Raw genomic sequence first — 57,033 nt, 5'->3', positions numbered from 1 at the left:
AAACCTTTTACCGCATATCCTCACGGCAGGCTGCTGAATCGGCCACGCGGATACCTGAGGGGTATATTCTGGAGTCGCCCGGCGAGCGGGAAGATATTGTGCTCTCGCGCGCGGACTTTCATGCGCTGGAGAAGCTGCTGGAGCAGAAGGAAACCTGGGAGCAGGTGGTCGGTGTGACCTGTTTTGGTGGGGCAACATGGCAGCTGAGACCGACTGAACAGAGCTGAACAACTGAGATTTAAGACCTGGGAATCAGTAAGACTGAAGGGAGGTATCTGTTATGACGCTGACAGAAAAAACAGGCCATCTGGCATGGTGTGCACTGGTCGCGCTGGCACTGGCCAGACAGGAGCAGGGAGAACTCTCTCCCGCACAGGAAAATCTCTTTCTCACCCGCTGGCTCGCGGCAGCACTGAAGCAACGGCGATTCTCGCGCGATGTGGCACAGGATATCGGGTGGTTACTGAATCAGGGGCGTTTGCTGGGTGTGAGAGCTAAGCTGGCCGACAAACTGGGCTATGTCTGGCGCTCCTGCAGCGGCGAGTTGACTGAACAGAACGACATGTTCCGCCTGACGTATGCGCTGGAAACAGCGAAAGACATGGGCTGGAATTACCGCGTAATGAGCGACAGAGAATGGGCCGGACGATATGCTTTGGTACTCAATCCTGGAGTAAACGGTGTTTATCTCTTACGGACAAACCTTGATGCCGCTTTTGACGACAATGGCCAACAGACAAATCCGCTGACAGTACGTCTGACAGGGAACGTAACTGGGATAATGAAACTGTTAAATCGCTGTGGCTGGCAGGCTGAGCCTGAGTCTGATGCCTCCCTGCCCCACCAGTTTTCACTGATGGCCCGGCAGGGAGTGCCAGGAAAGGGGGATTAGTGGCGGATTTGTGCCAGGTCATCTTCAGTCAGACCGGTCATTTTCATGACAGTATTGCGGTCAATGCCGTTCTGCAGCATGGTACGGGCAATTTTCAGAGTGGCCTGACGCTCACCTTCTGAACGGCCTATTAGCGTGTGCTCCGGTGGTTTGCACATGCGCAAATTTTTCAGCCCAAAGGAGGCTAATCATCACGGGGATTACGTTCAAATCCCCTGCGCCCTCTTGCTGCCCATTCAGCATTGAGTACTGAATCGCCACGGGTTTAACAGACACCTCAGAGTCATTTAAGATGGCTTAAAGAGAGGTGCCCATGAGCGGTAAGCGTTATCCCGAAGAGTTTAAAACTGAAGCAGTCAAACAGGTTGTTGATCGCGGTTATTCTGTTGCCAGCGTTGCAACACGTCTCGATATCACCACCCACAGCCTTTATGCCTGGATAAAGAAGTACGGTCCGGATTCTTCCACTAATAAAGAACAGTCAGATGCTCAGGCCGAGATCCGCCGTCTCCAGAAAGAGCTGAAACGGGTTACCGACGAACGGGACATATTAAAAAAAGCCGCTCTTGATGTCAGACTCCCTGAACAGTTCTCGATAATCGGGAAACTCAGGGCGCGTTATCCTGTGGCCACTCTCTGCCATGTGTTCGGGGTTCATCGCAGCAGCTACAAATACTGGAAAAACCGTCCTGAAAAGCCAGACGGCAGACGGGCTGTATTACGCAGTCAGGTACTTGAACTGCATGGCATCAGCCACGGCTCTGCCGGAGCAAGAAGCATCGCCACAATGGCAACCCAGAGAGGCTACCAGATGGGGCGCTGGCTTGCTGGCAGACTCATGAAAGAGCTGGGGCTGGTCAGTTGCCAGCAGCCGACTCACCGGTATAAGCGTGGCGGTCATGAGCACGTTGCTATCCCGAATCATCTTGAGCGACAGTTCGCCGTAACGGAACCAAATCAGGTGTGGTGCGGTGATGTGACCTATAGTGTGCCCGGAGTTCAGGGCGGGCATGGATGCTTAAATGAACCGCGAGTCTGTCTGGAATATTGAACCGGTAACTCACGATGAGAAACCCAACAATCCCACCGGGTGTGACGGTGGAGAACCTGAGCGGCAGTGACCTGCGGCATGCCCGCAGGGTGATGTAACCCGCTGACAACGGGGATTGAGGCGAGATCACTAAGCCGAGATGATCCTCAAGGTTAAGTACTGAAAGGCTGAAGAACATGAACCCGTTAATCCGCCTCTGTGGGTTGAAAACGTCACCACGGCCTACGTGATCTGACAGGCCGTGCAGGAGGAACTGGCAGTGATACGTAAGCACTGCCGGTCGAAGGTGTTTTGACATGTATGCGAAACACCGGGGCAGCAGCGTCTATCACGCTTGCGTTGCTGACTTCTGCCAACTTGCGGCAAGCAAGGATAAAGAGTGCGACGGGCAGCCTCCTCAGTATGCCTGAGTCCAGGCAGGTAAACCGGGGAAGGTCAGCGACGGATGTTAAGGGGGCATGGCTCCGATGACGCGCTGGCTGGCGGAGCTTCCGTAGTAGTCCGCGATGGGGAAAGCCCATTACATGGCGAAGGGAAGCAGTTTGAATGTGTTTGCGACGTGAATTAACTGACCTAACGAGGTGAAGACCTTTGATAATCAGCGAAATGCAACGCAAGCTTGCCACATGGGCAGCCACCGATCCGTCCCTACGGATTCAACGGCTGCTGCGTCTGATAACACAACCAGAATGGCTGGCTGAAGCGGCGCGGATCACGCTTTCATCAAAGGGGGCCCATACCCCCGGCGTTGATGGCGTGAACAAAACAATGCTACAGGCCAGACTGGCTGTTGAGCTGCAAATCCTCAGGGATGAATTACTCTCAGGCCACTACCAGCCCTTGCCCGCCAGACGGGTTTACATCCCTAAAAGCAACGGCAAACTGCGACCACTGGGTATCCCCGCGTTGCGGGATCGTATTGTTCAGCGGGCCATGCTGATGGCGATGGAGCCGATATGGGAGAGTGATTTTCATACGCTCTCATATGGCTTCCGGCCTGAGCGCAGTGTCCACCACGCGATCCGCACGGTGAAATTACAGCTCACAGACTGTGGTGAAACCCGGGGACGCTGGGTGATTGAAGGCGACCTGTCCAGTTACTTCGACACCGTACATCATCGACTGCTGATGAAGGCTGTACGCCGCAGGATCAGTGACGCACGTTTCATGACTCTGCTGTGGAAAACCATCAAGGCGGGACATATCGATGTCGGTCTCTTTCGGGCGGCCAGTGAAGGTGTACCACAGGGCGGTGTTATATCGCCGCTATTATCGAACATCATGCTGAATGAGTTCGATCAATACCTGCATGAGCGCTACCTGAGCGGGAAAGCCAGAAAAGATCGGTGGTACTGGAATAACAGTATCCAACGGGGCCGAAGTACGGCGGTCAGAGAAAACTGGCAGTGGAAACCCGCGGTGGCGTACTGCCGCTATGCCGATGATTTTGTCCTCATCGTCAAAGGCACCAAAGCACAGGCGGAAGCCATCAGGGAGGAGTGTCGGGGTGTGCTCGAAGGCAGTCTGAAACTCAGGCTGAACATGGATAAGACTAAAATCACCCATGTTAATGACGGCTTTATCTTTCTGGGGCACAGGATCATTCGCAAACGCAGTCGTTATGGCGAGATGCGAGTGGTCTCAACGATCCCGCAGGAGAAAGCCAGAAACTTCGCCGCATCGCTGACAGCACTGTTATCAGGCAACTACAGTGAAAGCAAAGTCGATATGGCTGAACAACTCAACCGAAAACTGAAAGGCTGGGCCATGTTCTATCAGTTCGTTGATTTTAAGGCCAAAGTCTTCAGTTATATCGACCGTGTCGTGTTCTGGAAGCTGGCTCACTGGCTGGCCCGCAAATACCGTACAGGTATCGCTTCCCTGATGAGGTGGTGGTGTAAATCACCGAAACCGGGTCAGAGCAAAACGTGGGTTTTATTTGGTAAAACCAATCACGGCAAGCTCAGCGGCGAAATACTGTACCGGTTGGTGGGGCAAGGCAAGAAGCTGTTCCGCTGGCGGCTACCCGAAGGTAATCCCTATCTGAGGACGGAGACCAGAAACACGTATACATCGCGCTTTACAGAAGTGGCAATGGCGTTCGCCAGCATTTAAATGGAGAGCCGGATGCGCTGAAAGGTGCACGTCCGGTTCGGGGAGGAGAGGCAGGGAAATAGTCCGACTACGCCCTGCCTCTTACTCTACTCCGCACCTGGCAGGGCTGGCTGTATCTGGCGGTGGTTATCGATCTCTTCGCCCGTAATGTGGTCGGCTGGTCGATGAAACCCACTCTCTCACGCGAACTGGCGCTCGACGCGCTGATGATGGCGGTCTGGCGCCGAAAACCAGACAGCGAGGTTATCGTACATAGCGATAGTAATAATGCCGATGTCAGTCTTTACCACCACTTAGTTTGCCGTTTAACCAGATTGGTGTGATTACTGATGCAGTGAAGACCTTCCCGCATCCTGACTCACACAGCGATCGACCTTTTGTGTCCTGCCCTGGACCCGTCGGTTGCCGGAAGCGCCTTCATGCGAGGCATCTCCTCACCGATGCGCGTGACTCAAGAAGGGCCTGACGGCTTGTCTCGTTACTGTCCTGTCCGGGTTATCTGTCTGGAGATTCAACTCTGTTTCCTCACAGGAGCTCTGTCATGGTTGATAAAGTTACCGAAGCTGCCGTTGTGGGTGGCGTGGATACACATAAAGATTTGCACGTTGCCGCTGTCGTAGATCAGAACAATAAAGTCCTTGGGACTCAGTATTTCTCCACAACACGACAAGGTTACCGGCAGATGCTGGCATGGATGACCTCGTTTGGGACATTAAAGCGAATTGGTGTTGAGTGCACAGGTACCTATGGTTCCGGTTTGCTTCGTTATTTTCAGAACGCCGGGTTAGAAGTTCTTGAGGTGACTGCTCCAGACCGGATGGAGCGACGCAAACGGGGTAAAAGTGACACAATTGATGCTGAATGTGCCGCTCATGCAGCATTCTCAGGCATCAGGACAGTTACTCCCAAAACGCGTGATGGCATGATTGAGTCCCTGCGGGTATTAAAAACTTGCCGAAAAACAGCAATATCAGCCCGCAGAGTCGCTCTCCAGATTATCCATTCAAATATTATCTCTGCCCCGGATGAATTACGTGAACAGCTCAGAAATATGACGCGCATGCAGCTCATCAGGACCCTGGGTTCCTGGAGACCTGATGCCAGTGAATACCGCAATGTAACCAACGTTTATCGCATTTCATTAAAGTCCCTTGCCCGACGCTATCTCGAGTTACATGACGAAATCGCTGATCTGGATGTCATGATTGCGGCAATTGTCGACGAGTTGGCACCTGAGCTGATTAAACGTAATGCTATCGGATACGAAAGCGCTTCACAGTTGCTGATCACTGCCGGAGACAATCCTCAACGGTTAAGATCAGAATCAGGATTTGCGGCACTGTGTGGTGTCAGCCCGGTCCCCGTTTCTTCTGGAAAAACGAACCGTTACCGACTTAATCGTGGTGGAGATCGTGCTGCAAATAGTGCACTTCACATCATCGCCATCGGACGCTTACGAACTGACGCAAAAACAAAGGAATATGTCGCCAGGCGTGTAGCCGAAGGACATACAAAAATGGAAGCGATACGCTGTCTAAAGCGATATATCTCCCGCGAAGTTTACACGTTACTGCGCAATCAAAACAGGCGGATCAACAGTATCCCGATAACAGCTTGACTCTTAGAAGGGCGTCCAGGGCAGCCATTATACGAGCAGGCAGTTCCGGCAGTTACTGTGGCGATACCGGATCAGGCAGAGTATGAGTCGGCGTGGAAACTGCTGGGATAACAGCCCAATGGCGCGCTTCTTCAGGAGTCTGAAGAACGAATGGGTGCCGGCGACGGGCTATGTAAGCTTCAGCGATGCAGCTCACGCAATAACGGACTATATCGTTGGATATTACAGCGCACTAAGACCGCACGAATATAATGGTGGGTTACCGCCAAACGAATCAGAAAACCGATACTGGAAAAACTCTAACGCGGTGGCCAGTTTTTGTTGACCACTTCAGAACGGGCCTTACGGGCCATGCCTGAAAACCTCGCGCATCTTCCCCGGTCGATGCTGTATCTGAAGCCTTTTAATCTGGTTGGTCTGGACGCCCTGAGGGCGCTGTTTACAGAGAGCTCACCTGTTCTGCCGGATCCGGGAGCCACGCTCACGACGGTCGATTTACCGGAGCTTGCCTCCCTGGTGGAGGACCTCAGCCGGGCGGGAAAAGGGCTGGTCATGACAATGGGAAAAGGGGGCGTGGGAAAAACCACGGTGGCGGCTGCGGTCGCGGTCTCGCTGGCCAGACGCGGTCATAAAGTCCACCTGACCACCTCCGATCCGGCAGCCAACCTGTCTTACACCCTGGATGGCTCGCTGCCAGGCCTTCAGGTTAGCCGTATCGATCCAAAGGCAGAGACTGAGCGCTATCGTCGCTTTGTGCTGGAAAATCAGGGAAAAGGGCTGGATGCGGAGGGACTGGCGGTACTGGAGGAAGATCTCCGTTCCCCCTGCACCGAAGAGATTGCCGTGTTTCAGGCATTCTCCCGGATCATCAAAGAGGCCAACGACCATTTTGTCATTATGGACACTGCGCCCACCGGGCATACGCTGCTGTTGCTGGATGCAACCGGGGCCTATCACCGGGAAATGGTGCGCCAGATGGGGCATGCTCACGATCACGTGATAACGCCAATGATGCAGCTGCAGGATCCGGAGAAGACCAGAGTCATTATCGTGACGCTTGCCGAAACCACGCCGGTACTGGAAGCGGCCGGGCTGCAGCAGGACTTACGCCGGGCCGGGATTGACCCCTGGGCGTGGGTCATCAATAACAGCCTCGCGGCCGCGAAGCCGTCCTCCCCGTTCCTGGTCACCCGTGCCCGTCGCGAACTGCCGCTGATCGACGACGTTGCCGGGCATTATGCACAGCGCATTGCCCTGACGCCACTGCTGAAGGACGACCCGGTAGGCGTGGACCTGCTGGCTGAAATGGCGGGCTGACAGGTGGGGCGACGCCCCACCTCCACTTAAAACATTTCCTTATACAGGTCATAAGATGAAGCGCTTAATCTGCCGTCGCGAATTCCGGTAGTGTGTCAGTCAACGTCACAGGAGTCATACAATGCACATTATCAATGCTGAAGAGCAGCACATTCCCGCCATACGCCGTATTTACGCCCATCATGTCCTGCACGGCACAGGCAGCTTCGAGACGGCCCCCCCGAACACGCAGGAAATGCTTGCCCGGGTGAAAAACGTTCAGTCACGTGGATTTCCCTGGTATATCGCCCTGCAGGGGGGCGGAAAAGCCTTACTCGATCATGCCTTAACATGGGCCCGGTCTCAGGGATACCGCCAGATGATAGCGGTTGTGGGGGACTGTGCGAACGTCGCGTCTGTAGCGCTGCATCTTCGCTCCGGATTTACTGAAATCGGCACGCTGAAGGACATCGGTTTCAAGCATGGCCGCTGGCTGGACACGGTGTTGCTGCAGTGTCAGCTGGGAAAAGGGAGCTGTACGCTGCCGGACAGTCCGGTACCCGGACGCTGAGGCAGGAGAAAGGGGGCATCGCCCCCTTTCGGTTATTTCAGCCGTTTCCCTGCCTCATCTACTACTTTCTCGCCGTCTTCCTTAGCAAATGCGCCTTTTTGCGCATCCGGAAGAATATCCAGTACCACTTCGGAAGGGCGGCACAGACGCGTTCCCAACGGTGTCACCACAATCGGACGGTTAATCAGGATCGGATGCTGAAGCATAAAATCGATTAACTGATCGTCAGTAAACTTATCTTCCGCAAGCCCCAGCTCTTCATAAGGCTCGACGTTTTTGCGCAGCAAAGCCCGGACTGAAATGCCCATATCTGCAATGAGTTTGACCAGCTCATCGCGTGACGGTGGATTTTCAAGGTAATGAATAACGGTCGGTTCATTACCACTGTTGCGGATCATCTCCAGCGTATTACGCGACGTGCCGCAGGCCGGATTGTAATAAATGGTGATGTTGCTCATATCAGTATCTCATTACAAAGTGAAAGAGAGACGTAGCGCCAGCGCTGCCAGCGTTACAAACAGCACAGGCAGAGTCATAACGATCCCGGTGCGGAAATAGTATCCCCAGGTGATGGTCATATTCTTCTGTGTAAGGACATGCAGCCAGAGCAGCGTTGCCAGGCTACCAATAGGTGTAATTTTAGGTCCCAGATCGCAGCCAATCACGTTGGCGTAGATCATCGCTTCTTTGATAACGCCTGTTGCGGTGCTTCCATCGATAGAAAGAGCGCCAACCAGCACGGTAGGCATGTTGTTCATGATGGAAGACAGGAAGGCCGTCAGGAAGCCAGTACCCAGCGTCGCAGCCCAGAGTCCTTTATCCGCCAGTACATTCAGCACACCTGAAAGGTATTCGGTTAGCCCGGCGTTGCGCAGACCGTAGACCACCAGGTACATCCCCAATGAGAAGATGACGATCTGCCATGGCGCGCCGCGCAGCACTTTGCCAGTGTTAATGGCATGGCCTCGTTTAGCTACTGCAAACAGGATCACAGCGCCAACAGCCGCAATCGCGCTAACGGGAATACCGAGCGGCTCAAGGACAAAGAACCCAACCAGCAGAAGTATTAAAACTATCCAGCCGGTTCTGAAGGTTGCCAGATCTTTAATCGCTTTTGCCGGTGCTTTCAGAAGAGACAGGTCGTAAGTCGGTGGGATATCCTTGCGGAAGAACAGATGCAGCATAACCAGCGTGGCAACAATGGCTGCAATATCCACCGGCACCATTACCGACGCATACTCGGTGAAGTCCAGTCCAAAGAAGTCTGCAGAAACGATGTTAACCAGGTTGGACACGATAAGCGGCAGGCTGGATGTATCGGCAATAAACCCTGCAGCCATGACGAATGCCAGTGTCGTGCCTTTGCTGAACCCTAATGCCAGCAGCATGGCGATGACTATCGGCGTCAGAATAAGTGCCGCACCATCGTTGGCAAACAGTGCCGCCACCGCTGCACCAAGCAGAACGATATACGTAAAGAGCAAACGGCCACGACCGTTACCCCAGCGCGAAACATGCAATGCCGCCCATTCGAAAAAGCCGGACTCATCAAGCAGCAGGCTGATAATAATTACGGCAATAAAGGTCGCCGTCGCGTTCCAGACGATATTCCACACCACCGGAATATCGCCCACATGCACAACGCCAGATATCAGAGCCAGTCCCGCGCCCAGCATTGCACTCCAGCCGATCCCTAATCCCTTTGGTTGCCAGATAACCAAAACAATGGTCAGGACAAAAATAGCGCCTGCCAGTAACATAAAACCTCCTGACAGGGCGACTTTGTCGCCCTGTATATGTCAAAAAATTAGCTCATCAACTCTCTGAGCTTTTCAATACCGGCGGGCTCTGACGCCAGCACCGGAACAAGCGCTATACGGTCAGCATGCTGATCCTTAACAGCCTCAATCTGAGGCAATTCCTGATGAGCACGCTGACAAAGCAACGGAGAACGCGTATCCGCAATGGAAAGGCTGTTATTGATAATCCAGCCCCACGGATGAATCCCCGCTCTTTCAAGGTCAGCCTGCAGGTTTGCCGCTTCCAGGACCGGTGTGGTTTCAGGAAGCGTAACCAGCAGAACTTTGGTTCTATCCGGGTCCTGAAGCTGCATCATGGGGGTAGTAAAATGACCTTTACTCCCCATTTTTTTGGCAATCTCTCGGTGGTAAGCCCCGGTCGCATCCAGCAACAGCAGCGTGTGTCCGGTAGGGGCGGTATCCATGACAACAAAGCGCTTACCCGCTTCACGAATTACACGGGAGAAGGCCTGAAACACGGCAATTTCTTCTGTACAAGGAGAGCGTAAATCCTCTTCCAGTAACCGTTTCCCTGCTTCGTCCAGATCTCTTCCCTTCGTCTCAAGAACATGCTGGCGATAGCGTTCGGTTTCATCGTGAGGGTTGATGCGGCTGACCTGCAGGTTTTTGAGGCTGCCGTTCAGCGTTGTACTCAGGTGCGCAGCAGGATCAGAGGTCGTGAGATGCACGTCAAATCCCATGTCTGCCAGCCTGACGGCGATGGCAGCAGCCATCGTGGTTTTCCCTACACCACCTTTGCCCATCAGCATAATCAGGCCGTGTTCACTGCGAGCGATATCATCGACCAGGCCAGAGAGAGATAAGTTTTCAGGCGTGTACAGGATATTCGTTACCGGGAGCGGTAATGCCTCAGAACGGGTATCCAGCAGTCCCTTCAATGCTGAAACACCAACCATATTGACTGGCTGGAGTAACAGGGTATCTGTCGGTAGCTCAGATAAACCGGCAGGAAGATTTGCCAGTGCCTCCTGCTCACGTTGCCATATCGCCGCGGCCAGGGCGTCATGTTCAGCTTCGGCTTCAGGCAGCACACCATTAATCACCAGATATTGATTTTTCAGGCCAATCTCAGCCAGTTCCTCATGAGTGCGGGCGACTTCCTGCAGCGTAGAATTTTGCAGTCGTGCAACCAGAACCAGGCGGGTACGTTCAGGATCGGACAAAGCCTCTACCGCATGAGCATACTGCTCACGCTGCTTTTCCAGCCCGGCCATTGGGCCAAGACAGGAAGCACCATCTGGATTACTTTCAATGAAGCTACTCCAGGCACCGGGAAGCTGGAGCAGACGAATCGTGTGGCCCGTCGGCGCTGTATCAAAAATGATGTGATCAAAGCGGGTCAGCAGGGAAGCGTCTGTTAGTAAGCCCGTGAATTCATCGAACGCAGCAATCTCAGTCGTACAGGCTCCTGAAAGCTGCTCGCTGATACTGTTAACAACGTCATCAGGCAAAAGACCTTTGATAGGATCAACGATTCTGGCACGATATTGCCGGGCGGCTTCCTGCGGGTCAATCTCCAGTGCGGAAAGTGCAGGAACTGCTGTCACAGGGCGAATCGTGTTACCGATAGCCTGATCGAATACCTGACCGACATTGGAGGCCGGGTCGGTACTGACCAGCAAAACCCGCTTACCCTGTTCGGCAAGGCGGATAGCCGTCGCGCAGGAAATGGAAGTTTTTCCTACACCTCCCTTGCCAGTAAAAAACAGGTAAGGCGGGATATTCTGTAAGAATTTCATATGTCCTCCTGACATATTCAGCAACAGGAAGTATTACCACCACAGCAACTGGTGGGAGCTAACCCTACCTTCTCCAGCGGAATACCGAACCAGCGAGCCAGCTCAGCGCGTTTTGGGTATCGCCCAGCCATCACCGTTTCGCCGTCCAGCAACAGCAGCGGAAGCCCTTCTGCGCCGGATGCGTCGAGGAAGGATTTCGCTTTCTCATTGTGAACAAAGCTCATGGGCTGCTGCGCCAGGTTGTAACGTTCAACCTGTACACCACGTTCTTTCAGCCACTGCACATCAGCAGAAAAATCAACCAGAACCTGATCGACATCTGAACCACATACACCGGTACTGCAGCACATTGCTGGGTCAAACACCGTTAACGTCTTCATTCTGAATACCTCATACATTCGAAAAAACACATATGTTCAGGCAAATTTTTTTTAGATGCAAACAGCCTTACCGCTACCAGAGCAGTTTGCCGATGCCAGCTTACGGGCGATGGCCTGTACGTCGTCCTGTTGGCTTAACCAGGCCTGCTCAATCACCTGAGCAGCCCAGGAAGGAATATGCGGGGATAAGCGATAATGAACCCATTTCCCCTGCTTGCGATCCAGCAATAGACCGCTTTCCCGGAGCATTGCCAGATGACGGGAAATCTTGGGCTGGGACTCATCCAACGCCGTGCAGAAATCGCAGACGCACAGTTCTCCCATCTCCCTGAGCAGCAGGACAATACCCAGACGGGTTTCATCGGACAGGTTTTTGAAAAGCTTAAGGGCTGTAAGGGTCATTATTCCTCCTGTTCGGTTGCGTAAAGCATACGCCCGGAGACAAAAAAAACAACCATACATTCGGAAAATCGAATGTGTGAAAGTGTCAGATGACGCTGTCACGCTGGTATACGTCCGTTACTTTCCGGGGAAAATACATGTGTGTTACAGAGATCCGACTTAGACAATTTCCGGATCTGCACGGCGGGAAACCTGCCATTGATATGATAATCGTACTAAACACATAAAATAATACTGAATGTGATATTTATCATTAATCATAAAATCACATCTGATATGATGTTTTCTAAATGCGATGTAAATTATACGAAGTATGATTTTTGATTAAACCGGACATGTTCAGACGGAGTGTGCAGGATGTATGAAGATATGTTGTTTTCGCTCAGCTATGAGCAGATGACGCAGATGGCAGAAGAGGAAATAAAGCAATGCGATTTTCGCAGGGATGGCACCCATTATGTCTGGGAAGTGAACAAGGCTCATGACATCCTCCGCTTCTGGTATCTCCTGGCGCTGCGCGGACACACTGGCCTGGCCACAACACGGGTCGAAGCAGACTATAAACGGCTTAAAACGCTCATATCCGAGAGGGATGAGGGGCAATGATGCGGGAAAAATCCCGACGTCCGTCGCCGCTGCAGCGGCGGGTGCTGATTGTGCTGGCCGCCCTCGATGCGAAACGTCCTGGACCGGTGGCCACGCGGGATATTGAGCGGGTGCTGGAGCAGGGCGGGGACGCCCCGGTATACGGGCCGAACCTGCGTGCCTCCTGCCGGCGCATGGAAGCCGCGGGCTGGCTGCGCACCCTGCGCGCGCCGAACCTGCAGCTGGCCGTCGAGCTGACGGATGCCGGCCGTGCGCTGGCCGCCCCGTTTCTCGCTGACGAACAGGCGCGCGTCCTGGCGGAGCAGCGCGCGACGGCGATCCGGGTTCTGCCTCTGGTCCCGCCTGTCCAGGCAGATGAGGCTGACGACCGGCCGGTGGAGCTGGATGGTCGATGGCACCTGGCGTTGCGGGGTGACTACGTGATCCGTCTTGACGGCACCACCTGCCTGCAGCTGTGGAATGCGGCCGGGCAGGTGACACGCCTGGAAGGCGATCCCCTGCAGGTCGCCACCTGGCTGCAGTCCTGTCACGATGCGGGGATTGCGGTCCGGGTACAGATTAATGAGAGCGCCACGCCGGAGGCGGGCACGGTGGACGTTACCGCGCCGGCGGACCAGACCGGCACCTGGTGCCGTCAGCTGGACGCCGCGCTGCAGGCGGAGGGGATCACCGGGCTGACTGAGGATATTCAACTGGCCGTGGTCAGTCCTGAAGCGTCCCTGCGGATGCTGCCGGCACCGGCGCGCCTGCTGCACGTTCTGCGCGACGCGGACCCGCTCACTGCTGCCACATACGAGGAAGACACGGTGGCCGCGCTGGCTGACCTGCTGGCCCGCGCGGGGTTCACGGACGACCAGGCGCAGGAGCTGCAGTGGCACCGCATCCGCTGGCCGCTGATGAGTCAGGAAGAAGCTGACCGGCGCGAGCTGAACAGCCTGCTGGATGAACTGGAACAGCGACAGCTGTACTGCAACCGCGGGCAGCTGACGGAGATTGTGTTTTCGCCAGTTCGCAAACCCGGAGAGCGCTGGACTGAACGTCTGCAGTGGCTCCTGATGACGGATGGATTCGGGTTCCGCAGTCCGCTGTCGCGTGAAGCGGCCTCACGGGCGCTGGCTATCCTGGCCGGTTACACGGGACGGGAGGTGGCGGAGCATCTGGCCACGGTGATGGTGTGGAACGACGCCGAAGCAGGAGAGAGGCCCTGAGTCCATTGTCTTCAGCAGGCCACGTTCATCCTGGCGTGACCGGCTCGCGCTGCAAAAAATGACTGACGAACTCCGGCCTGGAGCATGAGAACCGGGACTGTACCCAACCACCACAAGGAACAAGAGCTAAAACATGAAAGTCACTGAAAACCGACTGGACACCCTGATCGATAACCTGAACACCCTGATTTGCGAGGACAGCCTGCTCACGCGCCAGGAGCGTGAAACCCTGGTGCGGGCCGTGGCCGCCATCGGCGCCATGAAAGCGCGCGTCGGCATGAAAAAGCCCGCGGTACCGGCATCGTCGAAACCGAAGGAAGAGAAACAGGCACCTGTACCTGACCCACGCTTTCCGAATGCCCGCCAGGCCTGGGTGGCTGAAGAGGAAACTTTATTACTGGATGCGCTCGATGGCGTCCCGAATGATGATATTGGTAAGCATCTTTTCTGGCTTTCCGAAAAACTGGGGAGAACGCCGTTCAGCGTCGCCTGCAAAATCGCGTCACAAAGACATCTGACAAATGGATGGAAAGAGCAGTTCAGGGAAGTTTCGGATAAAATTCGCTTGTCCGGCCTGAGCATCAGTGATTATCTTAAGCAGAACGGCACGGGCCATAACGCCTGAAAGAAATTTGCGTTATTTGTAAAATTAAATACCAGGGACGCCTCAGGATATAAAAAACTAATGACGAAACAGGAATGGATTTTACGACTACGGCGCTGTACATCGAAGGAAACCTTGGAAAGGATAATAGAAAAAAATAAATATTCTCTGTCAGATGATGAGCTTGAGCATTTCAATGCCGCGGTTGATCACCGGCTGGCGGAGATGACGATGGGAAAGTTGTATGACCGGGTACCGCCAGGTGTCTGGAAATTTGTGAAATAGAACAGGTGACCTTATGAGTTACGGCTGGCTCTTCGAAAATCCGGATGATGACATTTCGGGTTATAATCATATCAATCTGGAACACCTCCCTCCGGAGCTAAAACAGGTTGCTCTCCAGATAGTACAAAATCAGTTTGATCGTGATACTGCAGAGAAAAAACTGGCAGAATTAATCCAGCAACTCGAGTTTGATATAACTGCAGCAGAACTGTCAGCATATCTTTTTAAACCGGGCCATGCCTGACGGCTAACCCGGTAGCGATAATAGTGGAGACCGACGGAGGGCTTCACTTTGGCCGCGGGATCAGCGTCCTGCGGATGGTTTCCATCAGAAGTTGATAGTGCACAGACGGGCTTTTATCCAGCCGCAGACCGTTCTTCCAGCATTCATCCGAAAATTGTTCCGCTTCATTACAGGTACGATCTTCAGGCTGCCGGCTCTCAAGCCAGCGAGTCTGTACTTCTTAATCTGTTCTGTTCATTAACTTAGTCCTTGCCTCGTTAGGGGATGACATCCCTGATTGTGCTGTCATGACACGACAAACACATCAACTTATGTTACGAAATCGATTCAAGTAACTGATATTTAACATAAAACGCATTATCGGTACTTTGAAGTGTATAGCATTTGCTATACGTTCGTGTTGTGTTATTCTTGTATATCAATTGCTATACAAGAGAGGTGTGTATGAAATCAGATGTTCAACTCAACCTAAGAGCTAAAGAGTCTCAGAGGGCACTCATCGATGCCGCTGCAGAAATCCTTCATAAATCGCGAACCGACTTTATCCTGGAGATGGCCTGCAAGGCTGCGGAGAATGTGATCCTTGATCGCCGTGTTTTCAATTTTAACGACGAACAGTATGCAGAGTTCATCGATATGCTCGATGCACCAGTCGAGGATGAGCCCGCCATTAATAAACTACTGGCAAGGAAACCTCAGTGGGACGTATAACCACGCCCGAGCCGTTATCCAGCTCTCATCAGCTGGCTGAGTTCGTCAGTGGAGAGACAGTCCTCGATGAATGGCTAAAACAGAGAGGTTTAAAAAATCAAGCTCTTGGCGCTGCCCGAACGTTCGTTGTTTGCAAGACGGGTACGAAGCAAGTAGCTGGTTTTTACTCTTTGGCCACCGGTAGCGTTAACCATACGGAAGCGACAGGTAGTCTTCGGCGTAACATGCCAGATCCTATACCGGTGATTATACTCGCTCGCCTGGCGGTAGATGTCTCATTGCACGGAAAAGGGGTTGGCGCCGATTTACTCCACGATGCAGTTCTACGGTGTTATCGCGTAGCTGAGAACATTGGGGTTCGTGCGATAATGGTTCATGCGCTTACTGAAGAAGCCAAAGGTTTCTATGCTCACCATGGATTTAAGGCATCACAAACTCATGAGAGGACTCTGTTTCTAAAGCTTCCATGACTGGTTGCTGGAATGGGAAAGTAGCTGGTTACCGTCTTAACATATTGATTTTTATGTTATTTATTCTAATATTTAACATAATCTTTGTTAAGCGCACTAAGGTTGTAATGGCTCAATAGTAATGTCCGCCTGGGGGCTGCGGATGTTTTCCTGGACTGTTATGTTGTGATCCCAAGATGCTGCCGGTACTTCACAGGACTCATTGCACCTAATGATAGCTTGATACGTTTCTCGTTATACCAGCGTATGTACCTGTCCAGGAAGCAGATAAATTTTTCCAGCGTGATACCCGCCCAGTCTCTGCCATAGAACATTTCGTTTTTGATACGCCCGAAGAAGCCTTCACACGCAGCATTATCCGACGAGCATCCTTTGCGCGACATGGACCTTATAAGTCCGGAGGTGTTGATACGCTCGAGCCAGCCCGGCCACCGGTAATGGCCACCACGATCGCTGTGTATCACCGGTTTATCATGTTCGTTGAGCGTATCGAGTGCGTCATCGAGCATCGTATTCACCAGCGTCGCGTCCGGGCGTGTTCCTATCGACCAGCTTACAACCTGGCCATCAAAGCAGTCGATAACCGGCGACAGATAGACTTTTCCAGCCGGAAGCTGGAACTCCGTAATATCGGTCAGCCACTTCTCATTTGGCCTGCAGGAACTAAAATCCCGGGCGAGTAAATTTTCCGGTGCCGGACCGATTTCGCCACAGTAAGAGTTATATCGTCGTCGCCTGGTGCGCTTAACAACGAGCTGCTCTTCTGCCATCAGTCTGCGGACAACCTTTTCAGAAATAACCCTGTTGTTACTGCGAAGCATCGCGTGAAGGCGCCGGTAGCCGTAACAGCGGTAATTCTCCTCAAAGATATCGGCCATGATCACGCGTATTTCCGCATACTTATCGTACAGACGTTTGCTGGCTTTGTGGTAAAAATAACAGCTGCGGGCAAGTTGCAGAACGCTTAGCAACTCAGCAACGGGGTACTTTTTCTTAAGGGCATCAACTATCAGGGTTTTCTCCCTGTTTTTCAGTTTCAGAAAGCTGATGCCCAGATCTTTTTTTATCAGTTCATTCGCCTTTGTCAGTATGTCACGTTCGAGCTGCAGCTGATGAACCTGCTTCCTGAGATGCTGGATTTCACCGAGTAAAGCATCCTGATTTTTATCCTGAGGGGCTGCCTTTCGTTTGCGCATGGATTGATAAGCCTCGTCACTGATAAGGTCTTTCTTCCATTTGTACAGGACCGGGACGCTGACGCCTATGCTTTGTGCAACTTTACGCGCGGTTCCACGTCGGTTACAGAGCTCCCGGACGGCCTGAGACCTCTCTTGCGGGCTGAAGCATTTGCTTGTGCCTGAGCGAATGACCAGGGGACGCGCATTTGGGTAAAACTCTTCAATCCAGCGCTTTAGAATTTCGTTACTGGGGTAGCCGATGGCTCGGCGAGTGTACGACAGGCAACCACCGTGAGTAAGATAATGCTCAACAGCAGCAATTTTCTGTGTACGTGAATAGCGTTCTCTTGGTTTTAATTCCCTGGGTAAATCGCCCTTCTCTTCATAAATCCGAACCCAACGGCCCAGCTGTTTTGTGGAAGGATATCCCAGCTCCATGACGACAACGGAGGCTTTCTTTCCGTACCGGTAATAGAGTTCGACGGCCCGAATCCGGTCCTCGTATGAATGCATAAATTAACTCCTGAAGGTCCAGGAATTTGTCCGCACTTCCCTGTGGCTCAATTCAGATGTCCGCGCTATGGTAAGCTTCACTGGTCCGTTTAAACTACCGGGAGGCATATCATGAGCGCAGAAAGCTCAGGAGTGTTTACTTTGAAAGAGATCAACCGGATCAAGATTATACAGGACGTCATTGAACGTCGCATCACAACGCGCCGTGCGGCCGAGCACCTCGGTATCAGCGACAGGCAATGCCGCAGACTTCTTGCCCGTTACCGTGAAGGCGGACCGCTTGGTATGGCCAGCAGACGATGTGGCATGCGTGGTAACCGCCAGTTGCCACCCGGGCTCGCAGATCAGGCTCTGGAACTGATCAAGACGCGTTATGCTGATTTCGGTCCGACTCTGGCGCGTGAAAAGCTCGAAGAACTCCACGGACTGTTTCTTGGCAAAGAAACTGTCCGGCGCATCATGGTGCGGGCTGGCTTATGGGTTCCCCGTAAACAACGTGCCGCAAGGATCCCTCAACCACGGTACCGGCGTCCGTGTACTGGTGAGCTGATACAAATAGATGGCTGTGATCACGACTGGTTTGAAGGCCGTGGCCCGGCCTGCACCGCGCTGGTCTATGTTGATGATGCAACCAGCAAACTGATGGAACTGTTGTTTGTTAAATCGGAGTCCACGTTTTCTTACTTCGAAGCCACGCGGCGCTATATCGATAAGCATGGTAAACCGCTGGCACTGTACAGCGATAAAGCCGGTGTTTTTCGTGTTAACAATAAACACGCCACAGGCGGAGACGGGCATACTCAGTTTGGGCGAGCCATGCATGAACTGAACATCCAGACTATCTGTGCAGAAACCAGTCCCGCCAAAGGGCGTGTAGAACGAGCTCACCTCACTTTACAGGATCGTCTGGTCAAAGAGCTGCGGTTACAGGGCATTTGTTCAATGGAGGCTGCAAATGACTTCGCTGAGGCCTATATGGCTGACTATAACCGCCGTTTTGGCAAAGTACCGCGACATGATTTTGACGTACACCGTGCTGTAGAACATGATGAGGACCTGGGGCTTATTTTCACTGTTCGTGAAAAACGTAAAGTCTCAAAATCGTTGACGATACAATATGATAAAATGTTGTACCTGATTGAAGACAGCGAACTGAGTCGCCGTGCAATAGGTAAATATATCGATGTGTATCACTATCCTGATGGCAGAAAAGAGCTGCGCCTGAACGGTACGCTACTTCCCTACTCTACCTACGACCGACTGTCAGAAATCGACCAGGGCGCGATTGTCGATAACAAGCGTCTTGGCCGAACCCTGGAGTTTATCAGTCTGGTGCAGAGCAAGCGGGATAACACGCGCTCTCAGTCAATTCCCGCTGGAGATGGCCCTTCCCGACGACGGCCAAAGCAGGAAGGGAAGAAATCCCAGCGCTCACTGGATAATGATGACATGCTCGAAGCACTCAAACAGCTTCAGTCACGTTCAGAGGACATTTTTGGTAAAAGAGCCCGCTGATGGTACTCACTGGCCGGACAGTGGTTGCTCACCAGTTGATATTGTCCGGCCAGACCCATGATGTATTATTCATTTCGTTCAGCATCTTTATGTCCTGCTTTTCACGGGCATACTTACCCCATAATGAATGAAAAGAACGAACAATACTGATTAATTGCTTTTTTCTTTGCTCCGGAGATAGGCTGATAAAATAGCAGCACCTGCTGTCAATATTATCCTCAATGAAATTAAAATCAGAGTCTGATGCATATTTTACTGTTAGCATAATATCATTCGACGTTGTTCTCTCAGACTCTGTTAATGCTGATTCTATCAGGTATTCAAAGGCATACATGACAGACAGCTGGTTTTTGTCTGTCTGAATATAACCCATTGAGTTTCTGAGTATTGAGGACTGTACCAGGACCAGAGGCCATAAAAGCTCAACACCATAAAGCTTATATGTATCATGTTGATCATACTGATGTTGCTCAACACGACGATTACCTTCCCGTGCTTTACGAATATCATAGGCAAGGGATAACATAAATCCGTCTTTAACTTTAATCAGTGGGCTTTCATCCACGATGTAATGAATGAGTTCATGTAATTCATTCAGGGCTTCTGAATCTCCCCACAGTATAAAACCTGCATTGTTCGGCGTTAACTCGTATCGAAGCATGGGCTCAATCATCCTGTTGTTTCAGTCGGAGGAAAGTCTATCAGTAAAGAGAATGAGAGATCAAAGTGGTCATTTTAATTGAGCTGGATAACGGACATTTCAATTGAGCCTTGACAAAGGTTGTCAGCACAAAGCGTTATTGTCGTCTCAGCACAATTCACACGCGTCGTGTACGCTAAGCCTTCATTTTGCTCAGCACAGGACCGCGATCTTATGTTGGTGACTATGACAGACAAAGAACTTTACCGGCTTGGCATCATTCAGCGAGTATTTGACCGGGCTTTGCTTCAGCGCGACGCAGCAGACATACTTAAGCTCAGTGTTCGTCAGGTGCAGCGTCTTGTGCGTCTGTACCGGACAGATGGCGCAACCGCATTTGCATCTTCCCGCCGTGGACGTCCTGCAAACAACCGGATCGATGAAGAAACACGCTGTAAAGCCCTGGATTTGATCCGGTGCCACTATTCAGATTTTGGCCCAACGCTCGCAACCGAAAAACTGGCTGAACGCCATCATATATATCTCTCCGTTGAAACCATCCGTAACTGGATGACAGCCGACGGTCTCTGGCGTCCTCATTCCCGCCGGCGAACCCGGGTTTACCAGCCGCGCTATCGTCGCGACTGTTTCGGCGAACTGGTTCAGATCGATGGCTCTCACCATGACTGGTTCGAAGGAAGAGCCCCAAAATGCTGTCTTCTGGTCTTCATGGATGACGCCACAGGTCGCCTGATGCACCTGCGATTCTGTGATTCAGAAAACGCGTTTGACTACATGATGGCTACCCGGCAATACATTGATAAACATGGTAAACCTGTCGCATTTTACAGCGACAAGCATGCGGTGTTCAGGGTCAGCGGACCCGAGAGCCGACGTACCGGCACAACCCAGTTCGGACGGGCTCTCCGGGAACTGGCGATCGAATTGATTTGTGCCAACAGCAGCCAGGCAAAAGGTCGCGTGGAACGGGTAAATAAAACGCTCCAGGATCGACTGATTAAAGAGATGCGCCTGCAGAACATCAGCTCGGTTGCTGAAGCCAATCAGTGGATTGAACATTTCATGTCTGATTTTAACCGTCGTTTCTCCCGGCCGGCAAAATACCCTAAAGATCTGCACCGTGCGGTCACACAGAGTCCACTGGAGCTGAATGATATCTTCGCCTGGCAGGAGCTACGGACCTTATCGAAAGCACTGACTTTTCAGTATGATAAAGTCATGTATATCATTGAACCCACCGAACAAAATACGCGCATAGCAGGTGAAAAAATTACCGTTTATGATTACCCTGACGGAAGCATTACTTTCCGGCATCAGCACCGGCCACTGGGTTATAAGATTTTCGATAAACTGACCTGCGTTGATCAGGGGGCGGTTGTTGATAACAAACGACTGGGTGCCGTTCTGAGGCTGGCACAGCAGAAACAGGACGAGCTGGAGGCTGAAGGAAAGCGAATGCGCAGTACAAAAATGCCCCGCAGGCGCGCTCAGGAGCGTGCACTGGAAGAGCTCAGGGCGATCAACCCGGTGCTGGCCAGTCCGCAGGATTTTATCCCCAGCCTGAAGCGATGAGCCCTTCCCTCACCTGTGGATCTGATATGGCCGACAGATGAGAGAAAAATGGACGACAACAAACCAGTGCTCCTGACACTTCACGAAGCGCTACGCCTGGATTTGATTGAAGCCTATATGGCGCGGGAAATCACGCTGGCAGAAGTGGCAGAGTCCATGGAGCTCACCCGTCGTCAGTGCTCCCGCCTGATTAAGCGCTATCGCGAGCTGGGGCCAGCCGGTCTGGTCAGCCGGCGCCGTGGAAAGCCCGGCAATCATCAGTTAAACACCACCATCAGAGATCAGGCACTGCAGCTTATTCGCTCACGCGGCCGGGGTATGAATCCGTCAGCCATCTGGCGAATTCTGACCACAGAATACGGTGTCCGGATTTCAAAAGAGACCGTACGTAAACTGATGATAGCCGAGAAAACCTGGCAACCACGTTCTTCCTCCAAAGCCTGACTCAACCTTAAAAAGGCATTGTCCAGACTCTCCACTGACGTCAGGTCAGCTTTGTTTTCAGCACGACATTTCAACATTGGCTAGACATACAGTGTAACAGCTAAATTGAGATGTCCGTCTCGGGGCTGCGGATGTTTTCCTGGACTGTTATGTTGTGATCCCAAGATGCTGCCGGTACTTCACAGGACTCATTGCACCTAATGATAGCTTGATACGTTTCTCGTTATACCAGCGTATGTACCTGTCCAGGAAGCAGATAAATTTTTCCAGCGTGATACCCGCCCAGTCTCTGCCATAGAACATTTCGTTTTTGATACGCCCGAAGAAGCCTTCACACGCAGCATTATCCGACGAGCATCCTTTGCGCGACATGGACCTTATAAGTCCGGAGGTGTTGATACGCTCGAGCCAGCCCGGCCACCGGTAATGGCCACCACGATCGCTGTGTATCACCGGTTTATCATGTTCGTTGAGCGTATCGAGTGCGTCATCGAGCATCGTATTCACCAGCGTCGCGTCCGGGCGTGTTCCTATCGACCAGCTTACAACCTGGCCATCAAAGCAGTCGATAACCGGCGACAGATAGACTTTTCCAGCCGGAAGCTGGAACTCCGTAATATCGGTCAGCCACTTCTCATTTGGCCTGCAGGAACTAAAATCCCGGGCGAGTAAATTTTCCGGTGCCGGACCGATTTCGCCACAGTAAGAGTTATATCGTCGTCGCCTGGTGCGCTTAACAACGAGCTGCTCTTCTGCCATCAGTCTGCGGACAACCTTTTCAGAAATAACCCTGTTGTTACTGCGAAGCATCGCGTGAAGGCGCCGGTAGCCGTAACAGCGGTAATTCTCCTCAAAGATATCGGCCATGATCACGCGTATTTCCGCATACTTATCGTACAGACGTTTGCTGGCTTTGTGGTAAAAATAACAGCTGCGGGCAAGTTGCAGAACGCTTAGCAACTCAGCAACGGGGTACTTTTTCTTAAGGGCATCAACTATCAGGGTTTTCTCCCTGTTTTTCAGTTTCAGAAAGCTGATGCCCAGATCTTTTTTTATCAGTTCATTCGCCTTTGTCAGTATGTCACGTTCGAGCTGCAGCTGATGAACCTGCTTCCTGAGATGCTGGATTTCACCGAGTAAAGCATCCTGATTTTTATCCTGAGGGGCTGCCTTTCGTTTGCGCATGGATTGATAAGCCTCGTCACTGATAAGGTCTTTCTTCCATTTGTACAGGACCGGGACGCTGACGCCTATGCTTTGTGCAACTTTACGCGCGGTTCCACGTCGGTTACAGAGCTCCCGGACGGCCTGAGACCTCTCTTGCGGGCTGAAGCATTTGCTTGTGCCTGAGCGAATGACCAGGGGACGCGCATTTGGGTAAAACTCTTCAATCCAGCGCTTTAGAATTTCGTTACTGGGGTAGCCGATGGCTCGGCGAGTGTACGACAGGCAACCACCGTGAGTAAGATAATGCTCAACAGCAGCAATTTTCTGTGTACGTGAATAGCGTTCTCTTGGTTTTAATTCCCTGGGTAAATCGCCCTTCTCTTCATAAATCCGAACCCAACGGCCCAGCTGTTTTGTGGAAGGATATCCCAGCTCCATGACGACAACGGAGGCTTTCTTTCCGTACCGGTAATAGAGTTCGACGGCCCGAATCCGGTCCTCGTATGAATGCATAAATTAACTCCTGAAGGTCCAGGAATTTGTCCGCACTTCCCTCTGACCAAATAGACATGTCCGCGCTACAGTCTCGCCACCGCGATCGCTGCTTTCAAAGGATGAGACTCATGACGGCATACGGAACGGAGTTTTTCTCGATGAACGATGTAAACCGACTCAGGATCCTGCAGGACGTTATCGACCGGCGTCTTACCACGCGTCTTGCAGCAACCCGACTTGAGATCTCTGACAGGCACTGCCGCCGGCTACTCGAGCGCTATCGTGAACACGGACCGCTATCGCGGGTTAACCGCCGACGTGGTCAGCCTAGTAACCGACAGTTGATGCCTGGCCTCGCTGAGCGTGCGCTGCGCATCATTCGCGAACGTTACGCCGACTTTGGCCCGACATTGGCCTGCGAGAAGCTTGCTGAGATTCATGACCTTTATCTTGCTAAAGAGACTGTACGTAAGCTTATGACCCGGGATGGTTTATGGATCCCTCGTAAGTTACGGCCACCTCGTGTGCATCAGCCACGCCCACGTCGGGCCTGCACCGGCGAACTCATCCAGATTGATGGCAGTGAACATCGCTGGTTCGAGGACCGTGGTCCGGCCTGCACGCTGCTCGTTTACGTTGATGATGCAACAAGTCGGTTGATGCAGCTTCTGTTCGTCAGTTCGGAGTCCACGTTCACCTATTTTGAAGCCACCCGGGGATATCTGGAGCGCTACGGTAAGCCTCTGGCATTCTACAGCGACAAAGCCAGCGTCTTCAGGATCAACAACAAGCAGGCCACCGGCGGAGATGGCCAGACTCAGTTTGGTCGTGCCATGAACGAGCTGAATATCACTGGTATCTGTGCCAACACCAGTTCAGCCAAGGGGCGTGTTGAACGGGCTCATCTGACATTACAGGACCGCCTGGTCAAGGAACTGCGGCTCCGCGGTATCAGCACACCTGAGGCTGCAAACGCCTTTGCTGATGAGTTCATGGAAGATTACAACCGTCGGTTTGCAAAGCCGCCACGTCACGATTTTGACGTACATCGCCAGCTGGATAATGGCGAAAACCTGCAGGCGACATTCACCTGGCGCGAGCAGCGTAAGGTCTCGAAAAACCTGACATTACAGTATGATAAAAAGCTTTATCTGCTTGAAGATAATGAAGAAAACCGGCGTTTTCAGGGGAAGTACATCGAGGTATGGCAATACCCGGATGGTGACATTGAGCTCCGGGCCAGCGGCACTTCCCTGCCCTTTACCACTTACGACCGACTGGGAGAACTGGACCAGGGCGCCATCATCGACAACAAGCGTCTGGGACGTGCCCTGGAAATGATAAAGCTGGTTCAGGACAAACGGGACAACACCCGCTCACAGGCCCTGCCATCACTGGACGGCCAGACCTCACGCAGAAAGAAACAACCCGGCAAGAAATCACAACGAAGTCTGGACCATAACGACATGCTGGAAGCCCTGCAGCAACTTCAGACCCGGAGTAAAGACATCTTCGGCAAAGGCTGAAACATAACCTACATGCGGACATTTCAATTTAGATTGATGTTCAGGATAAACGCGATAACAACCGTTCACAGGCGATCCCTGCCGGTGATGGCTCTTTGCGGCGGCGCAGAAAACCAACAGAGAAATAATCGCAGCGCTCACTGAACGGCGACGACATGTTAGATGCGTTGAAGACATTGCAGTCACGTTCTGAGAAAAGTTCCAATGTTTAACGAGCGATTAAAAAATATATTAAATCATTATTCTCTCATTTCTCTGTTGCAATACTGACCTCCCAGGGCCTGTGTAATTCTGTCACCAAATAGTATCGTCAGACTACGATCATAGTAAATGGTTTCACCAGTGATAGATTCATGCTTTAATATTATCCCATAGCCATATCTTTCAAGCATATTCATACCCACCCTTGCCAAATTGTAAGAATAATTTATTCCCCAAATGGAACCATTTCTTCCTTCAAAAAACTCCGCTCTGTAATATCTTTTTAGAAATTCATAGTGTGCGTCTTCACTAAACATACCCCCTCCCGCTACAGAATTTACATAACAGTTTTTTATAATAAAAAGATGAAATGCATAAATATATATCCCGTTTTTCCTCTGCCGCCCACCATTCACAGATAGAGGATATAATCCTATATTATTTATTGTATGCTTAAATCATTTGATGACTATGGTTTCATATATTTTCATCATGTTAGCACCCATGATGTATGTTTATTTTTTCTGAAGCATACCAATAATCAAACCCCGTTCAACATAACAACATAAAATAATTTATAACAAATTTAGTTGAAACTTAATATATGAAATAGTGACTTTCCATAAGCAGATCATTAGTTTATAGGGCATCCTAACGATGCAGGCTCCTCCTGGCAAAACTGTCGATGATGAGATTTTTTTTGCGGTATATTCCACTTATTTTGGTGGTATTCAGTTTATGCAAAACAATACCGACAAAAGACTGAACCGTTTTTTTGGAGATCAGCAGGCTACGGGAAATTTCATCTATCGAATAACCATTTAAAATCATATTGATAACATGTGTTTCTCTTTTGGTAAATGACAACTTGTCCCTCTTCAGATTGATCCCCATTTTTTTAAACGCCTGCCTCATCATGAGATATTCATTACCGCTTAATTCAGTGTCAATGCATACCGCTTCACGCCCTGTCCCGCTCATTCCTGACGCCGGTTTTAATAAAAAGATAAGATTGACCGGTGAAATGTGTAGGTACTTGAGACGTTCGGCATCGCCGGTGTTCAGCTCTGACTCCACAATCACCACATCGCTGTTGCTGAAGGCAATATCGCTGACCCGTGAAAACACAACCCTGTTGACGGAGAGGCTGTTGTCGCTGAACATACATTTCAGACCTACAAGCATGAAATTATTATTGGTAATAACATAGATATTCATATAGTCCCCGCAGCAATACCTTTTGCGAAGCGTCCCGTTCCTTATGTTCTGACAAAGTGGTGCCTGTATTGGTGTCGCCGGGTAACTATGACGTACTCCGGCTCAGCGGAGTACGTCAACTGCTCTACTGGTGCGCCGCTAGCACGCTATTCACGATTTCCACCGCTTCTTTCTCGATCTGCTTGCGATGTGCTTCCCCGAGGAAGCTCTCGCAGTAGATCTTGTAAGCGTCTTCCGTACCTGACGGTCGGGCGGCGAACCAGCCGTTGTCGGTCATCACTTTCAGGCCACCAATCGATGCGCCGTTGCCCGGCGCGGCGGTCAGACGCGCAGTGATCGGGTCACCCGCCAGCTGACTGGCCCTGACCATTTCCGGCGACAGCTTCGACAGCACCGCTTTCTGTGCGGAAGTGGCCGAAGCCTGCAGCCGGTTATAGCTCGGCGCGCCGAAGCGGGCGGCCAGTTCGTCGTAGTGCTCCTGCGGGTTTTTACCGGTGACGGCGGTGATTTCCGCCGCCAGCAGGCACATGATGATCCCGTCTTTGTCGGTCGACCACGGCGTTCCGTCAAAACGCAGGAACGAGGCGCCCGCGCTCTCTTCTCCGCCGAAGCCGAAGCTGCCGTCGAACAGGCCGTCAACAAACCATTTAAAGCCCACCGGCACTTCAACCAGCCTGCGGCCGAGGTCGTTCACCACACGGTCGATCATCGCGGAAGAGACCAGCGTCTTGCCCACCGCCACATCCTGGCCCCACTGCGGGCGATGCTGGAACAGGTAGTTAATCGCCACCGCCAGATAGTGGTTCGGGTTCATCAGCCCTGCCGGCGTGACGATGCCGTGACGGTCATAATCTGGATCGTTAGCAAAAGCCAGGTCAAACTTATCGCGCAGCGCCAGCAGGCCCGCCATTGCGCACTCAGATGAGCAGTCCATGCGAATGGCGCCGTCTTTATCCAGATGCATAAAGCGGAAGGTTTGATCGACGTGATCGTTGACGATAGTCAGGTCGAGCTTGTAGTGCCCGGCAATACGTTTCCAGTATTCGATACCGGACCCGCCCAGCGGATCGATCCCGAGCTTGAGGCCGGCTTTCTGAATTGCCGCCATGTCGACGATATCCGCCAGCCCTTCGATAAACGGCTGTACCAGATCCTGCTTTTTAACATGACCGGATGCCAGTGCCGCATCGAGGGAGATGCGCCTGACGCCCTGCAGACCCGAGGCCAGCAGTTCGTTAGCGCGATTCTCTACCACTTTGGTGACGTTGGTATCCGCCGGGCCGCCGTTCGGCGGGTTGTACTTAATACCGCCATCTTCCGGCGGGTTATGAGACGGCGTGATCACGATGCCGTCTGCCAGCGGACCACCTTTTTTGTTGTGCACCAGGATGGCATTGGAAATGGCCGGCGTCGGGGTGAAACCGTTGTGTTCCTGCACGATAACATCAACGCCGTTGGCCGCCAGCACTTCCAGTACGGAAATAAAGGCCGGTTCGGAGAGCGCGTGGGTATCTTTACCCACGTAGCAGGGACCGGTAATCCCGTTCCTGGCGCGGTCTTCCGCAATCGCCTGCGCGATCGCCAGAATATGCTGCTCATTGAAGTTATGGCGCCCTGCACTGCCACGATGGCCAGAGGTACCAAACTTCACCGCATGCTCCGCGTTGCCCGCTTCCGGCCTCAGTACGTAGTACTGCGCGGTCAGCTGAGCGACGTTAATCAAATCACTCTGTTGTGCAGGCTCCCCTGCGCGTTTACTGTCCGTCATTTTTCTCTCCTGTCATATCCGTCAGGCTTATTTATGTGTTGCTGCCGGGTCGCTCATCGACGGGGCCGGTCTCCTGCCACCCGCCCCGGCGTTTCCTGGTTGTCAGTACGCGCTCAGAGTTGCGTTTTGTCGATATACCAGATCTTTTGCGCATACTCCCGCACCGTACGGTCCGATGAAAAATAGCCCATGTGGGTTATGTTGAGCATCGCTTTGGCGGTCCACTCTTCCGGGGTTCGGTAGAGCGCATCCACCTTGTCCTGACAGTCAACATAGCTGCGGTAATCGGCCAGCACCTGATAGTGGTCGCCAAAGTTGATCAGCGAATCCAGCAGACCGCGATAGCGGCCCGGCTCCTGTGGGCTGAACACCCCGGTCCCCATCTGGGTCAGCGCCTGGCGCAGCTCTTGATCCTGGTCGTAGTAATCACGCGGCTGATAACCGTTGCTGCGCAGCGCCTCGACCTCTGCAGCGGTATTACCGAAGATAAAGATATTGTCCTCACCCACGTGCTCCAACATCTCAACGTTGGCGCCGTCCAGCGTGCCAATGGTCAGCGCACCGTTGAGGGCGAACTTCATATTACTGGTCCCGGAGGCTTCAGTCCCTGCCAGCGAAATCTGCTCAGAAAGGTCCGCGGCCGGAATGATCATCTGCGCCAGACTGACGCTGTAGTTGGGAATGAACACCACCTTTAGTCTGTCGCCAATCTGCGGATCGCTGTTGATGACTTTGGCGACGTCGTTTATCAGATGGATGATCTGTTTTGCCGTGTGGTAAGCGGACGCGGCTTTGCCGGCGAAAATCACCACTCGCGGCACCCATTCGGCCTGCGGGTCCGCCTTGATACGGTTGTAGCGGGTGATCACATGCAGCACATTCATCAGCTGGCGTTTATATTCGTGGATCCGTTTAATTTGCACATCAAACAGCGCGTTCGGGTTCACCACCACGCCCAGCTGACGGGCGATATAATCGGCCAGACGCTGTTTATTCGCCAGTTTGGCGGCGCTGACGGCCTGGTTAACCAGCGGATAATCCTGATATTCCCCCATTTCGCTCAGCTGGCTTAAATCCGTTCGCCAGGTCTGGCCGATATGGCGGTCCAGAACCGCGGCAAGGGACGGGTTAGCGGCAGCCAGCCAGCGGCGCGGCGTGACGCCGTTAGTCACGTTGGTGAAGCGGCGCGGAAAGATTCTGGCGAAATCGGCAAACAGCGACTCCACCATCAGCCGGGAGTGCAGTTCCGACACGCCGTTCACCTTGTAACTGACCACCACCGCCAGCCAGGCCATCCGTACGCGACGGTCGTTGGATTCATCGATAATCGAGGTCCGGCTCAGCAACGCAATATCATCGGGATAGTGCTCCTGCATGGTTTTCAGAAAATAGTCATTAATCTCGAAAATAATCTGCAAATGGCGCGGCAGGATTTTCCCCAGCATCTCGACCGGCCAGGTCTCCAGCGCCTCGCTCATCAGGGTATGGTTGGTGTAGGAGAAGACCTGACAGGTCACCCCGAAAGCGTCATCCCAGCTGAAGCGGTGTTCGTCAATCAGCAGACGCATCAGCTCCGGGATCGACAGCACCGGATGGGTGTCGTTGAGGTGGATAGCAATTTTATCTGCCAGGTTGTCATAGGTTTGATACAACTGGTAATGGCGAAAAAGAATATCCTGCACCGTCGCCGAAACGAGGAAATATTCCTGACGCAGGCGCAGCTCGCGCCCGGAGTAGGTCGAGTCGTCCGGATACAGTACCCGGGAGACGTTTTCGGAATGGTTTTTATCTTCTACCGCCGCGAAGTAATCTCCCTGATTAAATTTACCGAGGTTAATCTCGCTGCTGGCCTGGGCGCTCCACAAGCGCAGGGTGTTGGTGGCATCGGTTTCATAACCCGGGATAATCTGATCGTAGGCCACCGCGATGATCTCTTCGGTTTCCAGCCAGCGCGAGTTTTTCCCCTCATGCTGAATGCGCCCGCCAAAGCGCACGGTATAGCGGGTTTTATGGCGCTCGAATTCCCAGGGGTTACCGTACTCCAGCCAGTAGTCCGGTGACTCCATCTGCCGGCCGTCGATGATGTTTTGCTTGAACATGCCGTAGTCGTAGCGGATGCCGTAACCGCGTCCTGGCAGCCCCAGCGTGGCCAGGGAGTCGAGAAAACAGGCTGCCAGACGACCGAGACCGCCGTTGCCCAGGCCCGGGTCATTCTCTTCGTCAATCAGCTCTTCCAGATCCAGACCCATCCCGGCCAGCGCTGTTTTCACATCCTCATAGATGCCCAGCGACAGTAAGGCATTCGAGAGGGTACGGCCGATGAGAAACTCCATCGACAGATAATATACCTGGCGCGCCTGCTGCGAGATCCGCGCCCGATGCGCCCGCAACCAGCGCTCAACCAGCCGATCGCGCACGGCGAACAGCGTAGCATTGAGCCATTCATGCTTATTGGCAAGTGAAGGGTCTTTACCGAGAATAAACATGAGGTTATAAGCGATAGCATGCTGCAGCGCTTCTTCATTCAGCCTGGGTGAAATATAACTTATGCGTGGTTCCATTTTTCTTATCCGTAGCAATTAAATAATACGCTGATACAACAGGTGGAAAGACTTTGCGGCACTTTGCCAGCTAAAATCCATGCTCATCGCCTGCCGCTGCACGTAACGCCACAGCGAGGGACGCGACCACAGGACACTGGCCCGGTGGATAGCATGTAATAACGATTCCGTCTCGCTGTCGGTAAACACAAATCCGGTCGCGAGCCCGTCAACAAGGTTTTCGAGCGAACAGTCGGCGACGGTATCCGCCAGTCCGCCGGTACGGCGAACCAGCGGTAATGTGCCGTAGCGCAGACCATAAAGCTGGGTCAGACCGCAGGGTTCAAAACGGCTGGGCACCAGGATGACGTCGGCGCCGCCAATCATCTGATGCGACAGCGCCTCGTCGTAGCCGATCCGGATACTCACCTGCCCGGGGTATTGCGCCTCGGCGGTCAGAAAACGGGCCTGCAAATCCGGGTCCCCGGATCCCAGCAGCGCCAGCTGCCCTCCCTTAGATATAATTCCCGGCAGCGCGCCAAACAGAAGATCCAGCCCCTTCTGGCTGGTCAGCCGGCTCACAACGGTGAACAGCAGCGCCCGATCGTCCGCCTTCAGCCCCAGCGACGTCTGCAGCTGCTGCTTGTTCTTCGCTTTCTCCGCCAGTGAATTCTGGTCGTAAGGCGCTGCCAGCAGCGGATCGCGGCGCGGATCCCAGATATTTTTGTCAACCCCGTTCAGGATCCCCGACAGTCGCCCTTCCCGCTGACGTTGCCGCAGCAGCTCTTCCAGACCAAACGCGTACTGTGGTTCGGTAATTTCACGGGCATATGTCGGGCTGACGGTGGTGATATGGTCAGCGAAATAGAGACCCGCCTTAAGGAAGGAGATTTGCCCATTAAACTCCACCCCGTGCATCTGGAAGAACGACCACGGTAACGCGATCTCCGCCATATGCCGGGCCTGAAACAACCCCTGATAGGCAATGTTGTGCACCGTAAACACCGATTTGGCCGGGTTGCCGCGGGTGGCCAGATAAGCCGGGGTGAGACCCGCGTGCCAGTCATGGGCGTGGACGATTTCAGGACGCCAGAACGGGTCAAGACCACCGGCAAGCTCGGCCCCGACCCAGCTCAGCAACGCGAAACGCAGGACGTTATCAGGATAATCCTGCATCTGCTGGTTATGATAAGGATTACCCGTCCGGTCATAGAGATGCGGGGCATCAATCAGATAGATGCCCACACCGTTAAAATGGCCAAACAGCAGCGTCATCCGCCCGGCGAATGTCTCCCTGCTGGCCACCACCTGCGGATCCTGAACCCCGTTGCGGATCGCCGGAAACCCAGGCAGCAGCACGCGGGTATCCAGCCCCTCGGCAATTTGCGCCGCCGGGAGCGCGCCGGTGACGTCGGCCAGTCCGCCCGTTTTTAACAGCGGGAACATCTCTGCTCCTACATGTAAAACTTGCATGTATGCTCCTTATTATTCAGCCACAGAGACGACCCGCGACAGGGCAATATTTTCTCTGCCGCCGGACACGCTTTTTCCGCAAATGGGCTCATACCTCAAGTTTGTCCAGCATTTCTTTGGTAACCAGAACGATGCCTTCTTCCGAACGATAAAAGCGTCGCGCATCCTCAACGGCATTTTCGCCAATCACCGTCCCCTCCGGAATAACGCATCCCCGGTCGATCACGCAGCGTCTTATCCTGCAGGAGCGACCGACCCAGACGCCCGGTAATAAAACCGACGAATCAATATTACAGAACGAGTTAATCCGAACTCTGGAAAATAGAACCGACTGCACCACCACCGAGCCAGAAATAATACAGCCGCCGGAGACCAGAGAATTCATGGTCATGCCATGACTGCCGGAACGGTCCTGAACAAATTTGGCGCTGGGCAGCGATTCGACATAGGTACGGATAGGCCAGTTACGGTCATAAACGTCCAGCTCTGGCACTACTGAGGCTAAATCCAGATTCGCTTTCCAGTACGCCTCCAGGGTTCCGACATCGCGCCAGTATGGCTCGGCATTATTATCCGACTGAACGCAGGAGCGCGGGAACGGATGCGCATACGCTTCACCTGCCGCCGTTATCCTGGGAATAATATCTTTGCCAAAATCATGGGTGGAGTGTTCATCCCGATCGTCGTCTTCCAGCAGCTGGTAGAGATATTCCGCATCAAACACATAAATGCCCATACTGGCAAGCGAGCGGGTTTCATCGCCAGGAATGGTGGGCGGATTAGCCGGTTTTTCAACAAATTCAATGATTTTGTCATTCTCATCCACGGCCATGACGCCAAAAGCGCTTGCCTCTTCAACCGGGACCGGCAGGCAGGCCACGGTACAGCGCGCCCCTTTTTCAACGTGATCGAGCAGCATCCGCGAATAATCTTGTTTATAGATATGGTCCCCGGCCAGAATAACGACATATTCCGCATCATAGCGGCGGATAATATCCAGATTCTGGGTCACGGCATCCGCCGTCCCCCGATACCAGTTCTCACCATGCACCCGCTGCTGCGCCGGTAATAAATCCACGAACTCATTCATTTCTTCGTTAAAGAATGCCCAGCCGCGTTGAATATGCTGCACCAGTGAATGGGACTGATATTGTGTAATGACCCCGATACGTCTTATTCCGGAGTTAATACAATTCGATAAAGCAAAATCAATAATTCTGAATTTACCGCCGAAATGCACCGCAGGTTTTGCGCGAATAGTGGTCAGGTCTTTTAATCGTGTGCCACGTCCGCCGGCGAGGATCAGGGCCACGGATTTAAGCGGTAACTGGCGCGACAGCATTAAGTTGTCAGTATATTCAAGTTTACTCATAATAATGTCCTGCTATTAAATAAAAGCCATAAAAGAAAATAATGAAGAAAAAGCCTCACTCTTCTGCAAAATAATTCAGAAGTGATCACCTCCGGTAATAAGTCAGCTGCAATAAATCAGCTGCGCGTTTTATTGCCCTGCAGATTCCCGTACCAGCCAGATTGTCGCCAGCGGCGGCAGAGTCACCGACAGCGAATGCTCCCGACCGTGGCTGGCGATCGCCTCGCTTGCCACGCAGCCGCCGTTGCCGGTGTTGCTCCCGTGGTAGTGCATCGAGTCGGTGTTCAGCTCTTCACGCCAGCGCCCCGGCTGGTTAATCCCGAAGCGATAGCCGTGACGCGGTACTGGCGTGAAGTTGCTCGCCACGATTATCTCGTTCCCGGCTTTATCGCGACGGACAAAGATAAACACCGACCGTTCATGGTCATCCACAACAAGCCATTCAAAGCCGTAGGGGTCAAAATCCAGTTCGTGCAGTGCCTTATGGTGGCGATAGGTATGGTTCAGATCGCGCACCAGACGCTGCACCCCGTGATGCCAGTTGTCGCCCCCTTCCAGCAGATGCCAGTCGAGGCTGGCGTCGTGGTTCCACTCCCGCCCCTGGGCAAACTCGTTGCCCATAAACAGCAGCTTTTTACCGGGGAAGGCAAACAGCCAGCCGTAGTAGGCGCGCAGGTTGGCGAACTTCTGCCAGGCATCGCCAGGCATCCGGTCAAGAATCGATTTTTTGCCGTGAACCACTTCATCGTGTGACAGCGGCAACACGAAGTTTTCGGTGTAGTTGTAGAGCATCCCGAAGGTCATCTTGTCGTGATGATAACGACGATAGATGGGATCGAGCTGCATATAGTCGAGGGTGTCATGCATCCAGCCGAGGTTCCATTTGAACCAGAAGCCAAGACCGCCCGTCGAAGACGGTCGTGTAACCCCGGCGAAGTCGGTGGACTCCTCCGCCATCGTGACCGCTCCCGGCGTCTGCTCACCGAGCACACGGTTGGTATTGCGCAGAAATTCAATCGCTTCGAGGTTTTCCCGGCCGCCGTACTCATTGGGCACCCACTCCCCCTCTTTGCGGCTGTAGTCGCGGTAGATCATTGACGCAACCGCATCCACGCGCAGGGCGTCGATCCCGAAGCGTTCAATCCAGTACAGCGCGTTCCCGACCAGAAAGTTGCTGACTTCACGGCGACCGTAGTTGTAGATCAGCGTATTCCAGTCCTGGTGATAACCTTCTCGCGGGTCGCTGTGTTCATACAACGCGGTGCCGTCGAACGATGCCAGCGCAAAGTCATCCGACGGGAAGTGGCCCGGCACCCAGTCGAGGATCACGTTCAGACCCGCGGCATGGGCAGCATTCAGGAAGTAGCGGAAGTCTTCACGGGTACCAAAACGGCGGGTCGGCGCGTACAGCCCGGTGGGCTGATAGCCCCAGCTGCCGTCGAACGGATGTTCGTTTACCGGCAGCAGCTCCAGATGGGTGAAGCCCATCCACTTCGCGTAAGGCACCAGCTGGTCCGCCAGCTCGCGGTAGCTGAGCCAGAAATGGTTATCGGCGTGGCGGCGCCACGAGCCAAGGTGCACTTCATAAATCGAAATCGGTGCATCAAACTGGTTGGCCTGCTGACGGGACTGTGGCTGTTCGACCTTTTCCGGCATGCCGCAGATAAGCGACGCGCTTTCCGGGCGCATCTGTGCCTCAAAGGCATACGGGTCGGATTTCACCCGCAGGTGGCCGTGGGCGTCAATCAGCTCGAACTTATACAGCTGGCCGTTATGCGCGCCGGGGACAAACAGCTCCCAGATGCCGGACTCTTTGCGCAGACGCATCGGGTGGCGGCGGCCGTCCCAGTAGTTGAACTGTCCGACCACCGACACACGACGGGCGTTCGGCGCCCAGACGGAAAAACGCGTCCCGGTGACGCCGTCCATGGTGTCGGCATGGGCTCCCAGCGTCTCGTAGGGCCGCAGATGAGTCCCTTCAGCGAGCAGCCAGGCATCAAGCTCCTGCAGCAGCGGGCCAAAGCGATAGGGGTCGTCAATCAGGTTTTGCTGACCGTGCCAGGTGACGGCCAGCTGGTAACGAAAAGGATTTTTCCGGCGCGGCAGAACGCCGCTAAAGAACCCGCGTGTGTCGAGGCATTCGAGTTTACCGACTTTGCGCCCGGTTTTCGGTTCAATCACCCATACATCGGTGGCATCGGGTAATAATGCGCGCACTTCCAGACCCGCATCGGTTGAGTGCATGCCAAGCACGGAAAATGGATCGGAACAATGACCTGCGAGAAGTGCGGAGATCGCACTTTTTTCATTATAATCAGACATGGCAGTCACCCTACTATCATCCTGCGGAAAGAATTAAAACGCCTCTTCCTGCTTTATTGATCCGGTAATATTCCGCTGCATGCTACGCATCGAAATATCAACACGTTATTCCAGAGCCTTAAGACATGTCGGTTGTCCACAAATAGAGAGTGATTAACCTCCTGAGAAGTGAGTTAAATGCGCTGTACGACTTCTGTATTATCTGTCTTCAGAATAATTACTCCTGATTTTCTTTCTGTGAGTAAACACTCATTTCTATATTAATGGGGAAACTAATTTTTATTTCGTCACGAATGATGAGTTTCCTTCTGCTGAATTCGTCAGATCGTATATAAAAAAAGGCTTTGTTGAATAAATCGAACTTTTGCTGAGTTGAAGGATCAGATCACGTATCTTCCCGACAACGCAGACCGTTCCGTGGCAAAGCAAAAGTTCAAAATCACCAACTGGCCCACCTACAATAAAGCCCTCATCAACCGTGGCTCCATAACTTTCTGGCTGGATGATGAAGCTATTCAGGCCTGGTATGAGTCAGCAACACCTTCTTCACGAGGCAGACCTCAGCGCTATTCTGACCTTGCCATCACGACTGTGCTGGTCATTAAACGCGTATTCAGGCTGACCCTGCGCGCTGCGCAGGGCTTTATTGATTCCATTTTTTCTCTGATGAACGTTCCGCTACGCTGCCCGGATTACAGCTGTGTCAGCAGGCGGGCAAAGTCGGTTAATGTCAGTTTCAAAACGCCCACCCGGGGTGAAATCGCACACCTGGTAATTGATTCCACCGGGCTGAAGGTCTTCGGTGAAGGCGAGTGGAAAGTCAAAAAGCATGGCCAGGAACGCCGCCGTATCTGGCGTAAGCTGCATCTCGCCGTTGACAGTAAAACACATGAAATCATCTGCGCTGACCTGTCGCTGAACAATGTGACGGACTCAGAAGCCTTCCCGGGTCTTATCCGGCAGACTCACAGAAAAATCAGGGCAGCATCGGCAGACGGCGCTTACGACACCCGGCTCTGTCACGATGAACTGCGGCGTAAGAAAATCAGCGCGCTTATCCCTCCCCGAAAAGGTGCGGGTTACTGGCCCGGTGAATATGCAGACCGTAACCGTGCAGTGGCTAATCAGCGAATGACCGGGAGTAATGCGCGGTGGAAATGGACAACAGATTACAACCGTCGCTCGATAGCGGAAACGGCGATGTACCGGGTAAAACAGCTGTTCGGGGGTTCACTGACGCTGCGTGACTACGATGGTCAGGTTGCGGAGGCTATGGCCCTGGTACGAGCGCTGAACAAAATGACGAAAGCAGGTATGCCTGAAAGCGTGCGTATTGCCTGAAAACACAACCCGCTACGGGGGAGACTTACCCGAAATCTGATTTATTCAACAAAGCCCGTCTCAATAAGAGAGCAGGAGAGCTTTTTTGACCTTGTGATTGAAAATCCGGGGAAACCGATCCCTGAAGAACATTTATCAAGGCTGTTTGACCGTTTTTATCGGGTGGATCCATCCAGACAACGAAAAGGAGAAGGCAGCGGCATCGGCCTTGCGATTGTGAAGTCAATCGTGGAAGCACATCACGGAAGAGTGCAGGTGGAATCAGACGTACGCTCCACGCGTTTTATCTTATCCGTGCCCAGACTGGAGAAAATGATCCCGGAAACCCAATGCTGAAAATAAAGATGTAAATGACAAAGATGTCATTAGCCTGTCATGCAGCAAACAGAAGCCATTCGATATAATTAGTGCAACTTATCAGGAAGGCTGGATTGCTTCATCAATACCCGGCGTCAGAGTACGCCAGGAAATGAATATCCAGCCCTCTTCCGGAGAAATAAACGCTGCCGAACTTGTTTCAGTTATGGAACTGAAAACACCGGTTGTACTTCCCCGGACATCACTAATTCAGAAATGGAGAGTTATCATGAAAAATATCGTATTAGCATCTTTGCTGGGCTTTGGTTTAATTTCATCGGCCTGGGCCACTGAAACCGTGAATATCCATGATCGCGTCAACAATGCACAGGCTCCTGCTCACCAGATGCAGTCTGCTGCGGCTCCTGTCGGGATCCAGGGGACTGCTCCTCGTATGACCGGTATGGGCCAGCATGAACAGGCCATTATTGCCCATGAAACCATGACGAACGGGTCGGCGGATGCGCACCAGAAAATGGTGGAAAGTCATCAGAGGATGATGGGAAGTCAGACCGTTTCCCCTACCGGGCCGTCAAAGTCATTCGCGGCAATGAATGAGCATGAAAGAGCTGCAGTTGCCCATGAATTTATGAATAACGGTCAGTCCGGCCCACATCAGGCCATGGCCGAAGCGCATCGTCGTATGCTCAATGCAGGCTGACGGCGATGGTAGTATCTTTGCAGTCCTGATTTCCTTGATAGATTTTTCCGTAACCGGATATATTGCAACATCTTTGCCCCCTACAGGGGGCATTTTTATCAGATTCTGCTACAGTTAACGGGTATCAACGCTAAAAGGATATTTTTTATGAAAGCCAGAAACACTTTATTTGCAGTATTAATGTTATCCCTGCCAGCGATTTCAGCAGAACATTCAGAAATGAAAATGACTGATATGTCTACCTCAGCTTCGTCACAGGAATATATGGCTGGCATGAAAGACATGCATGACAAAATGATGACTGCTGTAAATGAATCCGATCCCGACAAGGCTTTTGCGAAAGGCATGGTAGCACACCATGAAGGGGCAATAGCAATGGCTGAGACTGAGCTAAAATACGGAAAAGATCCCGAAATGAGAAAGCTCGCGCAGGACATCATTAAAGCTCAAAAAGGTGAAATTGAGCAGATGAATAAATGGCTTGATACTCAAAAGTAAAATTTGCAGAAATGTCACGATAAGCGTGGTTTTACATCATTCCTGGACACAGGAGTCTGTTAATCGTTAAATAATTCAAACCCGATTAATTTCGGGTTTTGTATTTTTACGCGCCAAATCGGTAACTGCCAGGAAATAATGACATTCTCTGTAAGTAAGGTAAAAGCATTACTATTGAATAACATTCACCTGTTCTGTCCTTTATAATAGCGAATCAAATCCTCCAGAGATATATCGATAGCTACCTGTTTTAACAACTCCTTTCTCTCATTATATATTTTCTCAAGCATTTCTTCATATCCCTGTCCGAGGTGAATTTGCTTATGGCAATTGCAACACAGCGATATTATATTTTCTTCGACGTCAAGCGAAGTGTTAAAGTCATCCTGCCTGGACATAGGTACAATGTGATGAGGTTCAGTATAATTCAGGGGAGAGTTACGCCTTCTGAAGGTTGGGTGTTCGCCATCGACTTCACATCTGTAACCTGCTTTGTTCAGTGCATTTTTTGAAACCCCTTTACTTCTTGGGTACGAGACGCTATTTTTTACTTCTGTTGCATGTTTCTTTGGTTTAGCTTCCCCTGTATATTCAAATGTCTGCGCGACATCAAATGTATTATTCGCCTCCATGGCGTTGATCAACTCATCGTCTGAGTAATACTCATTGGTGGTTATTTCTTTCGACCCAAAAAAATCCAGTTCTTTAATTGCCTGAACAAGTTCATCACGAATAGTCCATAAGTATCTTTTTGGTTTTTCACCGGTTTCTTTACTCTTCATGACTGTAATGAATTTTGTGCCAGGTGCTATATTGCCGATCCCTTTAACTTCAAATCTGCCAAGCTCTTTTTGAACTCTACCACCGAGCCCGTTAATAACGCCATTAGCACTCATACTGTGCTGTTCGTACTTTTTGCCTATATCGAAACATGTGCAGGAATGATTTGGTTCAATATACCATTTTTTTAACGCCTCAATACTTTTAGAGTCAAAAACCTTTTCATTCATTAACAGAGCTTTCCATTCTTCCACACTGATATCAATGTCGCAGACGTACTCCCCGTCAATTACCTGGCAAATCTTATTGATCACGATCATCCCCCTGTAATAAAAAATCATCACAATACACAGTTCGTTACCCGGCATGAGTGCGGCCGGGTAACATCTGCAGTATGCCATATTCACAGCTCAGGTAAATCAGAAAAACTATTTTTACAGTACCACAAATGAAATTGTTTCATAAATGACAGGATCTCAGCATCCATAACCAACCATTCCATGTTTTCAGCCTGCCCCAGATATAGTGGACAGATAATTCTGCTCATTATCCGCGACGATGAAACAGTCTCCGGTCAACAAAACCGTACAATACTTTCAATGATCTGCACTTTTAACTGCACAAGCGACATACCATTCAGAACTTAAAAAGTTAACAATGTTTTCATACTGGCGTGTATGCCACATTATTAGCATTTTGCGAATAAAAATAACTGGCATAATTGTATTTAATGATAATGTTACATATTGTTAGCCAGGTTCCGGAAAGCGAGAACCGGAACCGCACCTGTCCAGCCGGTATTCCCGTCGATGACCCTCGCTTTTTACTGATTTGTGCCCGACTGAGAAGTCGGTAACTCAGTTTCGGAATCGGCGCAGATGAGTTTCGGGAACAAAATAAATGTTGCCGCGCGCCCGTGAGCATGCCACGTACAGCCTGTTACGGGACGACGGTGGAAGGGTTGCCAGTTCCTGACGGGTCAGAAGCTTCCAGTGGGAGGATCCCATCACAATGCAGACATCCTGAAAGTGATCGAGCCCTTTACTGGCGCCCCAGTTCATGGAATAGCAGCCGTAACGGTGATGTTCACGATAGAAGAGCTTAATCACCGTATTATCGGCGTGCAGGGTGGCTGAGCGCTCTGTATCTGCGATCGTTTCAATCAGGGAGGCATGTATCCCATGGGCAGCGATACGGATGTTCAGTTGCCCGGTGATAAACTCGCACACTGAAGCTGAGCAACGCCATGTCCGGTTGAGCGTGTCCCGGTCAACCGCGAAACCTGCTGCGTCGAAGCGGGCCTCATATCGCGTGATGTCGTCGTGCAGCGTTGAATTAACGTTGCCGTCATGGCTTGTATCAAAGGTATGCTGATAAAAATCGCCGCAACAGAGCACAGTGATTTCCGCGCGGCAGAGCTCCAGCAGAAAATTAAAGTCATGTCCGGCAAAGTCCTGGACTTCATCGACAAGCAGTTCATCATAGTAACGGGCAAGCCGGATACGGATATCCGGCAGCAACCCCCGGGCTGTCAGTAAATGTGCGAGCCTCCGGTGATACAGCCGTCCGGCGGGATCCTGATAATGCCGGGCATTCGTGCGCGGTATTCTGGGTGGGGGCTGGTCGAAGCTCAGGCCACGCGATGCCAGCTGCTCCTGCAGGAAAGGCCGGAAGCAAAAACCGTGCAGAAACTCAAACCAGGTCATCACCCTGATCCCTTCCGGGATAAAGCCAAAACGTCTGATAATCTGTGCCCGCAGATGCGCTTCATTATTCACGGTGAAGGTCAGGAGCAGCGTCCTCCTGTCCTCACTCAACCGTCGTATCAGCAGCGTGGTCTTGCCCGAGCCGGCAACCGCAAATATCACTCTCTTATCCATGCCAGTGCCTCGGCTTTGTTGAATAAATCGAACTTTTGCTGAGTTGAAGGATCAGATCACGTATCCTCCCGACAACACAGACCATTCCGTGGCAAAGCAAAAGTTCAGAATCACCAACTGGTCCACCTACAACAAAGCTCTCATCAACCGTGGCTCCCTCACTTTCTGGCTGGATGATGAGGCGATTCAGGCCTGGTATGAGTCGGCAACGCCTTCATCACGAGGAAGGCCCCAGCGCTATTCTGATCTCGCCATCACCACCGTTCTGGTGATTAAACGCGTATTCCGGCTGACCCTGCGGGCTGCGCAGGGTTTTATTGATTCCATTTTTGCCCTGATGAACGTTCCGTTGCGCTGCCCGGATTACACCAGTGTCAGTAAGCGGGCAAAGTCGGTTAATGTCAGTTTCAAAACGTCCACCCGGGGTGAAATCGCACACCTGGTGATTGATTCCACCGGGCTGAAGGTCTTTGGTGAAGGCGAATGGAAAGTCAGAAAGCACGGCAAAGAGCGCCGTCGTATCTGGCGAAAGTTGCATCTTGCTGTTGACAGCAACACACATGAAGTTGTCTGTGCAGACCTGTCGCTGAATAACGTCACGGACTCAGAAGCCTTCCCGGGTCTTATCCGGCAGACTCACAGAAAAATCAGGGCAGCATCGGCAGACGGCGCTTACGACACCCGGCTCTGTCACGATGAACTGCGGCGTAAGAAAATCAGCGCGCTTATCCCTCCCCGAAAAGGTGCGGGTTACTGGCCCGGTGAATATGCAGACCGTAACCGTGCAGTGGCTAATCAGCGAATGACCGGGAGTAATGCGCGGTGGAAATGGACAACAGATTACAACCGTCGCTCGATAGCGGAAACGGCGATGTACCGGGTAAAACAGCTGTTCGGGGGTTCACTGACGCTGCGTGACTACGATGGTCAGGTTGCGGAGGCTATGGCCCTGGTACGAGCGCTGAACAAAATGACGAAAGCAGGTATGCCTGAAAGCGTGCGTATTGCCTGAAAACACAACCCGCTACGGGGGAGACTTACCCGAAATCTGATTTATTCAACAAAGCCCAGTGCCTCCTGAATATAATCAGGTACGGTCAGCTCTCCGGCGTGCAGCTGTAACAGCCGGAATGCTGCTTCTGCCTTATTGGCCAGCATGTATTCCTGCACCGTGAGTGTCCGGCGGGGTCCGAGGAAAAGCGTATCACACAGATCAGCGTTATCCTGATACAGGCTGATTTCAAATGTGGATCGGGTGTTATCGCGATCAGCAAATACCCGGGAGCGGGAACAAATCACGTCAGCATAGCGTTCATCGCAGTTTTGCTGATAGTTGCCGTCATTATCACGAAGGGCCGCGACGCGATTTTCCAGAAGACGGGCCAGTTCAAGATAACGACGGAAACTCGTTCCGCCGATAGCGATGATGTGAACTCCGTCTTCCTCCGGTGCCCTGCCATACAGGCGGCGATAAAAGGCCTCGATCAGAATAAACTCAGCATCCCCCTCCACGAGCAGCACACGTCTGGCCAGCGCAAATTCCAGTACGTTATTATCCGGTGCTTTCATGAAGAAGGCGGCAGTCTCAGCGGAAAGTTCATTCATCAGTACCGGCCGGGCAGACCCGAGGAGGATTGCCTTACGCAGATCGAGGCGGGAGGAGATATGGCTGCTGTGTGTGGCAATAAACACCTGCGTCTGCCGTTCAGTGGCAAGCTGATTAACCAGCCTCTTCATACTGACATGGCTGAGATGATTTTCCGGCTCCTCAAGCAACAGTACGTGGAGCTCTCCCTGCTGCTGATGCCGCTGCAGCGCAAACTCCGTTTTGATGAAGCACTGCCTTCCTTTTCCACGGTGACGAATGGAAATACCGTCCTCGGTAATGTCCAGATTCGCCTCAAGCCCTGATTTAGCACCGGAACGCACGCCAAACTGATACGTTTCCAGCGTGTCGTTTATGGCTGACAGATGCCGGGTGCAGAAGTGCATTTTCTGTTGCCGGTAACTGTTTTCAAGCCGGTACCGATCGGCCACCGGCACATTGACGCTGTAAACTGTGCGCGTATATTCCTGTGCGGCGTGCTCGTTATCGATGCGTGCACTGTCTAAGAGCAGATGGCGCAGATAGCGTCTGAAGCTGGCGAAATGACCACCGGAGAAGGTGCTGAACCGCACGGAATAGTATTCATAGGGAAAATTATCGGGATCCTGCTGTAGTACATTGTGAATATCCTGGCCGTATTCCTCCGTCATTGGTGCAATACGCATTCTGAGACCATCCGCATTGATACCCGCCAGATTTTGCCTGCCGTTCAGGTCAGGATCTCCCCCATTACTCAGGAAAACGTCAGCTGTCAGCACGGGTAACTGATCGGCGCGGCGCTCACCTTCCTGAAACTGCCTTACTGCTGACTGGGACAGGAGCGATTCCACACCCAATGCCTCGACCCGGTGCCGGCTGTCACTCAGCACAAGGTCAAGGGCCAGCAGAATCGTGCTTTTCCCGGACTCATTGTCCCCGACCAGAATGTTACGGTCATGAGTGAAGCGCAGGTCCAGTTCCGGAAACTTTTTAAAGTTTTGCAGCATAAGCCGCGTGATCAGAGGCATCTTTTATTCCTTTATATACCGCTGACTGAAAGAGTGTCCGGCTGCGCCAGACCGCCTGTTTTGTTTTACAGCGTTATCTTACCCAGTCTTCCAGCACAAGACCCGGTACCCGCTCAAATTCCCGCGTATTATTCGTCACCAGCACGGCACCGGCGGCGATGGCGTGCCCGGCAATGGCCGTGTCGTTCGGGCCGATCGGCGTCCCGGCCATTCGCAGCGCCACCTTAATCTCCGTGGTGGCGTCCACCGCAGCGCGATCCCAGGGCAGGATGGCATCGAGGCGGGCGCAGAACGCGTCGACCAGCTCGACGTGGCGCGGGGAGGCCTTCGGGCCGGTGGCCCCGAAGCGCATTTCAGAATAAGTGATGGCCGAGACAACGATGCGCTGGCCGCGCAGCACCGCCTGCTCCAGGCGCTTCAGGACGGCTTCCGGCTGCTCGCGCATGATGAACGAGCAGATACAGGTGTCGAGCATATAGGTCTTGTTCACAGGTTAAATCGTCCTTCGTCGCTGACAACGTCCTCGCGCTCCGCCATAAAGTCCGGGTCTGCCTTCTCGAACTGCGCGAACGAGCCCCAGGTCGGCCGGACGGGACGCAAAATAATGCTGTCCCCTTCCCGGACGATCTCCAGCTCGCTCACTCCCTCAAAATCCAGATCGCGGGGCAGACGAATGGCGCGGTTATTGCCGTTTTTAAAAATGGATACAGTTCTCATCATTTCCTCCTGGCCGACCGGCCTGTATGACTATGTTCAGTATATGCAGATGCAAAGCATATGTATAGTCATAGCATATGCAGATGGTAAGTATATGCGTATGCCACACCTATGCAGATGCCCGGCATATGGATATGTTGAACCTATGTTGTATTCTCTCTTTTCCCGGTCAGATCCGAAAAAAGCTAATTCGGAAGCCCGGTATTGGAGGTGATTAACGTATTCATGTATTAGGCTCCTGAGCGGGCAAAGGTGCATAATGTGGTCCTCTTTGAATATGAGAACATGGCAATGAAAGATAACCAGAACGAAGTCGCTCGCGATATGTGGGTTGAAGCGTTGAGTTCATTGTTTAAAGGTGATTCCAAGGAAGAATTGTACCGGATTTCAGATGATGAGATTGATGCCCTGGAGGGGTTGTGTCCGGACAGATGGCCAACGGCAGGACAGACAGAAATTAACTGGGATCTGTCTGTTCCGGGGCGCAAACATACGATTGACCTTCCGGGTACATGGGTATTGCAGCCTGCTGACTGTGAACAAATTGATCTCAGTTCTCTGGTGCTGGGGAAAGCCTCTTTTGCTGATTTTGAACCTCTTATTAATTCCTTCTTTCGACTGACAGATTCCAGTCTCTGGACGAGGCTTGAACCCCGGAAGCTGGGGATGGCCATACTTCATATCGCAAAAGGATGGCCTATCTCGCCTGTCTTGTTAAGTTTGCACGAAGATGGCGGATTTCATTTCGGCGGTGGGTCCCATCGTTATCAAGTACTGAAGCGGTCTGGATCCCCTCATTTTTACTTTCTGGCTGAGCCAGATGATGTTCCGGCCATTAATAAGCAACTTACGGTTCAGTGGATGCGCGACTATCAACTATCCTGAGAAACAGGAGTCTCAATAATGGGTGCAATTTACAAAGGGTTGCAGTTCAAAACTGCGTTGGAAGCACGCTGGGCCGCATTTTTCGACCTTGCTGGCTGGGAATGGCATGTGAATCCTGTATGTGTTGGTGACTGGTCTCCCGATTTCTGGGTCAGTTTTCCGTGTAGTCACTCGGAATGTGGTTCACACACGTTACTTATTTCCGTTTTACCTATTGATAATATTGAAGATTATAATAATCACCCAAGCTTAAAGCATGCTTTCACTATCCAGGAAGATCCTCAAAGGATTCATGAAGGCGTAGAGGCAGGCGCCGCTTTTGGTAGTAGCCCAGAAGTAACGACCTGGGTATCAGCCCACGGCTCTGGCGGCGGAACGCACAATGTCCCATTCTTCGTACCTGGTGCCGGTGAACTGTGGCTAAGGGCTGAAAAACGTGTGCTTCGCCAATCGGTTTAGTGAGACTTAATCTTCAGAGTGTAATATATCGGCGCGTGTGAAAAATGGATTTACGACAGCAATGCATGCCAGAATATGCAGCAAGAAGGTAGGACTGCCTCACCTCTTGCTGAAGATGGTATCTGAACCCGGAAGTCGTTCAGCCTTGACGGTTTTGTGAGGAGTCCCCTTCCACAAAGGAGGGGGCTCCTCAGAGGGTACGGATAAAATCGGGACCAATAATGCCAATGATCCGGGTACGGCTGGTCAGGCGGATGATTTTTTGCTGTCCGAGCCCCCGCAATAATTTTCTGATCTCTTTACTGCGCCGCACGTTCAGGTCGTGCATCAGCTGTGCCCGTCCGGTGAAACTCAGCAAACCGTCGTGCGTGGCCAGTGCCTCGAAACGCAGGTGATGGCCTTCTGCCAGAAACGCAGCATGCCTTGCAGGACTGAGCCAGCTGAGAGCCTCCAGCATGTCTTTCCATGCCCGACGCAACAGCTGCAGGGACGCCTGAAGACCATATACCGGGCGGTTGTAATCCGGCGCACCGGTAACCGGATCTTCCTCCTGGAATTTCCAGACTGCTTCATGGTGCGCCAGGCGGTTAGGCAAGTCACGGATACGGGTAAATTTCTTTTCCAGCACGTGACGGGGGGTACCCGGGGAACACCGACGGAAGCAACTGGGGCCACAGGAGCGAGCGGTTCCGCGGTTCATCGTAGTTTTTCGTCAGAAAATTGGTCCAGAAACCAAAGTCCAGTCCGGAGATCACCCGCTCTGCCGTCGGCGCCTTGCCCGCAGCACGGATACGTTTTGACACCTTACGGATACAGTCTTCCTCCCAGGCTGTCCGGTCATAAACCGGTTTCCCGTGATGCATGAGCTTCTGGCCACGGGCATCGGTTTTGTAGCGCTTGTTCTGGCGTATCCAGGTCTTTTCACCGATATAGCGGGGTAAATCAAAAATCCAGTTGGTATCGGTTCGCCAGTGTCCGGCAGCGCCGGGCAACCGGGCATGGCGAATACTGTAATCGATGGCGTTACGCAGCGTCACCTCAAGGCAGTGCATCAGCGGCTGCATGGTGGCGGAAACGGCTTTTTTCCAGTTATACCAGCCCAGTTCTTCACCAGGTTTCAGCTTCAACTAGGGTTCTACGCGTGTGCTATACAGGGGTTTTTCGAGCCCTGGACCATGTCACTTCCCTGTGAACCGGACCGACTCTGTCTGCGGTTTCAGATGCCTGTCGCTGCTCGGTTTCACATGCGGGATTGAACCTTAACATTGCTTACCGGAGTAACTAACTGATTTTCGGATAATATATCCATTCACAGAAAGATTATTATTGCCTGCCATACAGGATTAATCTTCCCTCCCCCTGAATATTAACAGGTTTAAAATACTTGACGTTTTTTTTACAAAAGATCTATACCAAAATGAATGTCCACACACTGTAAAAGGAGTTTTTATGAAAACTTTATCGTTTGATGAAATGAAGAGGGTTTCAGGCGCTGGTCACTTCGGTGATGTGCGGGATGCCAATATGGGAAAAAGTAATAAAAATACCGGAAGTAATAACAAAGGTAACACCGGGTATTACAATAATCTGGGGCAAGATGTAAACTGCAATAATGGTATTATTGGCGGCATGATTGCCGGTGCTCCTGGCGGCGTTTTGGGTCTGGGGACGGGTCTGGTTGGTGGTGCGCTTGCAGGAGGCTGTTTTTCTCACGGAAATGGAAATGGCGGTGGTAGCGGTAAATCCTCCGGAAGTAATTGTGGTTCAGGAGTGGGCGGCACCTGTAAATAATCGTAGCTGAAATAAAAGGCACAGGGTGGTAAGTATAGAGCTCTGTGCCAGTTATAATTTTTCCGGTCGCTGTTATAACGATAGAAAACTATAGCACCCCGGAATGGTCATTGAAATCGCAAGAATAAAACAAAGCCATTCATTAATGAGTGAAGTATAAAAGGAAGTAATATTCCGTAACTCAGCACTCTCGCATATGTCAGGATCACCGAGATAAAAAACAGGATAAACAAGCTTAATATATCATAATACCAGTGAAGGGATAAAAATATCAGTGAGGTTAAAACTACGGAAGTCATTGTGCTACACATCAATGTATTTTTAAAAAATCCATAAACAACACCTCTGAATATTATTTCCTCATACAAAGGTGCTAATATTACTACAGCAATGATATTTATAACTAGAATGATATTGATATCCAAGGGAGGGGACTGTATATATGACGACTGATAACGAAACATCATAAATTGAACTGATAAAATCAAAGACATAAACACAATAAATAAATCAATACGCCGTTCGCCAAGACCGTAACCCTTTGTGTGTTTATAAAATTGAAAATAAACTGGAGTGATTGTTATCAATATCGCTGAAGACATTAAGGGGATAACCATATCAATACCAACAATACCTGTGTTAATCAGGTATGTCTGAAATATCCACGGATAAGCAAAGGCAATAAAAATAAATCCTAAACACACAAACAGTTCTTTATATTTTAAATTGAAAAGTCGTGGCATTATAAATTTTCCTGTAAAGTGATGATGCGATCAGCTGAGTTAATAGTGGATTTTCTGTGCGCGATCACAATGCGTGTGATATTCAGCGATTTTATCGCATCGTTGATGTATTGTTCATTTGTATTATCCAGAGAACTGGTTGCTTCATCCATGAAGAGAATGGATGGTTTTTTATAAATTGCCCTTGCGATAAAAATACGCTGTTTTTGTCCACCTGATAAACCTTCACCCAGCTCTCCGATTAATGTATCATAACCCATCGGCATTCTTTCTATATCATCGTGTATCTGTGCAAATCTGGCACACTCAATCAGCCAGTTATCATCAATTTGAGTAGAAAAGGAACAGATATTATCCCTTAATGTTCCGGAGAAAAGCCTGTCATCCTGTAAAACGCAGGCGATTAATTTTTGATAGTTGTTAATACCCAATTCTTTTATGTCAATACCATCTACAAGTATATTTCCTTCACTTGCCGGGAATAATCCGCACAGTACCTTCAATAGCGTCGTTTTCCCTGTCCCGGAAGCACCTGTAATTGCTACATGCTCACCAGGTTGTATCTCTATATTTAGATGTCTTAGAGTATATGATGCATAACTATCATATTTATAACTGATATTCTTTGCCGACAGTGAGACAGGGCACATGTCATTTTTTACCGGAATATCATCTTTAAATGGGGAAACTTCAGTAAGTGCTATATCCGAAACCCTTTCGTTATGAAGGCTCATGATCTGAAGTCTGAGTAAAAAATCTATAAATGATGCAATTCGATCAGAAAACTGACCTCGATAGGAACTAAAAGCAACAAACATGCCAATTGTCATATTTCCCGATATCACTAAACTGGCTCCAAGCCAGAGGATGAGTATCTGCTCCATCGTCGCAATCAGTGTATTAATGCCTCCAAAGAACAGGTTTAATCTGGATACTTTTATTCCGGTATTAATCGAGTCAACTTCAAGATTAAACCAGTTTTCCTCTCTCCGTTTATTCAGCCCCTGTACCTTTACAGTGGCAATACCATAAAGTGTCTCCATAAAGAAGGAATTAGCTCTTGCATCCTTTATTAAGGACTCTTCAGATAACTGACGATATCTGTTGTAGGTTAGTACCCGGATAAATACATATAGACAGGTAAAAAGGATAACAAACCAGGTAAGCCACCCGCCATAGAGTACCAACATAATCAATAATCCGATGATCATAATGGAGTCAATTATTGCACCGACAATACTGGTTGTAAACGTCTCCTGAAGGGTGTTCAGGGAACCAAATCGGCTCTGTATATCACCAAATTTTCGGCGTTCAAAATACTCTAGAGGCAATTTTAGTAAATGCTGCAGTAATCCCTTTTGCCATTGGGCATTAATAAATGATGACATAATCAGTACTGTCCATGAGCGAATAAGACCAGTAATGGTTCTGAGTGCCACAAAGAAAACAAGGCCGAAACAAATTAATGTTAATAGACCGGAGTCATTTGCCGGTATGGCATGATCCATGACCAGTTGGGTTGCAACAGGCATCACTAAGTTTATACTTTCAATAATGATAGACAGGAAAAATATTTTCGTCAGTGCACTGTATAAACCATGGGTATTTTCAAGCATGGCTCTAAGGCTGATTTTATTTTTTACGTTTTCTTTTAAAAAATTGTTGTCAGGCCATATTTCCAGAATAATACCTGTGAATTTTTTTGAGAGTTCACTCTTAGCAACCTTCACAATCCCGACTGATGGGTCATGAATTGTGAATTTTCCATTCTTAATTTTTGTTAATACAACAAAATGATTAAAATCCCAGTGTAATATGCAAGGAAGCTTCACTGAATGTAACTCATCCAGCTCTACGGACACAGCTCTCGTAGACATATGCATCTTAACAGCAATATCATTTAAACTTGCTAAATCAGTTCCTCTGCTCGAAAGATTGAATTTTTGTCTTAGCGTAAAGATATCAATATTCTTTCCATAATAACCACATATCATTGCCAGGCATGCCAATCCACATTCCGAAGACTCCGTTTGATGGATCATAGGAAAACGTGATTTCAAACCTAAATCAAGTTTGTTTTTTAATACACTGACAACTTCACTTTTCATGAATATTACCCTGAGCACTTTTTACTACATCATAGAGTGGTGATATCATCCATTGGTATATCTTTCGATTTTCCAGGAATAATGTTAATTCTGCTCTCATCCCATTCTCCAGATGTATTTCTTCCTTGTTATAATATATCCTATCATTTTCAGGTGTGACCATGACCCGGTAATAAGCATGGCCAGAGAATAACTTTATATTATCTAATAAGTGATAGCTTAACATTTCTTGTTGCGAAGAAGGAGACTTAGATATTGAATGAATGATGCCATTAAATTGTCCAAACTTTTCATATGCAAAAGCGTCATAACGGATTCTGACGTGGTCACCTTTTTTTATATACGGAACGGCCATATCAGGTATCCATAAAATTAAGTATAGTTTTCTATCTCTCTCCGGTATTATCTGCGACAGAGTATCACCTGCATTAACAATCTGACCCTGAGATACATTCAATGTATCGATTATGCCATCTGACGGTGATCTTATTATAATGCTACTATTTAGCCCTGATTTTATTAATTCTTTTTTAAGTTCATTGCGCTGCAATTTCATCTGATATATTCTGCTGTCATATTCTGAAGTCTGTATCTGAACTTCTCTCTCAAGATTTTTTATTTGCAATGCATTTTGTATATTCTGGTTTTTAATGGACAAGACTGAATTTTCTTGCTGATAGTAGAGCGACATTTGGTTTTTTAGCTGATCGTTGTTAATTAATCCATTTTTCCGGTACTGTTCATAATTTCTCATGTTGTTTTCCATTTTTTGTAGTCCCTGCTCTGCAGTTCGTACAATCGAAGACGAGATATCGTATGCTTCCTTATATTTATTTCTCTGATCTTTAATTGACTGCAGTGTTTCGTCTCTCCCCTTTTCCAGGTTTCGGATGATCTCATCAATTCCATGTAACTGAGAAGTTATTTCGTTAAATTCGTTATCACTGACAACGCCGGATCGGGTTGTTTTACTTGTATCCAGCTCATAAAGACGGTCCCCTTTTCTAATTTTCTGCCCTTCCTTCACATATGATCTGACTACATACCCTTGTTGACTGGTTGATATAACAATTGGACGGGGCCAGGTGGTCACTTCCGCGGACACATTAATACGCCTGGTATAACTGCCAGAAATGATGAAAACGATAAAAAAAGTTATAAAGACGAAGCAGCTTAAAACGATACACCATAAGGGGATACCTGGCAGCAATATTGCTTTTGCTTTCCATACAGAATTACGGTGTTGTAACGCTTCCTGCCTGAACATTCCTTACTATCCTCCGGAGTTCCATTACTGGTGATGAACATTTATAATTGTTGATATATACTATAATAAATGATCGGAGATGACGTATGAAAAAAAATCCAGAAACCGCAATTCATGAAGCAGATGCCAGAGAGAAACAAGCTTTCCGGTATCATCGCTGGATATTAAAGGGAGTATGGTGTTTTGCCGTTCTGTTTTTTATCTGGTTACTATTTCTGTCCCATCGCTAATGAACTGAGGTACTCTCTCTGGTCTGGTGTTCTCTGCTTGATCAGTTCCTGTGACCAACCTGTTATGATGTAACAGGAAGTGTTTCGCGGGACCAGCCATCCCGCATGAAATATTCTGAGAATAACTCATGCGTCATTTTTATGTGGGAAGTATACCGTCATTGAGCTATTTCAGCGCTTCGCTGGTTTTTTTTGCCAGCGCTTAACTTTTTTAATTTAAGCAAAAATATACTGACAATATTGCGCCAAGTGCATTAATGCTTAAAAAGCAAATATATTTAGTATTTATCTCTAATTACGCATTAAACCTCTCCCGGGCTCGTGACATCCTGAAACCCCAAAAATCGGAACCACCCAAATTGACGCATGGCATTGACTCAGTACCTCCTGAATTGACATCCCGTTATACTCTGTAAAAACAGGAGGCTGGCATGAAACTGAAAATACAGGACCTGAGACTGTTTAATCTCGTCTTTGAAAGCGATCCGGGCTGGATACTCGATTTCTCCAACCGTACGCTGTCGGCTTTTTTTGATGAAGAGCTGAACATTGATATTGATGATGAATGTTATAAGGAAGAAGGAACCTCAAAAGCTAAACGGGTAAGATGTTTGCTGAAACAGGTGGATCGTGAGACAGCCCTGCGGGTTCTTGATACCCTGTGGCGGTATAAAATGGAGACCATGCCTGAGCAGGCCGAACAAAGCCGAAATGACTGGCTTGCACTGATTTCACGGCTGAAAAATACGGACGCTGATACAGCCAAAGGCGACAGGCCTGTGCAGGCATGGCACGGTGTCGACTGGCCTTCACTGATAGCCGAAATGAACGAGATGAAATCCCTGTCGCCACATCCGCGGGGTTTCCGTTTTGAAGCATGGCTTGCAGAACTTTTCAGTATCTTTAAGCTTGCCCCCCGCTCGTCATTCCGTAACACGGGCGAGCAGATTGACGGCAGCTTCCGGCTGAATGATGACTTTTACCTGTTGGAAGCTAAGTGGCATCAGAACAGAACGCCAGCGGCAGATTTGCACGTATTCGAAGGAAAACTCAGCACCAAGGCGAAGTGGGCCCGGGGCGTGTTCATCAGTTGGATGGGGTTTACTGATGAAGGTCTGACAGCCTTCGTGAAAGGAAAACGGGTGATCTGTGTCAGTGGTTATGATCTTTACCATTCACTCAGTCACGGTATCGCTCTGCCCGACCTTCTGGACGCAAAACTCCGACACGCAGCGGAAACAGGGGAGCCTTATGCCCAGTTTGACATGCTTTACACTCTTAAGGGCATAATAACCGGCACGCCGAAATAACCTGCAGGGTAATTCAAGAAATTACCCTGCGAAGAGCGGCTTACTTCACCCAGTCTTCCAGCACCAGACCCGGCACCCGCTCAAACTCTCTTGTATTATTCGTCACCAGGATGGCGCCGGCCGCGATAGCGTGCCCGGCAATGGCCGTGTCGTTCGGGCCGATCGGCGTCCCGGCGAGGCGCAGCGCCACCCGGATGTCCGTCGTGGCGTCCACCGCGGCCCGGTCCCAGGGCAGGATGGCATCGAGGCGCGCGCAGAACGCGTCGACCAGCTGAATATGGCGCGGCGAGGCCTTCGGGCCGGTGGCGCCGAAGCGCATCTCGGCATACGTCACGGCCGAGACCACAATGCGGTCACCGCGCAGCACCGCCTGCTCCAGGCGCTTCAGGACGGATTCCGGCTGCTCGCGCATGATGAACGAGCAGATGTTAGTGTCGAGCATCCAGGTTTTCTTCATGGCTCAAAGCGTCCTTCATCGCTGACCACATCCTCACGCTCCGCCATAAAGTCCGGATCGGCCCTGTCCAGCTGCGCGAACGAGCCCCAGGTCGGCCGGACGGGACGCAGAATGATGCTGTCCCCTTCCCGGACGATCTCCAGCTCGCTGACGCCGTCAAAATCCAGGTCCCGGGGCAGCCGAATGGCGCGGTTATTGCCGTTTTTAAATATCGAAACTGTGCGCATGGATGTTCCTCCAACTGATCATGCATGATGTGTGAGTGCATATGTGCAGTATATGCCTCCCGGATTGGTTTGTATAGGTGTCACATATGCAGATGATTGGCATATGCATATGTCTGCACTATGCAGATGCGCGGCATATGGATATGCTGTGCATATCCTGTTTTCTCATTTCTCCACCGCAGATCCGAAAAATACCAGTTCCGGATCTGCTTCAGCCCCGCCGGGGCGCAGCGGCCCGGAAACACAATATCTAGCGGTGTTATCAGCTGGTTGTAACGCTATATGTTGTGTCCCTCCCCTGCCCCGCGACCGCCTGCTCACCACCGGAAAACGCCGCTTTGCTTATTCCCTGACCGTGGTACACTTCCGGAAACTTCATAAAGTGCGAAAAGTCGGATCCAACCGGAACGGCCGTCCGGTAATTTAACGGCGTGGCTGTATGGCTGCTTGTTATCTCTCTGGTGATTATTGTGTATGTGAATTTCACGGTGTGAAATGAATGGCGACATAACAGTATGTTTCAGGCGGGCGTGAGTCAGCTGCATCCTTACGCTATACTGATATGCATATCATCAGTATGTATTCCGGAGTGCATTATGAAGCAGCGCATCACTGTCACCATAGACAGCGACAGTTATCAGTTACTGAAATCCGCAGACGTCAATATCTCCGCCCTGGTGAACAGGGCCATGCAGAATGAGGCCCGTCGTCTGCGTTCCGAACGCTGGCAGGCTGAAAATCAGGAAGGGATGGCCGAGGTTGCCCGCTTTATTGAGATGAACGGTTCATTCGCCGACGAAAACAGGGACTGGTGAGATGCAGTTTAAGGTTTATGCCTATAAAAGAGAGAGCCGCTATCGTCTGTTCGTGGATGTGCAGAGTGACATCATCGATACCCCCGGGCGACGGATGGTGATCCCGCTGGCCAGCGCCCGGCTGCTGTCGGATAAGGTTTCCCGTGAACTCTATCCGGTGGTGCACATCGGGGATGAAAGCTACCGCCTGATGACCACGGACATGGCCAGCGTCACGTCCTCCGTCACCGGGGAGGAAGTGGCCGATCTCAGCCACCGGGAAAATGACATCAAAAATGCGATAAACCTGATGTTCTGGGGAATTTGACAGCCTCCCCGCCCTGAAAGACATCGAGGATGTCAAAACGAAGCATTGCCGCAGAGCTTAACCCTCAGCATGAACTGCCCTCCGGAGCGGATGCCCTGCAGGCTTTCGCGGGGTCAGCTTAAACGAACGGTTCACACAAACACCCTTAAGTCAGTAAAAGGAAACCAGATGAACAGAACTGATGGCGAACCAGAGACAGACGTGATGGCCACCGCTTTCAGCACCATGCGCAAGTACGGCATGAATATCATCACCGCCACGCAGCATATGGATATTAATGCTTACGTGAAATCCGATCCGCGGATGCCGAGAACGCGGCTGCGTCGTTACCTGGGACAGTACGGCCTGCGCGGTGAGGCCCTGAGCGCGGAGGTAAGACGTATCGTCGCTGGCCCTGAACGACCAGATAACACGCTGAAAGCCGGAATCTTCTATACGTGGCCCTATGGCTGGGAGCCTGCGGATTTCACGCCAGTGATGAGGCGCATTTTCAAGGGAAAGCGCACCCGCCATGTGATGTTGTTTGATGAACTGCCTCAGCTGTTTGGCAAGAATGACTATTGAACCGGATACTATTTTTGAGGCGAGGTATGGGTACACCAACATTTAGCTCATTTAACGATGTGGTCCGGGAGCTTGAGGATGTATATGGCCACCAGGAGCTGTGGCTTTATTCTGGCCTTAATGAGGACAGCCCCATCGAGACAGCCCGCAGGCGTCAGAAATGGCGATCTCCAAAAATTCTCAAACGAAACGGCAGAATGGTGGCAGAACAATCAGGCCAGCCTGATTTCTGGGTGCTCACGGGTGACTACCATCTGCCGCAGTCTGAACACAGCGCTCCGCCGTGGAAAGCCTGCCTCATCAATAAGGTCTTTAAAGTGTATTGTTCACTTCACTGTTAGGGAAAAAAACATGACCGACTGTGTTACCCGGACTGGTGACGACAAAACAATGTGGCTCGTGACATTGCCGGAGATCATTACAAATAACAGTACCCGCCAGGAGGAAAATCTGGTCGTTATTCTGAGCAGGGAGGAATCGTGGGGGCCAACTTCTGACCATTTTCCCGACGGATTGTACCGGGTCTCCTGCATAATGACACTGTACCTTGCCGATACCGAACTGACGAAGACTCAGACTTTCACTGCAATCTACTGGCCTCAACAGAAGGCCCTGCATCTGTTTACAGATGAGTTCAGACTGGAACGCCGCCTGCAGGGACTCGGCCTGGGTAGCTGGATCACGCAGCAGTTTGTTCTCTGGGCCAGAGGCCTTCCGCCAGCAACCCTGGTTTTGCCGATTGAAATTTCCCGGGTTGATGAAGAAAACGAAGAAAACAAGATCCGGAGGGACAGGCTGTGGCACGCAATGGGTTTCCGGTTCCCGGCGGGGGAAACCAGCTCAATGCCGCTGCGGGCAGACGAACTGCAGTTGCCACGGGGCAGGTGCTCAACGCTCCGGGTGGAGCCCCTGGTATCCGCGGTACGCCGGCTGGAAGACTGTTATCGCGGGCTGCAGGAAAAAATCGTGCAGCTCGAAGGCAAAAAACGGTCGCAAAAACAGTTAATTACTTCACTTAAGAATCGTCCATTTTATCATCTGTTGCA

The 57,033-nt window shown here is 51.1% G+C and carries 56 protein-coding genes and 7 pseudogenes (2 of these 63 running past the window's edge); 35 read left to right on the top strand and 28 right to left on the bottom strand.

The window, feature by feature from the left end:
* On the top strand, positions 1-227 hold the 3' portion of the coding sequence (locus C2U53_RS01595; protein ID WP_040212832.1) for a hypothetical protein. 55 nt of this gene lie to the left of the window's left edge; only the last 227 of its 282 coding nucleotides appear in the window; the start codon falls outside the window, past its left edge; it ends in the stop codon at positions 225-227.
* A 53-nt stretch (positions 228-280) separates the two neighbouring features.
* Complete coding sequence (locus C2U53_RS01590) at positions 281-892, top strand: DUF2913 family protein (RefSeq protein ID WP_000176305.1); 612 nt, start codon at positions 281-283, stop codon at positions 890-892.
* Here the strand turns inward: C2U53_RS01590 and C2U53_RS01585 are convergent.
* A pseudogene (locus C2U53_RS01585) lies at positions 889-1,020 on the bottom strand (ISNCY family transposase); the annotation flags it as partial. The gene C2U53_RS01590 and the pseudogene C2U53_RS01585 sit on opposite strands and share 4 nt — an antisense overlap.
* 185 nt (positions 1,021-1,205) lie before the next feature.
* Here C2U53_RS01585 and C2U53_RS01580 point away from each other — a divergent pair.
* The 7 genes and pseudogenes from C2U53_RS01580 to C2U53_RS01540 form a co-directional block, all read left to right on the top strand.
* Positions 1,206-1,877: pseudogene (locus C2U53_RS01580) on the top strand (IS3 family transposase); the annotation flags it as partial.
* Between the two features lie 672 nt (positions 1,878-2,549).
* Positions 2,550-4,058, top strand: coding sequence for a group II intron reverse transcriptase/maturase (gene ltrA, locus C2U53_RS01570; protein WP_001189111.1), 1,509 nt, complete (start codon positions 2,550-2,552; stop codon positions 4,056-4,058).
* Between the two features lie 80 nt (positions 4,059-4,138).
* A pseudogene (locus C2U53_RS01565) lies at positions 4,139-4,375 on the top strand (DDE-type integrase/transposase/recombinase); the annotation flags it as partial.
* Between the two features lie 224 nt (positions 4,376-4,599).
* Positions 4,600-5,676, top strand: coding sequence for an IS110 family transposase (locus C2U53_RS01555; RefSeq protein WP_000227969.1), 1,077 nt, complete (start codon positions 4,600-4,602; stop codon positions 5,674-5,676).
* 16 nt (positions 5,677-5,692) lie between these two features.
* Positions 5,693-6,001, top strand: a pseudogene (locus C2U53_RS01550) (integrase core domain-containing protein); the annotation flags it as partial.
* A 5-nt stretch (positions 6,002-6,006) separates the two neighbouring features.
* A pseudogene (locus C2U53_RS01545) lies at positions 6,007-6,993 on the top strand (ArsA-related P-loop ATPase); the annotation flags it as partial.
* Between the two features lie 121 nt (positions 6,994-7,114).
* Complete coding sequence (locus tag C2U53_RS01540; protein ID WP_004206671.1) at positions 7,115-7,543, top strand: GNAT family N-acetyltransferase; 429 nt, start codon at positions 7,115-7,117, stop codon at positions 7,541-7,543.
* Positions 7,544-7,575: 32 nt separating this feature from the next.
* Here C2U53_RS01540 and arsC read toward each other — a convergent pair whose 3' ends face one another.
* Genes arsC through arsR form a run of 5 tightly spaced genes read right to left on the bottom strand, consistent with a single transcriptional unit; the run spans position 7,576 to position 11,884 of the window.
* Positions 7,576-8,001, bottom strand: coding sequence for a glutaredoxin-dependent arsenate reductase (arsC, locus tag C2U53_RS01535; RefSeq protein ID WP_004206670.1), 426 nt, complete (start codon positions 7,999-8,001; stop codon positions 7,576-7,578).
* 12 nt (positions 8,002-8,013) lie between these two features.
* The gene (gene arsB / locus C2U53_RS01530; protein ID WP_004206668.1) at positions 8,014-9,303 is read right to left on the bottom strand and encodes an arsenite efflux transporter membrane subunit ArsB; all 1,290 of its coding nucleotides are present in this window, start codon (positions 9,301-9,303) and stop codon (positions 8,014-8,016) included.
* Positions 9,304-9,350: 47 nt separating this feature from the next.
* Positions 9,351-11,102: an arsenite efflux transporter ATPase subunit ArsA gene (arsA, locus tag C2U53_RS01525; protein ID WP_016151356.1), complete on the bottom strand. Its 1,752-nt coding sequence runs from the start codon at positions 11,100-11,102 to the stop codon at positions 9,351-9,353.
* Between the two features lie 17 nt (positions 11,103-11,119).
* Positions 11,120-11,482 (bottom strand): arsenite efflux transporter metallochaperone ArsD, encoded by a 363-nt coding sequence (gene arsD, locus C2U53_RS01520; protein ID WP_004206665.1) that lies wholly within the window; start codon positions 11,480-11,482, stop codon positions 11,120-11,122.
* Between the two features lie 51 nt (positions 11,483-11,533).
* Positions 11,534-11,884, bottom strand: a complete 351-nt coding sequence (gene arsR / locus C2U53_RS01515) for an As(III)-sensing metalloregulatory transcriptional repressor ArsR (RefSeq protein ID WP_004206664.1) — start codon at positions 11,882-11,884, stop codon at positions 11,534-11,536.
* A 357-nt stretch (positions 11,885-12,241) separates the two neighbouring features.
* Between arsR and C2U53_RS01510 the strand changes: the two genes are divergently transcribed.
* From C2U53_RS01510 to C2U53_RS01475, 7 genes are all read left to right on the top strand, one after another.
* The gene (locus C2U53_RS01510) at positions 12,242-12,490 is read left to right on the top strand and encodes a hypothetical protein (RefSeq protein ID WP_004193994.1); all 249 of its coding nucleotides are present in this window, start codon (positions 12,242-12,244) and stop codon (positions 12,488-12,490) included.
* Entirely contained in the window at positions 12,487-13,698 is a 1,212-nt protein-coding gene (locus tag C2U53_RS01505; protein WP_032415728.1) for a hypothetical protein, read from the top strand. The genes C2U53_RS01510 and C2U53_RS01505 overlap by 4 nt, the downstream gene beginning before the upstream one ends.
* A gap of 133 nt (positions 13,699-13,831) precedes the next feature.
* Positions 13,832-14,323, top strand: coding sequence for a hypothetical protein (locus C2U53_RS01500; RefSeq protein ID WP_004206662.1), 492 nt, complete (start codon positions 13,832-13,834; stop codon positions 14,321-14,323).
* Positions 14,324-14,383: 60 nt separating this feature from the next.
* Positions 14,384-14,587, top strand: coding sequence for an HHA domain-containing protein (locus tag C2U53_RS01495; protein ID WP_004206661.1), 204 nt, complete (start codon positions 14,384-14,386; stop codon positions 14,585-14,587).
* A 13-nt stretch (positions 14,588-14,600) separates the two neighbouring features.
* The gene (locus C2U53_RS01490; RefSeq protein WP_004206660.1) at positions 14,601-14,831 is read left to right on the top strand and encodes a hypothetical protein; all 231 of its coding nucleotides are present in this window, start codon (positions 14,601-14,603) and stop codon (positions 14,829-14,831) included.
* A gap of 444 nt (positions 14,832-15,275) precedes the next feature.
* Positions 15,276-15,542 (top strand): DUF1778 domain-containing protein, encoded by a 267-nt coding sequence (locus C2U53_RS01480; protein ID WP_003026799.1) that lies wholly within the window; start codon positions 15,276-15,278, stop codon positions 15,540-15,542.
* Positions 15,530-16,012: a GNAT family N-acetyltransferase gene (locus C2U53_RS01475; RefSeq protein WP_003026803.1), complete on the top strand. Its 483-nt coding sequence runs from the start codon at positions 15,530-15,532 to the stop codon at positions 16,010-16,012. Before C2U53_RS01480 ends, C2U53_RS01475 begins: the two co-directional genes overlap by 13 nt.
* A gap of 158 nt (positions 16,013-16,170) precedes the next feature.
* Here the strand turns inward: C2U53_RS01475 and C2U53_RS01470 are convergent, their stop codons facing one another.
* Positions 16,171-17,703 (bottom strand): IS3-like element ISKpn38 family transposase, encoded by a 1,533-nt coding sequence (locus tag C2U53_RS01470; protein ID WP_009310015.1) that lies wholly within the window; start codon positions 17,701-17,703, stop codon positions 16,171-16,173.
* 111 nt (positions 17,704-17,814) lie between these two features.
* Here C2U53_RS01470 and C2U53_RS01465 point away from each other — a divergent pair, with 111 nt between their 5' ends.
* Positions 17,815-19,218, top strand: a complete 1,404-nt coding sequence (locus tag C2U53_RS01465) for an ISNCY-like element ISKpn21 family transposase (RefSeq protein ID WP_001567368.1) — start codon at positions 17,815-17,817, stop codon at positions 19,216-19,218.
* A gap of 28 nt (positions 19,219-19,246) precedes the next feature.
* Here the strand turns inward: C2U53_RS01465 and C2U53_RS01460 are convergent, their stop codons facing one another.
* Complete coding sequence (locus C2U53_RS01460) at positions 19,247-19,879, bottom strand: hypothetical protein (RefSeq protein ID WP_001567369.1); 633 nt, start codon at positions 19,877-19,879, stop codon at positions 19,247-19,249.
* 225 nt (positions 19,880-20,104) lie between these two features.
* Here C2U53_RS01460 and C2U53_RS01455 point away from each other — a divergent pair, with 225 nt between their 5' ends.
* Both C2U53_RS01455 and C2U53_RS01450 read left to right on the top strand, forming a co-directional pair.
* Positions 20,105-21,451, top strand: coding sequence for an ISNCY family transposase (locus C2U53_RS01455; protein ID WP_077253535.1), 1,347 nt, complete (start codon positions 20,105-20,107; stop codon positions 21,449-21,451).
* Between the two features lie 48 nt (positions 21,452-21,499).
* On the top strand, positions 21,500-21,895 hold the full coding sequence (locus C2U53_RS01450) for a helix-turn-helix domain-containing protein (RefSeq protein WP_004143398.1): 396 nt from the start codon (positions 21,500-21,502) through the stop codon (positions 21,893-21,895).
* Positions 21,896-22,042: 147 nt separating this feature from the next.
* Here C2U53_RS01450 and C2U53_RS01445 read toward each other — a convergent pair whose 3' ends face one another.
* Positions 22,043-23,575 (bottom strand): IS3-like element ISKpn38 family transposase, encoded by a 1,533-nt coding sequence (locus C2U53_RS01445; RefSeq protein WP_009310015.1) that lies wholly within the window; start codon positions 23,573-23,575, stop codon positions 22,043-22,045.
* Positions 23,576-23,685: 110 nt separating this feature from the next.
* On the opposite strand from C2U53_RS01445, the gene C2U53_RS01440 reads away from it, so the two are divergent.
* Entirely contained in the window at positions 23,686-25,083 is a 1,398-nt protein-coding gene (locus C2U53_RS01440; protein ID WP_009653207.1) for an ISNCY family transposase, read from the top strand.
* A 239-nt stretch (positions 25,084-25,322) separates the two neighbouring features.
* On the opposite strand, the gene C2U53_RS01430 is transcribed toward C2U53_RS01440, so the two are convergent.
* From C2U53_RS01430 to glgB, 7 genes are all read right to left on the bottom strand, one after another.
* Complete coding sequence (locus C2U53_RS01430; RefSeq protein WP_004197671.1) at positions 25,323-25,601, bottom strand: hypothetical protein; 279 nt, start codon at positions 25,599-25,601, stop codon at positions 25,323-25,325.
* 334 nt (positions 25,602-25,935) lie between these two features.
* Positions 25,936-26,502, bottom strand: coding sequence for a LuxR C-terminal-related transcriptional regulator (locus C2U53_RS01425; RefSeq protein ID WP_004197678.1), 567 nt, complete (start codon positions 26,500-26,502; stop codon positions 25,936-25,938).
* A gap of 124 nt (positions 26,503-26,626) precedes the next feature.
* Positions 26,627-28,270, bottom strand: a complete 1,644-nt coding sequence (gene pgm, locus C2U53_RS01420; protein ID WP_004197675.1) for a phosphoglucomutase (alpha-D-glucose-1,6-bisphosphate-dependent) — start codon at positions 28,268-28,270, stop codon at positions 26,627-26,629.
* Positions 28,271-28,383: 113 nt separating this feature from the next.
* Positions 28,384-30,831 carry a glycogen phosphorylase gene (glgP, locus tag C2U53_RS01415; protein WP_023157975.1) on the bottom strand — a complete coding sequence of 816 codons (2,448 nt, stop codon included), beginning with the start codon at positions 30,829-30,831 and terminating at the stop codon, positions 28,384-28,386.
* Positions 30,832-30,849: 18 nt separating this feature from the next.
* Complete coding sequence (glgA, locus tag C2U53_RS01410; RefSeq protein ID WP_009653212.1) at positions 30,850-32,283, bottom strand: glycogen synthase GlgA; 1,434 nt, start codon at positions 32,281-32,283, stop codon at positions 30,850-30,852.
* Between the two features lie 88 nt (positions 32,284-32,371).
* A complete protein-coding gene (glgC, locus tag C2U53_RS01405; RefSeq protein ID WP_004099051.1) occupies positions 32,372-33,655 on the bottom strand; it encodes a glucose-1-phosphate adenylyltransferase in 1,284 nt (427 codons plus the stop codon).
* 129 nt (positions 33,656-33,784) lie between these two features.
* On the bottom strand, positions 33,785-35,977 hold the full coding sequence (gene glgB / locus C2U53_RS01400; protein WP_004099052.1) for a 1,4-alpha-glucan branching enzyme: 2,193 nt from the start codon (positions 35,975-35,977) through the stop codon (positions 33,785-33,787).
* A 372-nt stretch (positions 35,978-36,349) separates the two neighbouring features.
* On the opposite strand from glgB, the gene C2U53_RS01390 reads away from it, so the two are divergent.
* The 4 genes and pseudogenes from C2U53_RS01390 to C2U53_RS01375 all read left to right on the top strand — a co-directional run bounded on the left by C2U53_RS01390 (position 36,350) and on the right by C2U53_RS01375 (position 38,834).
* Positions 36,350-37,318 (top strand): IS5-like element IS903B family transposase, encoded by a 969-nt coding sequence (locus C2U53_RS01390; RefSeq protein WP_013815099.1) that lies wholly within the window; start codon positions 36,350-36,352, stop codon positions 37,316-37,318.
* 57 nt (positions 37,319-37,375) lie between these two features.
* Positions 37,376-37,654, top strand: a pseudogene (locus C2U53_RS01385) (ATP-binding protein); the annotation flags it as partial.
* A gap of 250 nt (positions 37,655-37,904) precedes the next feature.
* Positions 37,905-38,336, top strand: a complete 432-nt coding sequence (silE, locus tag C2U53_RS01380; protein WP_020803533.1) for a silver-binding protein SilE — start codon at positions 37,905-37,907, stop codon at positions 38,334-38,336.
* A 147-nt stretch (positions 38,337-38,483) separates the two neighbouring features.
* Positions 38,484-38,834, top strand: a complete 351-nt coding sequence (locus tag C2U53_RS01375) for a DUF305 domain-containing protein (RefSeq protein WP_004187110.1) — start codon at positions 38,484-38,486, stop codon at positions 38,832-38,834.
* A gap of 185 nt (positions 38,835-39,019) precedes the next feature.
* On the opposite strand, the gene C2U53_RS01370 is transcribed toward C2U53_RS01375, so the two are convergent.
* Positions 39,020-39,928: an HNH endonuclease gene (locus C2U53_RS01370; RefSeq protein WP_032425603.1), complete on the bottom strand. Its 909-nt coding sequence runs from the start codon at positions 39,926-39,928 to the stop codon at positions 39,020-39,022.
* 543 nt (positions 39,929-40,471) lie between these two features.
* Positions 40,472-41,494 (bottom strand): helicase UvrD, encoded by a 1,023-nt coding sequence (locus C2U53_RS01365; protein ID WP_000361404.1) that lies wholly within the window; start codon positions 41,492-41,494, stop codon positions 40,472-40,474.
* A 43-nt stretch (positions 41,495-41,537) separates the two neighbouring features.
* Here C2U53_RS01365 and C2U53_RS01360 point away from each other — a divergent pair, with 43 nt between their 5' ends.
* On the top strand, positions 41,538-42,506 hold the full coding sequence (locus tag C2U53_RS01360; RefSeq protein ID WP_072269234.1) for an IS5 family transposase: 969 nt from the start codon (positions 41,538-41,540) through the stop codon (positions 42,504-42,506).
* Positions 42,507-42,547: 41 nt separating this feature from the next.
* Here C2U53_RS01360 and C2U53_RS01355 read toward each other — a convergent pair whose 3' ends face one another.
* The 3 genes from C2U53_RS01355 to vapB (C2U53_RS01345) form a co-directional block, all read right to left on the bottom strand.
* On the bottom strand, positions 42,548-44,107 hold the full coding sequence (locus C2U53_RS01355) for an ATP-dependent endonuclease (RefSeq protein ID WP_103215780.1): 1,560 nt from the start codon (positions 44,105-44,107) through the stop codon (positions 42,548-42,550).
* A 73-nt stretch (positions 44,108-44,180) separates the two neighbouring features.
* Positions 44,181-44,597 carry a type II toxin-antitoxin system VapC family toxin gene (locus C2U53_RS01350; protein ID WP_001044770.1) on the bottom strand — a complete coding sequence of 139 codons (417 nt, stop codon included), beginning with the start codon at positions 44,595-44,597 and terminating at the stop codon, positions 44,181-44,183.
* A complete protein-coding gene (vapB, locus tag C2U53_RS01345) occupies positions 44,594-44,824 on the bottom strand; it encodes a type II toxin-antitoxin system VapB family antitoxin (protein ID WP_001261282.1) in 231 nt (76 codons plus the stop codon). The genes C2U53_RS01350 and vapB (C2U53_RS01345) overlap by 4 nt, the downstream gene beginning before the upstream one ends.
* Between vapB (C2U53_RS01345) and C2U53_RS01340 the strand changes: the two are divergent.
* The 3 genes and pseudogenes from C2U53_RS01340 to C2U53_RS01330 form a co-directional block, all read left to right on the top strand.
* Positions 44,781-45,017: pseudogene (locus tag C2U53_RS01340) on the top strand (hypothetical protein); the annotation flags it as partial. The gene vapB (C2U53_RS01345) and the pseudogene C2U53_RS01340 overlap by 44 nt on opposite strands.
* A 68-nt stretch (positions 45,018-45,085) precedes the next feature.
* A complete protein-coding gene (locus tag C2U53_RS01335) occupies positions 45,086-45,709 on the top strand; it encodes a hypothetical protein (RefSeq protein ID WP_223345396.1) in 624 nt (207 codons plus the stop codon).
* An 18-nt stretch (positions 45,710-45,727) separates the two neighbouring features.
* Entirely contained in the window at positions 45,728-46,168 is a 441-nt protein-coding gene (locus C2U53_RS01330; RefSeq protein WP_047057603.1) for a hypothetical protein, read from the top strand.
* Between the two features lie 190 nt (positions 46,169-46,358).
* Here the strand turns inward: C2U53_RS01330 and C2U53_RS30180 are convergent, their stop codons facing one another.
* Positions 46,359-46,796, bottom strand: coding sequence for a hypothetical protein (locus tag C2U53_RS30180; protein WP_009309910.1), 438 nt, complete (start codon positions 46,794-46,796; stop codon positions 46,359-46,361).
* On the bottom strand, positions 46,765-47,295 hold the full coding sequence (locus tag C2U53_RS30175; protein ID WP_223174905.1) for a hypothetical protein: 531 nt from the start codon (positions 47,293-47,295) through the stop codon (positions 46,765-46,767). The genes C2U53_RS30180 and C2U53_RS30175 overlap by 32 nt, the downstream gene beginning before the upstream one ends.
* A gap of 322 nt (positions 47,296-47,617) precedes the next feature.
* Between C2U53_RS30175 and C2U53_RS01320 the strand changes: the two genes are divergently transcribed.
* Positions 47,618-47,959 carry a hypothetical protein gene (locus C2U53_RS01320; RefSeq protein ID WP_071844672.1) on the top strand — a complete coding sequence of 114 codons (342 nt, stop codon included), beginning with the start codon at positions 47,618-47,620 and terminating at the stop codon, positions 47,957-47,959.
* A 107-nt stretch (positions 47,960-48,066) separates the two neighbouring features.
* Here C2U53_RS01320 and C2U53_RS01315 read toward each other — a convergent pair whose 3' ends face one another.
* From C2U53_RS01315 to C2U53_RS01305, 3 genes are read right to left on the bottom strand one after another with little or no spacing between them, the layout of a single operon-like run.
* Positions 48,067-48,702 carry a CPBP family intramembrane glutamic endopeptidase gene (locus C2U53_RS01315; protein WP_009309912.1) on the bottom strand — a complete coding sequence of 212 codons (636 nt, stop codon included), beginning with the start codon at positions 48,700-48,702 and terminating at the stop codon, positions 48,067-48,069.
* Positions 48,702-50,810, bottom strand: coding sequence for a peptidase domain-containing ABC transporter (locus C2U53_RS01310; RefSeq protein WP_032427226.1), 2,109 nt, complete (start codon positions 50,808-50,810; stop codon positions 48,702-48,704). The genes C2U53_RS01315 and C2U53_RS01310 overlap by 1 nt, the downstream gene beginning before the upstream one ends.
* A complete protein-coding gene (locus C2U53_RS01305) occupies positions 50,800-52,077 on the bottom strand; it encodes an HlyD family secretion protein (protein WP_103214963.1) in 1,278 nt (425 codons plus the stop codon). Before C2U53_RS01305 ends, C2U53_RS01310 begins: the two co-directional genes overlap by 11 nt.
* A 661-nt stretch (positions 52,078-52,738) precedes the next feature.
* Between C2U53_RS01305 and C2U53_RS01300 the strand changes: the two genes are divergently transcribed.
* Positions 52,739-53,617 carry a restriction endonuclease gene (locus tag C2U53_RS01300; protein WP_032427228.1) on the top strand — a complete coding sequence of 293 codons (879 nt, stop codon included), beginning with the start codon at positions 52,739-52,741 and terminating at the stop codon, positions 53,615-53,617.
* A gap of 40 nt (positions 53,618-53,657) precedes the next feature.
* Here C2U53_RS01300 and C2U53_RS01295 read toward each other — a convergent pair whose 3' ends face one another.
* A complete protein-coding gene (locus C2U53_RS01295; protein ID WP_020804312.1) occupies positions 53,658-54,074 on the bottom strand; it encodes a type II toxin-antitoxin system VapC family toxin in 417 nt (138 codons plus the stop codon).
* The gene (gene vapB / locus C2U53_RS01290) at positions 54,071-54,301 is read right to left on the bottom strand and encodes a type II toxin-antitoxin system VapB family antitoxin (RefSeq protein ID WP_001261276.1); all 231 of its coding nucleotides are present in this window, start codon (positions 54,299-54,301) and stop codon (positions 54,071-54,073) included. The genes C2U53_RS01295 and vapB (C2U53_RS01290) overlap by 4 nt, the downstream gene beginning before the upstream one ends.
* Positions 54,302-54,897: 596 nt before the next feature.
* Here vapB (C2U53_RS01290) and ccdA point away from each other — a divergent pair.
* From ccdA to C2U53_RS01255, 5 genes are all read left to right on the top strand, one after another.
* On the top strand, positions 54,898-55,116 hold the full coding sequence (ccdA, locus tag C2U53_RS01275; RefSeq protein WP_001568025.1) for a type II toxin-antitoxin system antitoxin CcdA: 219 nt from the start codon (positions 54,898-54,900) through the stop codon (positions 55,114-55,116).
* 1 nt (position 55,117) lies between these two features.
* Entirely contained in the window at positions 55,118-55,423 is a 306-nt protein-coding gene (ccdB, locus tag C2U53_RS01270) for a type II toxin-antitoxin system toxin CcdB (RefSeq protein WP_013023785.1), read from the top strand.
* A 168-nt stretch (positions 55,424-55,591) separates the two neighbouring features.
* Positions 55,592-55,987 (top strand): hypothetical protein, encoded by a 396-nt coding sequence (locus C2U53_RS01265; protein ID WP_017899885.1) that lies wholly within the window; start codon positions 55,592-55,594, stop codon positions 55,985-55,987.
* A gap of 26 nt (positions 55,988-56,013) precedes the next feature.
* Positions 56,014-56,328: a hypothetical protein gene (locus C2U53_RS01260; protein WP_053389906.1), complete on the top strand. Its 315-nt coding sequence runs from the start codon at positions 56,014-56,016 to the stop codon at positions 56,326-56,328.
* A 10-nt stretch (positions 56,329-56,338) separates the two neighbouring features.
* A protein-coding gene (locus tag C2U53_RS01255) for a hypothetical protein (RefSeq protein WP_017899884.1) crosses the window boundary here: on the top strand, positions 56,339-57,033 show its 5' portion. 322 nt of this gene lie beyond the right edge of the window; only the first 695 of its 1,017 coding nucleotides appear in the window; its start codon is at positions 56,339-56,341; the stop codon falls past the right edge of the window.

This window comes from Citrobacter sp. CFNIH10 (assembly GCF_002934585.1).
Taxonomy (GTDB): domain Bacteria; phylum Pseudomonadota; class Gammaproteobacteria; order Enterobacterales; family Enterobacteriaceae; genus Citrobacter_A; species Citrobacter_A amalonaticus.
This window is presented reverse-complemented; position numbering and strand designations above follow the sequence as displayed.

Coding starts and splice junctions, on each gene's coding strand:
- glgP (WP_023157975.1), bottom strand. CDS start 30,831: ATGGAACCACGCATAAGTTATATTTCACCCAGGCTGAATGAAGAAGCG.
- C2U53_RS01320 (WP_071844672.1), top strand. CDS start 47,618: ATGAAAACTTTATCGTTTGATGAAATGAAGAGGGTTTCAGGCGCTGGT.
- C2U53_RS01445 (WP_009310015.1), bottom strand. CDS start 23,575: ATGCATTCATACGAGGACCGGATTCGGGCCGTCGAACTCTATTACCGG.
- C2U53_RS01505 (WP_032415728.1), top strand. CDS start 12,487: ATGATGCGGGAAAAATCCCGACGTCCGTCGCCGCTGCAGCGGCGGGTG.
- arsC (WP_004206670.1), bottom strand. CDS start 8,001: ATGAGCAACATCACCATTTATTACAATCCGGCCTGCGGCACGTCGCGT.
- C2U53_RS01440 (WP_009653207.1), top strand. CDS start 23,686: ATGACGGCATACGGAACGGAGTTTTTCTCGATGAACGATGTAAACCGA.
- C2U53_RS01500 (WP_004206662.1), top strand. CDS start 13,832: ATGAAAGTCACTGAAAACCGACTGGACACCCTGATCGATAACCTGAAC.
- C2U53_RS01425 (WP_004197678.1), bottom strand. CDS start 26,502: ATGAATATCTATGTTATTACCAATAATAATTTCATGCTTGTAGGTCTG.
- C2U53_RS01510 (WP_004193994.1), top strand. CDS start 12,242: ATGTATGAAGATATGTTGTTTTCGCTCAGCTATGAGCAGATGACGCAG.
- arsB (WP_004206668.1), bottom strand. CDS start 9,303: ATGTTACTGGCAGGCGCTATTTTTGTCCTGACCATTGTTTTGGTTATC.
- glgA (WP_009653212.1), bottom strand. CDS start 32,283: ATGCAAGTTTTACATGTAGGAGCAGAGATGTTCCCGCTGTTAAAAACG.
- C2U53_RS01310 (WP_032427226.1), bottom strand. CDS start 50,810: ATGAAAAGTGAAGTTGTCAGTGTATTAAAAAACAAACTTGATTTAGGT.
- C2U53_RS01365 (WP_000361404.1), bottom strand. CDS start 41,494: ATGGATAAGAGAGTGATATTTGCGGTTGCCGGCTCGGGCAAGACCACG.
- C2U53_RS01430 (WP_004197671.1), bottom strand. CDS start 25,601: ATGTTTAGTGAAGACGCACACTATGAATTTCTAAAAAGATATTACAGA.
- C2U53_RS01315 (WP_009309912.1), bottom strand. CDS start 48,702: ATGCCACGACTTTTCAATTTAAAATATAAAGAACTGTTTGTGTGTTTA.
- C2U53_RS01330 (WP_047057603.1), top strand. CDS start 45,728: ATGGGTGCAATTTACAAAGGGTTGCAGTTCAAAACTGCGTTGGAAGCA.
- C2U53_RS01490 (WP_004206660.1), top strand. CDS start 14,601: ATGAGTTACGGCTGGCTCTTCGAAAATCCGGATGATGACATTTCGGGT.
- C2U53_RS01265 (WP_017899885.1), top strand. CDS start 55,592: ATGAACAGAACTGATGGCGAACCAGAGACAGACGTGATGGCCACCGCT.
- ccdA (WP_001568025.1), top strand. CDS start 54,898: ATGAAGCAGCGCATCACTGTCACCATAGACAGCGACAGTTATCAGTTA.
- vapB (WP_001261276.1), bottom strand. CDS start 54,301: ATGCGCACAGTTTCGATATTTAAAAACGGCAATAACCGCGCCATTCGG.
- arsD (WP_004206665.1), bottom strand. CDS start 11,482: ATGAAGACGTTAACGGTGTTTGACCCAGCAATGTGCTGCAGTACCGGT.
- glgB (WP_004099052.1), bottom strand. CDS start 35,977: ATGTCTGATTATAATGAAAAAAGTGCGATCTCCGCACTTCTCGCAGGT.
- C2U53_RS01470 (WP_009310015.1), bottom strand. CDS start 17,703: ATGCATTCATACGAGGACCGGATTCGGGCCGTCGAACTCTATTACCGG.
- silE (WP_020803533.1), top strand. CDS start 37,905: ATGAAAAATATCGTATTAGCATCTTTGCTGGGCTTTGGTTTAATTTCA.
- C2U53_RS01295 (WP_020804312.1), bottom strand. CDS start 54,074: ATGAAGAAAACCTGGATGCTCGACACTAACATCTGCTCGTTCATCATG.
- arsA (WP_016151356.1), bottom strand. CDS start 11,102: ATGAAATTCTTACAGAATATCCCGCCTTACCTGTTTTTTACTGGCAAG.
- C2U53_RS01355 (WP_103215780.1), bottom strand. CDS start 44,107: ATGCCTCTGATCACGCGGCTTATGCTGCAAAACTTTAAAAAGTTTCCG.
- C2U53_RS01495 (WP_004206661.1), top strand. CDS start 14,384: ATGACGAAACAGGAATGGATTTTACGACTACGGCGCTGTACATCGAAG.
- C2U53_RS01450 (WP_004143398.1), top strand. CDS start 21,500: ATGGACGACAACAAACCAGTGCTCCTGACACTTCACGAAGCGCTACGC.
- C2U53_RS01460 (WP_001567369.1), bottom strand. CDS start 19,879: ATGCTTCGATACGAGTTAACGCCGAACAATGCAGGTTTTATACTGTGG.
- C2U53_RS01375 (WP_004187110.1), top strand. CDS start 38,484: ATGAAAGCCAGAAACACTTTATTTGCAGTATTAATGTTATCCCTGCCA.
- C2U53_RS01480 (WP_003026799.1), top strand. CDS start 15,276: ATGAAATCAGATGTTCAACTCAACCTAAGAGCTAAAGAGTCTCAGAGG.
- ltrA (WP_001189111.1), top strand. CDS start 2,550: ATGCAACGCAAGCTTGCCACATGGGCAGCCACCGATCCGTCCCTACGG.
- pgm (WP_004197675.1), bottom strand. CDS start 28,270: ATGACGGACAGTAAACGCGCAGGGGAGCCTGCACAACAGAGTGATTTG.
- C2U53_RS01300 (WP_032427228.1), top strand. CDS start 52,739: ATGAAACTGAAAATACAGGACCTGAGACTGTTTAATCTCGTCTTTGAA.
- C2U53_RS01455 (WP_077253535.1), top strand. CDS start 20,105: ATGACAGACAAAGAACTTTACCGGCTTGGCATCATTCAGCGAGTATTT.
- C2U53_RS01555 (WP_000227969.1), top strand. CDS start 4,600: ATGGTTGATAAAGTTACCGAAGCTGCCGTTGTGGGTGGCGTGGATACA.
- C2U53_RS01465 (WP_001567368.1), top strand. CDS start 17,815: ATGAGCGCAGAAAGCTCAGGAGTGTTTACTTTGAAAGAGATCAACCGG.
- vapB (WP_001261282.1), bottom strand. CDS start 44,824: ATGAGAACTGTATCCATTTTTAAAAACGGCAATAACCGCGCCATTCGT.
- arsR (WP_004206664.1), bottom strand. CDS start 11,884: ATGACCCTTACAGCCCTTAAGCTTTTCAAAAACCTGTCCGATGAAACC.
- ccdB (WP_013023785.1), top strand. CDS start 55,118: ATGCAGTTTAAGGTTTATGCCTATAAAAGAGAGAGCCGCTATCGTCTG.
- glgC (WP_004099051.1), bottom strand. CDS start 33,655: ATGAGTAAACTTGAATATACTGACAACTTAATGCTGTCGCGCCAGTTA.
- C2U53_RS01540 (WP_004206671.1), top strand. CDS start 7,115: ATGCACATTATCAATGCTGAAGAGCAGCACATTCCCGCCATACGCCGT.
- C2U53_RS01260 (WP_053389906.1), top strand. CDS start 56,014: ATGGGTACACCAACATTTAGCTCATTTAACGATGTGGTCCGGGAGCTT.
- C2U53_RS01590 (WP_000176305.1), top strand. CDS start 281: ATGACGCTGACAGAAAAAACAGGCCATCTGGCATGGTGTGCACTGGTC.
- C2U53_RS01305 (WP_103214963.1), bottom strand. CDS start 52,077: ATGTTCAGGCAGGAAGCGTTACAACACCGTAATTCTGTATGGAAAGCA.